Source organism: Salinicola socius, from assembly GCF_001937195.1.
GTDB classification, from domain to species: domain Bacteria; phylum Pseudomonadota; class Gammaproteobacteria; order Pseudomonadales; family Halomonadaceae; genus Salinicola; species Salinicola socius.
This window is the reverse complement of the sequence record NZ_MSDO01000029.1, coordinates 1-57,671: the sequence shown is the minus strand read 5'-3', so window position 1 is coordinate 57,671 and position 57,671 is coordinate 1. Positions and strand designations below refer to the sequence as shown.

The window sequence follows — 57,671 nt, the reverse complement described above, 5'->3', positions numbered from 1 at the left end:
GATGCCAAGCGGGCACGCTGGCTGTTCCCCGTCTACCTGGTGGCCATGGGCTTCTTCGTTCTGCCCCTGGCCGCGGCCGGGCTCTCGCTGTTCCCCGGAGAAGGGCTCTCTCCGGACAGTTACGTACTCGCCCTGCCGATCGTTGCCGACCAGCCGTGGCTGGCGATGATGACCTTCGTCGGCGGTCTCTCGGCCGCCACCGGCATGGTGATCATGGCCGTCGTTTCCAACGCCATCATGATCTCCAACGAGATCGTGCTGCCGGCCCTGTTCCGACTGCGCTGGTTCGAAAAGAAGCCCCGCGACTACGGCCGGCTGGTGCTGCGCGCCCGCCGGCTCACCATTCTCGTCATTCTGGCCCTGGCCTACCTGTTCTACCAGCTGGTGGCCGAATACAGCTCGCTGGCGGCGACCGGACTGCTGTCACTGTCGGCCGTGGCCCAGTTCGCGCCGGCACTGCTCGGCGGGCTCTACTGGAAGCGCGGCAATCGCCTCGGCGTGGTGACCGGGCTCAACGTCGGCTTCGCTATCTGGGCCTATACCCTGCTGATGCCAGCGCTGATCCAGGCCAATCTGCTGCCGGAGGCGTGGCTGGTCGGTGGTCCGCTGGGGGTCGAATGGCTCTCTCCGCTGCATCTGTTCGGCCTCAACGTCACCGACAGCTTCGCTCATGGCGCGATGCTGTCGCTGGGCTTCAACCTGTTCTTCTACATCTTCATCTCGCAGCTGACACCGCAACGGGTCGTGGAGCGCATCCAGGCCTCGCTTTTCGTCGACAGCATCGAAACCCGCCAGACCACGGTCAATCGCCCCTGGACCGGCGCCACCACCATGGGCGATCTCAAGGTGCTGTGCGAGCGCTTCCTGGGCAAGGCACAGGTCGAGCGCGCCTTCGAGGACTACGCCCGGCGTAACGCCAAACCGGTGGACAACAACACTCGGGCGTCGATCGACGTCATCCAGTTCACCGAGCGCCTGCTGGCCTCGGTGCTCGGGGCATCGTCGTCACGCATCGTGGTCAACTCCGCGCTCCAGGGCCGGGGCATCGGCATTTCCGACGTCATCTCGATCGTCGACGAAGCCTCACAGGTGCTGGAGTTCAACCGGGCGCTGCTGCAGGCGACCATCGAGAACATCAATCAGGGCATCGGAGTGGTCGACCAGAACCTCAACCTGGTGGTCTGGAATCAGCGTTATCTGGAGATCTTCCGCTTTCCCGACAACCTGATCCGCGTCGGCACGCCGATGGAAAAGGTGTTCCGCTACAATGCCCATAACGGCGAGTACGGCCCGGGCGATCCGGAGGAGCACGTCGAGCAGCTGATCGAAAACATTCGCAGCGGCCAGCCCCATCGCTACGAACGCTACCGTCCCGACGGCTCGGTGCTCGAGGTGCTGGGCAACCCGATGCCGGGAGGCGGTTTCGTCTACACCTACCAGGACATCACCCAGCAGAAGCGCACCGAGGAAGCGCTGATCCGTTCCGAGAGCAATATCCGTATCTATACCGACAACGTGCCCGCGCTGATCGCCTACTTCGACAAGGAGTGCCGCTATCTCTTCACCAACCGCGCCTATGAGGCCGCGATGGGAATCGACCGAAACGCGGTGATCGGGGAGCGAGCGGACAACGTGCTGCCGGCTCAGACGGCGCGCCAGCGCACGCCGTGGATGAAGCGCGCGCTGAGCGGCGAGCGCGTCACCTTCGAGATCTCGCTCGATGACGGCGACGGCGGTATCCGCTACATGCTGGTGACCTATACCCCCCACTTCGGCGAGGGCGGGCGCATTCTCGGTTTCTTCGCGCTCTACCAGGACATCACCGAACGGCGGCTGGCCGAGATCGCGCTGCGTGAAACCAACGAGAATCTCGAGGAGCGGGTGCGCGAACGTACCCAGGCGCTGTCCGAGGCCAACGCGGCACTGCGTCAGGAAAACCGGGTCCGCGCCGAGGCCGAGCAGGCCCTGCGTCAGGCCAAGCAGACCGCCGAGGATGCCAACGCCTCGAAGACACGCTTTCTGGCCGCCGCCAGCCATGACCTGCTGCAACCGCTGAATGCGGCGCGGCTATTCACCTCCGCCCTCGGCCAGCAGATCGATCATAGCGATCACAACCGCACCATCGGCCACATCGACAATTCGCTGCAGGCCGCGGAAGAGCTGCTGGGGACGCTGCTGGATATCTCCAAGCTCGATGCCGGCGCGCTGACGCCGCGTCGCAGCCAGTTCCCGCTGGCAGACATTCTGCTGCCCCTGCGAGCCGAGTTCGAGGTGATGGCAGATGACCGCGGCCTCGATCTGGACGTGGTCCAGACCAGCCTGTGGGTCGACAGCGATGCCCAGATGCTGCGCCGCATCGTGCAGAACTTCCTCTCCAACGCCCTGCGTTACACCCAGCAGGGTCGAGTCCTGCTGGGCTGTCGTCGTTACGCCGGTCGCGTGGTGATCGAGGTCTGGGATACCGGACCGGGCATCCCGGAATCCAAGCTGAGTGAGATCTTCCAGGAATTTCGGCGGCTCGATCAGGCCTCGCGCCACAAGGAGAGCGAGCGCGGCCTGGGCCTGGGTCTGTCGATCGCCGAACGCATGAGCCGGGTTCTCGATCATCCGATCCTGGTGCGCTCCCAGGTCGGCCTGGGTACCGTTTTCTCTGTCTCGGTCCCGATGATCGCCGATCGACGCGGCGCCGCCACTCCCGAGGACACCGCATCCACCAAACGTGTCAGCAACAAGCTGTCGGGCACGCGCATCCTGTGCATCGACAACGAGCGTCTGATCCTCGAGGGCATGAAGGCGATGCTGGAAGGCTGGGAGTGCGAGGTCTATACCGCCACCTCGATCGGCGGCGCCAAGTCGGCGATTCGCAACATGGGCGGCGATCCGGACGCGATTCTGGCGGATTACCATCTCGACAACGAGGTCACCGGCATGATGGCGCTGGAGGCGCTGGAAGAACTCTGCGAGCAGGCCGTCCCTGGCATCGTGATCACCGCGGACCGGACCGAGGAAGTGGCCGAGGAGATCAAGCGCGGCGGCTACCAGATACTGCTCAAACCGGTGCGTCCCGCCGCCCTTCGCGCGTTGATGACGCGCACGCTGCAGGCGAGCCGCGCAGAGAGGCTGTCGGGGGACGACGGCTAACAAAAAACCCCGGCAACCTGTCGATTGCCGGGGTTTTCAGATTTGGTCAGAGACCTACTCGTCGAGGAACGAACGCAGCGGCTCGGAGCGCGACGGATGACGCAGCTTGCGCAACGCCTTGGCTTCGATCTGACGGATACGCTCACGGGTGACATCGAACTGTTTGCCGACCTCTTCCAGCGTGTGGTCGGTGTTCATGTCGATACCGAAGCGCATGCGCAGCACCTTGGCTTCGCGTGCGGTCAGGCCGCCCAGCACATTGCGGGTCGCCTCGATCAGGCCCTCGCCGGTGGCGGAGTCGATCGGCAGCACCATGGTGCTGTCCTCGATGAAGTCACCCAGGTGCGAATCCTCGTCGTCGCCAATGGGCGTCTCCATGGAGATCGGCTCCTTGGCGATCTTGAGCACCTTGCGCACCTTGTCTTCCGGCATCTCGAGGCGTTCGCCCAGCTCTTCCGGCGTCGGCTCGCGGCCCATCTCCTGCAGCATCTGACGCGACACGCGGTTGAGCTTGTTGATCGTCTCGATCATGTGCACCGGGATACGAATGGTGCGAGCCTGGTCGGCGATGGAGCGCGTGATCGCCTGACGAATCCACCAGGTGGCATAGGTCGAGAACTTGTAGCCACGGCGATACTCGAACTTGTCCACCGCCTTCATCAGACCGATGTTGCCTTCCTGAATCAGATCCAGGAACTGCAGACCACGATTGGTGTACTTCTTGGCGATCGAGATGACCAGACGCAGGTTGGCCTCGACCATCTCCTTCTTGGCTCGACGCGCCTTGGCCTCGCCGATGGAAAGACGGCGATTGACCTCTTTCAGCTGACCGACGCTGAGCAGCACCATCTCCTGCTCGAAACCGATCTTGCGCTGGGCGCGCTGCACGTCGCCGCGGAACGGCTCGAGCCGATCGGAATACTTGCCGTTCTTGCCCAGGAATTCGTCGAACCAGCTGACGGACGCTTCGTTACCCAGGAACGAGCTGATGAAGGTCTTGCGCGGCACCTTACCCTGCTTGACGAACACCTGCATGATCGCCTTTTCCTGGCTGCGCACCTGATTGACGCTGATCCGGACCTGGCCGACCAGACGCTCGAAGTGCTTGGGCGACAGCTTGATCGGCGAGAAAAGCACGGCCAGACGCGCCTGCTCGGCATTGGCTTCTTTGGAGCCACGCCCATGCTTGGCGATCGCCGCCTTGGCGAGTTCGTTCTGCTCACGAATCTGCTCGAAACGGACTCGCGCCTCTTCGGGGTCGGGACCGCCCTCGCTGGCGCTGTCGTCGTCTTCACCGTCTTCGCCGTCTTCGTCATCGTCGTCGCTGATATCGGCTTCGACTTCTTCCGGCATCTCGACTTCGGCGACACCGGGAATCCCCTCGTCGGGATCGATGAAGCCGGAGAACAGGTCGGACAGGCGCCCAGGGGCCTCCTCGTCCTGAGTCTGGTCGTAGACGCCAAGAATGGAGTCGACCGCCCCGGGCAGATAGGCCAGGGAGGACATCACTTCCCGCAGCCCCTCCTCGATGCGCTTGGCAATCAGGATTTCGCCTTCGCGAGTCAGCAGCTCCACCGTTCCCATCTCGCGCATGTACATGCGCACCGGGTCGGTGGTGCGCCCGACATCACTCTCCACCGCTGCCAACGCCGCAACGGCTTCTTCAGCCGCGGATTCGTCGGTGGAGTCGTCGGACATCATCAGCGTGTCTTCGTCAGGTGCCTCCTCGACGACATTGATCCCCATGTCATTGATCATGGAGATAATATCTTCCACCTGATCGGGATCAGCGATATCTTCGGGGAGGTGATCGTTCACTTCGGCATAAGTCAGGAAGCCCTGCTCTTTGCCGCGTGCGATCAACTCCTTCAAACGTGACTGCTGTGCATTTCCAGCCATAGAAACCCTACTCGACGAAGAAGAATGAAGCACCTGGGGTGACGGCGCGACGCCCCAAAAGCCGGCTAGTATAGCGCGCCCCCGCTTTTTGCTGCCAGCTTCTATTACCTTGCCTGCCAGGTGTGCTAGTGTGCTTGGTTAACCTATTTGGTGGCGATCGCCGCCATTTCAACCTTTCGACCGCCCTGTCGATTGACCACTTCGTGCTTTCCCTGCGAGTAGCCTTGATCTTTTCCGGTCAATTTCGGTCTTTCTCGGTCAATTCCGCTCTTTCTCTTACCGTCTCGCGACCCATGGATAATGATGCCGCGACACTCACGTGACTTACGATCCTTCGGCCAGCTTGCCGATCAACTCTCGCAGACGCTGCTTCTCTTCGCTGCTGAGCGCGCCCGGCTGGCGACTCTTTTCCAGTAACTGACGGTACTCTTCCGCCGGCGTCAAACGGGCGCTCTGGCGTTCGAGATAGCGCACCCAGTTTTCCAGCTCGCTGGCCCGGACATCACGCGGGATCTCCAGTTCACGTCGCGCCAGCTGGTCGAGACGCTCGCCGTCGGCGCTACCGTGAAAGTGGGCCAGCAGCACCTGGGGGCTGCGATAACGGCCAGCGCGCAGCAAATGCACCACTTCACGGCACAACTTGCCGTCCGGCATCTCGACCGGGCACCATTCCAGTGTTTCCGGTAGACCGTCGACCAATCCCGGCTCGTGCAACAATAGATGCAATATGCGCGCCGGAATGCTCAGAGAAAGCGTAGCAGTTCCCACGCGAGATGCCGGAAGTCCGCGCTGCCTTGCATAATTATTGCCATTATCGACCGCCATGGCGGGGTCTGAAGCGGCATCGTCGTCGCCATCCGACGACATCATCAACGCTTCATAGCCAGCGGTGTCCGCGGTCATAGCCGGGCGTGGCGCGGGAACCGCGTGCTTCTCGAACCAGTCGGCAAACTGCGACGGCTCGATCCCGCTTCGCACCGACAGCTCCTTTAGCAAGAGCGACTTGAGTACGCCCTCCGGCAGATGCTTGAGCGCGTCCAGCACCGCTGTCACGAAGCGTTCACGACCTTCCACCTGCTTGAGATCGCGCCCTTCCGCCGCCTGCTCGAACAGAAATTCCGACAGCGGACTGGCACAGGTGATCCGGTTCTCGAACGCCTCCTGCCCCTCCTGACGTACCAGCGTGTCCGGGTCCTCGCCCTCGGGCAGGAACAGGAAGCGCACCTGACGTCCGTCGATCATCGACGGCAGGGCCGTCTGCAGCGAGCGACGCGCGGCCTGACGGCCGGCATTGTCGCCATCGAAGCAGAACACCACCTCATCCACGAGCCGAAACAGTCGCTGCAGGTGATCGTTCGTCAGCGCCGTACCGAGCGTGGCACAGGCATTACGAATACCGAACTGCGCCAGTGCGACCACATCCATGTAGCCCTCGACCACCAGTACCCGCGAGAGCTGCCGATTGGCCTGGCGCGCTTCGAACAGCCCGTAGAGTTCACGCCCCTTGTGAAAGACCGGCGTTTCCGGCGAGTTCAGGTACTTGGGCTTGGCGTCGCCCAGCACCCTACCGCCGAAGGCAATGGTGCGACCCTTCCAGTCGCGAATCGGAAACACCACGCGATCGCGAAACCGATCGTAGGTGCGGCCGGTCTCCTCGCGGTGGACCAGCAATCCATATTCGACCTGGACCGCTTCGCTGATGCCCTGCTCGAGCAGATAGCGCTTGAGCGACTCCCACTCGTCTTCGGCGTAACCGACACCGAAATCGCGAATGATCTCCTGGCTCAGACCGCGGCGCTCGAGATACTCCCGTGCCTGACGTCCGCCACCGAGGGCCAGACGTTCGCGAAAGAAACGCGACGCCAGCTCCAGCAGATTGACGCCTTCTTCGCGCTTCTGCTGACGCTGACGCGCTCCCGGGTCTTCGCCACCGTCTCGCTCGACCTGCATGCCCGCCCGCGAGGCCAGCTGCTCAACCGCTTCGGGAAAACGCAGATTGTCGAACTCCATCAGAAACCGCAGGGCGTTACCGTGGGCGCTGCAGCCGAAACAGTGATAGAACTGCTTGTCGTGACTGACCGTGAACGACGGAGAATTTTCCTGATGAAACGGGCAGAGGCCGCTATGATTGCGTCCGCTCTTCTTGAGCTGCACCCGTTCGGAGATCACATCGACGATGTCGGTACGCGCCAACAGGTCATCGATGAAACGCTGGGAAATCTGTCCGGCCATATCGTCAGACGCTCTCGGAGATCCGCTCGCAGTTCAGGCTGCGAACTGCCATGCCTGTCATGAAGCGTGATTCGGCTGAAGATAGGACAGGCAAGAAGACACTGCTTTCGCCCCGCAGCATGTACAGTGGCGGCGGAACAAAAACAAACGGCCACCTGAACGGCGGCCGTTTGATCGTCCCTCTGGGGTGACCGAAGTCACCCGCAGTACAGATCAATACAAGCGTTCGAAACGCTTACGCTCACGCTGCAACTTCTTGGCGTGACGCTTCACTGCAGCCGCAGCTTTACGCTTGCGAACTGAAGTGGGCTTCTCGTAAGTTTCGCGACGGCGGACTTCAGAAAGAACTCCGGCTTTTTCGCAGGAGCGTTTGAAGCGACGCAGCGCGACGTCGAACGGCTCGTTATCACGTACTTTAACAGCGGGCATGAAGCACTCACCTACCTTGGGAATTGAGTTCGGTTTGAACGCACGCCCCTTTGAACGCACGACCCGAGAAATTCGAGAAAGCGTCACGCGAGGGGTTGAACCCCGGCGCTTCGCCATTCCGGATCTTCCCGGCCCAGATCTGCCTCACGAGATCGCTCGACAGTCGAGGACGTGTTAAAGGCGCACGACCCAGTCCTACAGAGCAGAGCATTCTAGTCGCGCCCTCGAACCAATGCAAATGGCTTTTCGACAGCGTAAACTAGCGCGCCTCCCGCTTCAGCCTTTCCTTCAACGACTCCGACGGATTATTCGACCATGCGCGTGCTGGGTATCGAAACTTCCTGCGACGAAACCGGCGTCGCGATCTATGACACCGACGCCGGGCTGCTGGCCGACGCGCTCTACAGCCAGATCGCGCTACACGCCGAATTCGGCGGCGTGGTGCCGGAACTCGCTTCCCGCGACCACACCCGCAAGCTGTTGCCGCTGGTCGACCAGGTTCTCGGCGAAGCCGGACTGACCAAGCACGATCTGGATGGCATCGCCTACACCGCCGGCCCCGGGCTGGTCGGGGCGCTGATGGTTGGCGCCTGCACCGCGCACGGCATGGCGCGCGCTCTGCATATCCCCGTGCTCGGCGTGCATCACATGGAGGGCCATCTGCTGGCGCCGATGCTGGAAGAGAATCCGCCGCCGTTTCCGTTCGTCGCCCTGCTGGTGTCCGGAGGGCACACTCAGCTCGTGGACGTGCGTGGCCTGGGCGACTATCGACTGCTGGGGGAGTCAGTCGACGACGCCGCCGGTGAAGCGTTCGACAAGGTCGCCAAGATGCTCGAACTGCCCTATCCCGGCGGCCCACAGGTGGCCGCACTGGCCGAGCAGGGTCGCAGCGAGCGCTTTCGCTTTCCCCGCCCGATGACCGACCGCCCCGGGTTGGACTTCAGCTTCTCGGGCCTCAAGACGCACACCCTGACCGCGCTGCACAAACTGCGCGAACAGGATGCGCTCGACGCCCAGGCACGCGCCGATGTCGCCCGCGCCTTCGAGGATGCGGTGGTGGATACACTGGTGATCAAGTGTCGCCGCGCGCTCAAGGAGAGCGGCCGGCAGCGACTGGTCGTCGCCGGCGGGGTCAGTGCCAATCGGCGCCTGCGCGAGGCGCTGGATACGGCGCTCGTCAAGATGGGCGCCCAGGCATTCTACCCGCGTGGACGTTTCTGTACCGATAATGGTGCGATGATCGCCTATGCCGGCGCGCAACGCCTTGCCGCCGGCCAGCGCAGCCAGACCCTGCAACCTCGCCCGCGCTGGCCGCTGGCGGAGCTCACTCCTCCCGAGGCCTGAACGGCTCCCGTCGACCGAGCTCGCGGCGATCGCTCAACGCGTCCTCTTCATCGAACGGATCGGCCAGGGCCGGTTCATGAGCCTCGCGCCGCCGCTCCCGCCACAGGCGAATGTTCCAGGCGTGCCGCGCCAGTACCAGCAGAGAGAACACGCAGATCACGCCTGTCATCGGTGGCACCAGCCAGTAACTCAGCAGCGGTGCCATCAGCGCGGTGGCCAGCGAGGCCACCGCCGCCGTACGCACTCGCCAGGCCAGCAGGAACCAGCAGACCGCGCAGATCAGGGCCACCGGCGTCGCCAGCATCAGCAACACGCCGAATGCACTGGCGACGGCCTTGCCGCCGCGCCCCCGATGCCAGATCGGGCAACTGTGCCCGATCAGCACGCCGAATCCCACCAGCCCTTCTGCCCAGACCGATGGCGACACGCTGCCTGCCAACCACAGCACTGGCATCCCCTTGACCGCATCGATGATCAGCGTCAGCAGTGCCGGCCGCCAGCCGAAGGCCCGCAGTACGTTGGAGAACCCCGGGTTGCCGGACCCCGCCCAGCGCGGATCGCGCAGCCCCCAGGAGCGACAGACCCAGATCGCTCCCAGCAGCGAGCCGCTGAGATAGCCAGCCGCCACCAGCAGGCTGGTCGCAAGGATCGGTGGCAAGACGTTACTCCCCTTGTCCGCGCGGGCGGACCTCATCGAGAGCCCTGATTCTGCCACTCCCATCGCGTACAATCGATGCCACCTTGGCCGGTGCGTCGATCAGCAGTCACTGTGGATCGTCATCACCATTCAGAACAATCAGTCGTGATGGGGAGTTCGCGTGGATCAGGTATTGATCGAGGGCTTGAGCCTGGAGACAGTCATCGGCGTCTATGACTGGGAGCGCACGGTGCGCCAACGCCTGGAGCTGGATCTGGAGCTTCACACCGACATTCGCCCGGCAGCCCGGGGCGATGATCTGAGCCTGACGCTCGACTACGCCGCCATCTGCCAGCGTCTCGCCGACTACGCCAACGATAACGCGCATGGGCTGGTGGAAACCTTCGCCGAGCGCGTCGCTGCGCTGCTGATCGATGAATTCGGTATCCGTCGGCTGCGCCTGACCGTACGCAAGCCGGGCGCCGTGGCGGCCGCGCAGGCCGTAGGCGTTCGCATCGAGCGCAGCGCCGACTGATGCCGCTGGTCGTTCTCGGCCTGGGCAGCAATATCCGGCGCCACTATCATCTGACGCGGGCCCTGGACGCACTGGCGACGCTGGCTGGTCCGGCGCCGCTACAGCTCTCGCGGGTCTTCGAGAGTCAAGCGGTCGGTTTCGATGACGATCGTCCGTTCTACAACCTTGTCGCGGCGTTCGAGACCGAACGCGCTGCGGCGGCCATCGGTGATGACTGCAAGGCGATCGAGCGGGACAACGGCAGGCCCGCGGGGCCGACCAAGCTCATCGCCCGCACCCTGGATATCGACGTACTGCTGTGGGGGGATGCCGTCGGCCACTACGGCGATACGCGGCTGCCGCGCGAGGACATCCTGCGCTACGCTTTCGTACTGCACCCGCTGGCGGAACTGCTGCCGTCTCATCGACACCCCCTCGACGGGCGCACCTTCGCGGCGCTATGGGCAGCCTTCGACGCCGCCGATCAACCGCACCACGCCGTGGACTTTCCGTGGGGCGATCGCCTCGTTTCCCGTGCTGGCGCCCCTGAGGACAGGACCGGGACCATGAAGCCAGTGTAATCTCCATGATCTTTACCCATTGTCTGAACCATCACTGCTGCATTTGGAGACACACTCCCGGAGATCGACGCCACCCGTGAAAAAGCCGGATCTCATGTCCTCATCGTATAGCGGACGGCGTGACTGGCCACGACTGTCACGCCTCGGCATCAAACTGTTCGCCATCATCCTGATCACCAATGTGCTGATCAGCGGGCTGGTGTTCGTGTTCGTCTCGCGCAGTCTCGATCAGGGTTTCGTCAATTATCTCGAGCGCAGCCAATCGACACGCGCCGAAACCCTGGCCAACGCGCTGGGCGAACAGTGGACGCAACGCGGCAGTTGGCAGTGGCTGCGCGACAATCCCCGTGCGTGGCAAAGCCTGGTTCGCAGCCAGCTCTGGTCGAGCGAAAAGCGTCCGCCCAGCGGTATCGATCGCCAGCTTTCCGATGCCCGCGGCTACGTGCTGCTCGACGAGTTGAGCAATCCGGTCATCGGCGAACCGTTGCTCAAGCCGCCGCCTCAGGATCTCGACCTCGACATGCCCCCGCCGCCGGAGCCGCACTTCGTGCCGATCCGCAGTGGCGACAAGCTGGTCGGCCAGCTCGGTTATCTGCCCCCGGAGCGCTTGATGGCGCGGATGGATCAGATATTCCTCGAACGTCAGCAGCGCAATCTCACGATCATCGTCGTCTCGCTGTTCCTCGCCTCCCTGCTGCTCGCCGGCGGACTCGCCTGGTGGCTGGGCCATCGCGCCCGACTCATGACGCTGGCGACCCGGCGACTGACCCTGGGAGACTACAGCGTGCGCCTCTCCGAGCGCGGCCGTGACGAGCTGTCGCGCCTCTCCGCGGATTTCAATCAACTGGCCGAAACGCTGGAAGCCAGTCGCCGCGCGCGCCAGCGCTGGGTCGCGGATATCGCTCATGAGCTGCGCACACCGCTGGCCATCCTGCGCGGCGAGATCGAAGCCATGCAGGACGGGATACGACCGCTGTCTGTGGATAATCTGGGATCGTTGCAGCAGGAGGTCGACCAGCTCGGTCATCTGGTCGAGGATCTACGCCTGCTGGCCCAGAGTGACGCCGGGGCACTGGACATGCATCTGGTGCCGGTGGATCTCGAAGAGTCGCTGATCCAGCGTCTCGAAGACAGCCAGCTACGGCTGGAAAGTCACGGCCTGACGCTCGAGCTCGATGCCGAACCCCTCTGGGTGAGGGCCGACAATCAGCGCTTGCGTCAGTTATGGGACAATCTGCTGTCCAACACCATTGCCTATACCGACAGCCCCGGCGCCCTGCGGGTCACGCTGAAGCGCCGCGGCGATCAGGCGGAGGTCATCTGGGAAGATACTTCTCCCGGCGTGCCGGAGAACGAACTGCCGCGCCTGACCGAACGGCTGTACAGAGTGGAAGGATCACGCAATCGTCGCAGCGGCGGCAGTGGCCTGGGCCTGTCGATCGCCAATGCACTGATCGAGGCCCAGGGGGGAACGCTGGTGCCCTCGGCGTCATCACTGGGCGGTTTACGCTGGACGCTGAGGTTCCCGCTGGATCTGCCCGCGGTCCCTGCGATCGCCCCAGCCGCCGAGCTATCCGGCGGCCGGTCCCGCGCACGATCCCCGGATGCCTCCCAAGAACACGGCAGACATGCCAACTGACCTGGAGCCGGTTTGATGAACGACACCATTCTGATCGTCGAGGACGAACCCAAGATTGCACGGCTGGTCGCCGACTACCTGTCGAAAAGCGGCTATGCGTCCGATCATATCGACCACGGCAACGCGGTCATGGAGTGGCTTGAGGAAAATCAGCCGATGCTGGTCCTGCTCGATCTGATGCTGCCCGGCACCGATGGCCTCACACTGTGCCGCCAGATCCGCGAGCGATTTCCCGCGATACCGGTGATCATGCTGACCGCTCGCGTCGAGGAAGTGGATCGGCTGCTGGGACTCGAGCTGGGAGCCGACGACTACATCTGCAAACCGTTCAGTCCGCGTGAAGTCGTGGCCCGCGTCAAGGCGGTACTACGCCGAAGCTACGGCATCATCGGCACCGAGGAAGCCATTCCCGAAGGCGATCGCCTGACGCTGGACGAAGACGGCTGGCGCGCCATGGCGGGACGCGAGGATCTGAATCTCACCGCTGTCGAATTTCAGCTTCTCAAGGTGATGATGCACAGCCCGGGGCGGATCTTCTCCCGCGACCAGTTGATGGATCACATGTATCGCGACCATCGCATCGTTTCCGAGCGTACCGTCGACAGCCACGTCAAGAAGCTGAGACGCAAGATCGCCGATGTCTGGCCGGACCGGGACATCATTCGCTCGGTCTACGGCGTCGGCTACAAGTATCAGCCCGAAGAGTGACGTTCCCTCGGCGGCCGTCCCGGTAACGACGTTTCCCGGGGTGACACTATCCGTCGAAGGCGTGGTTCAGAAATATCTCGGCATCCGCCGCCGAAAAGAACATCAGCGTCACCGTAAGATCGGGGATCGCGGGTAGCGTATCGCGCATCACGGCGGCCACGATGTTCGCGGCGGCCTCGGCAGGGTAGCCGTAGATGCCGGTCGAGATCGCCGGAAACGCCAGCCGCGTGAACTGATGTTTCTCCGCCAGGCGCAGCGCATGACGGTAGCAATCGGCCAGCTGGGAGGAGCGATCCTCGGACTTCGCGAAGACAGGCCCCACGGTGTGGATGACATGGGCGACCGGCAGACGAAAGCCCGGCGTCATCGCGACTTCGCCCACCGGCAATCCATCCGGCCAGGCCGTACGTCGCAGCGCTCGGCAGGCCTCGAGGAGTTCGGGGCCCGCCGCTCGGTGGATCGCGCCATCGACACCACCTCCGCCTTGTAGACTCTTGTTGGCGGCATTGACGATGGCATCCCCCTCGAAACGGGTGATATCACCTTCGGCGACGATCAAACGATCGTCCTGCCAGTAAATCTTCATCGCACACCTCCGACGGGTCACGGACACGGGGTCGGCAACACGTAAAAGGCTGGCAACGAACGCGTCGTTGCCAGCCCGTGTTGCCGACCCGTCATTGTCAGACAATGTAGGACGCGATATCGACGATCGCGAATCAGGATGCCTGGCGAGTCTCCCCGGCAGGTTCGGGCATGGTCGCCATGGCGGACGCGGTACCGACTTCGCCACGCTTGAGCAAGGCGTAGCCGACACCGGTGATCACCGAGCCCGCAGCGATGGCCAGCAGATAGAGCAGCGCCAGGTTGACCGCGTTCGGAATCAGCAGCACGAACAGCCCGCCGTGCGGCGCCATCAGCTTGACCCCGAACCACATCGACAGCGCCCCGGTCACCGCACCGCCGATCATCGATATCGGAATCACCCGCAGCGGATCCTTGGCGGCAAAGGGAATTGCCCCTTCGCTGATGAAGCAGAGGCCCAGCACGAACGACGCCTTGCCCGCTTCGCGCTCGGCCTGCGCAAACCGGGTGCGCCTCAGGAACGTGGCCAGCCCCATGCCGATGGGCGGCACCATTCCCGCGGCCATGATCGCCGCCATCGGCATATAGGTCTCGGTCGACAGCAACCCGACGCCGAAGGTATAGGCTGCCTTGTTGACCGGCCCGCCAAGATCGAAGCACATCATCGCACCGAGCAGCACGCCCAGCAGCACGGCATTGGTCGATCCCATGTTGTTGAGGAACGCCGTCAGTGCCGACAGCAGTGCCGCCACCGGTGTGCCGACCACGTAGATCATGACCAGACCGGTCACCAGACTCGCCAGCAGCGGAATGATCAGAATCGGCTTCAGCGACTCCACGCTGGCCGGCAGCTTGACGTAGCGTGTCACCGCCTTGGCCGAGTAACCGGCCAGGAAGCCGGCCAGAATCCCGCCGATAAAGCCGGCGCCCAGGGTGGAAGCGAGCATACCGCCGATCATGCCGGGCGCGATTCCGGGGCGGTCGGCAATGGAGTAGGCGATATAGCCGGCAAGCACTGGCACCATCAGCGCAAAGGCGGTGCCGCCGCCGATCTGCATCAGCGCCGCCGCCAGCGTCCCCTCCTGCTCGTAGGCCTTGATCCCGAACACGAACGAGAGCGCGATACAGAGCCCGCCCGCCACCACCATCGGCAGCATGAACGAGACCCCGGTCAGCAGATGCTTGTAGAGCCCGCGCTCTTTCGCACTTTTCGGTGATCCGCCGCTGACACTTTTCTCGCCCCCTGCCGACTCCACGCTCGCTTCATCCAGTGCTTTCTGGATCGTCTGCTGCGGTTGCTTGAGCGCGCTGCCGGTAGACGTCCGATAGACCCGCTTGCCCGCAAAGCGCGCGTCATCGACCTCGATATCGCAGGCCAGCAGCACGACATCCGCCGCCTCGATATCCGCCTCGCCGATCGGATTCTGGGCGCCCACCGATCCCTGCGTCTCCACGTGAATCCGGTGGCCGAGCGCCCGCCCGGCCTGCGTCAGCGCCTCGGCGGCCATGAACGTGTGCGCCACGCCGGTCGGGCACGCCGTGACCGCGACGATACGTTTCGGTGCGGCTTTATCGGCGACCGCCATCGTCAGCGGAGCAGCGGGCGGCTCGCTGGCGATGTCGAACGCCGTCGCCTCACGGGCGGCGCGTTCGAGAAAGGCGTCGGGATCCGGCAGCGCCTGCTGGATCGGAGCCCGGTAGAGCCGTTTGCCCGCAAAACGCTCTGGCCGGGGCACTCGGGTCGCGGCCACGATGACCAGATCGGCCGCCGCGACGGCCTCCTCCGATACCGGCGTCACCGGCTCGAGTTCGCCATGCATCTCCACCTGGACCTGCCAACCGAGACGCTGCGCGGCCTGCTCCAGTCGTCTCGCGGCGAGAAACGTCGTCGCCATGCCGCTGGGGCAGGCGGTAATCAGAATGACGTTGTGGCGCTCTCCGTTCATCCGCTCCCCGTTCAAGGACTTGCCGTTCATGCCCCCCTCCTCGCGCGCGCTTCGCCGCAGCGGCTGACGCTCGTCTGTTGCAGTAATGTCTGAAAGTCGCTGGCGTGCGGGTCACCGACGCCCACGTGGCGCACCGCCTCCGCCGCCAGCGCCGTCGCCTGGCGCAGCGTCTCCTGCGGTGATAGATCCGCGATCACCCCATGCAGCATGGCGGCCAGCAGCGTATCCCCGGCCCCTACCGTACTTCGGACGTCGATGCTGGGCGGAATCGCCTGCCACTCGCCGCGCCGGCTGATCCACAGCACGCCTTCGGCGCCAAGCGACAGAATCGACTCCTCGATGCCGGCCGCGTGCAGACGCCGGGCGGCATCGACCTGCGTCGCTCGATCCGTCAGCGGGCCGCCGGCCCAATCGGCCAGCTCCTGTTCGTTGGGCTTGGCCGCATGGGGCAATACCGCCAGCGCCGCCGCCAAGGCCGGCCCGCTAGTGTCGACCCAGACCGGTATACCGCTGGTCTTGAGCGCCTGGATCAGCGCTGCCAACGCCTCCGGCGTCACGCCCGGCGGCAGGCTGCCGGTGACCACGACGGCAGCCGGGGCGCTGGCATCGCACCGCGCGGTCAGATCGGCGGTCAAATCGGCCAGTGCCTCGGCGGAGACCTCGAGCCCCGGGCCATTGACGTCCGTCACCCGGCCATCATCCTCGGCCAGCTTGGCGTTGATCCGGGTCTCGCCCGGCAGACGCAGGCTGGCGTCCTCGATCCCGTTACGCTGGCAGGCCTGGACGAAGGCCGTGTCGTTGTCCGCGCCCAGGAAACCGGACAACGTGACGCGGTGGCCCAGCGACACCAGTACCCGGGCCACGTTGAGCCCCTTGCCGGCCGCCGCCAGGTGCGACGATTGGGCACGATTGACCGCGCCCGGTTCGAGCTGGGGCAACTGGATCGACAGATCGAGCGCCGGATTGAGCGTCACCACCAGGACATCGGCCATCAGAGCGCCTCCAGCGCATCACGCACGGCCTGGCTGGTGGCTTGTGCCAGCGCCGTCTCGGCGTGCAGCCGCGCGGTTTCCTGGGTGAACCCGCGAAGGCGGGCCTTGACCATCGGCACCTGGCGCACCGAGACCGAGAGTTCGTCGACGCCGAGCCCGACCAGCACCGGCACCGCGGCGGCGTCCGAACCCAGCTCTCCGCAGACGCCGACCCACTTGCCCTCGGCATGGGCCGCGTCGACGGTCATCTGAATCAACCGCAGTACCGCCGGGTGCAGGCCATCCGCCTGCGACGACAGCTCGGGATGACCACGGTCGATCGCCAGGGTGTACTGGGTCAGGTCGTTGGTGCCGATGGAGAAGAAATCGACCTCGGCAGCCAGGCTCGGCGCCAGCAACGCGGCGGAGGGAATTTCGATCATCACGCCAACCTGAACGTCAGGGGCGCCGATCTCCTGCTGCAGCCGATCGACGATCGCCCTGGCCTGGCGGTACTCGTCGACATCCTTGACCATTGGGAACATGATCCGCAGCGGTCGGTCGCCGGCGGCGGTCAACAGCGCGCGCAGCTGGGTTTCGAGTACCTCGGGGCGGGTCAACGCCAAGCGAATGCCGCGCAGGCCGAGGAAGGGGTTGTCTTCCGCCGCCACCGGCCAGTAAGGCAGCGGCTTGTCACCACCGACGTCCAGCGTGCGCGCCACCAGCGGGCGGCCGTCGAGAGCATCGAAGGCGCGCCGATACTCGCCGATCTGCGTCTCCAGATCCGGCGCCTCGGGATGCGCCATGAACAGGAACTCGGTACGCAGCAGCCCGACACCCTCGGCGCCCTGCTCGACCGCGTCCGCGGCATGCGCGGTGTTGCCGAGATTGGCGGCGACTTCGATACGACGGCCGTCCGCCGTGCGCCCCTCTTCGAAGCGCAAACCGTGCGCGTCGCGGCGCAACCGTTCCAGTTCCTTGAGCCGCAGTTCGGCACGATCACGTCGCTCGGCACTGGGCCTCACGATCACCCGCCCGAGATCGCCATCGAGGATCAGCTCATCGTCGTTGGCAAGTGTCAGCGCCCTCGCTCCCGCACCCACTACCGCCGGGATTCCCAACGCCCTGGCCAGAATCGCGCTATGCGAAGTGGCCCCGCCCCGAGCCGTCAGTAGCCCGCGCACCTGCGCCGTATCGAGGCGCGCCACGTCGGAGGGGCCGATGTCGTCGGTGACCAGAATGTACGGGCGCTGTGGCGGCGTCGGCAGGGTCACGCCGCACAGCACACCGAGCACGCGGCGCCCCACGTCACGCAGATCGGCAGCACGCTCGGCCAGCAGCCGATCCGCCAGTACTTCCTGGGCGCGGGCGGCGGTATCGATCGCCTGCCACCACGCGGCTTCGGCGCTCAGGCCATCTCGCATGCCCTCGAAGGCGGCTTCGTGCAGTTCGGGATCGTCGAGCATCTCGGCATGCATTGAGAGAATCTCGGCCACATCGCCGCCCTTGGCGGTGCCGATCAGCGCACGTAGCTGATCACGCGCCTCAATCAGACTGGCGCGAAGCCGCTCGCGTTGGCGTTCGGCGTCGCCCTGTCTGTCCGGCGTCAGGTCTCGGGCCCGCTCGGGATAGTCGAAACGGGGGGCGCGCATGACGAAGACCGGGGCGATCGCCAGGCCCGGCGAGGCGGCGGTGGCGGGCAGAGCGGTATCGTCGGCGATGGGCGCCTGTGGCGTCTCACCCGCGGGCTCGGCCGTCGCGCCTGCCGCACCGCGCCGCGGGCCATGGCTTGCACTGCCGCTATCCGAGAGTGGCCGGACGGATTCACCGAGTCCGGCGGTGACGGCGGCCACCATCGACTTCAGCGCCATCTCGGCGCCATCGCCCTCGGCGGAAAAGATCAGTGTCTGCCCACGCCGAGCACCGAGCCCGATGACCTTGGTCAAGCTGGCGGCGGAGACAGTCTCTGCCGCGCCCTCCATCAGGCGCACGCGGACTGGCAGGGACTGCTCGCGGGCCGCCTGCACCAGCAATTTGGCAGGACGTGCGTGCAGGCCGTGGGCGTTGAGAAGCGTCACGCGGGCCGTCTCTGCACGACTCGACTCACCGGACAGACGTGCCAGCACGTGATCGGCATCGGCGTCGACCAGGGCTTCGCCTTCGCCAGCATCCAGCAGATCTGCCAGCCGTCCCAGCAGTTCCCGGTGCGCTTCGCCCTGCGCGGCGACGCAGAAGACCCCGTTGACGGCGCCACGGGGGCCGGTGAACGCTCGCTCCGGCGTGGCCAGTGCCAGCGCTGGCTGGCTGACGCCGACGGAGGCACTGACCAGCCACAGTCCCTGACCGAGGGAGACCGGCTCCTGCTCGGTGATGACGGCAACGAAACGCGCATCGACGCATTCGGCCTGGCGCAGCCGCGCAGCTGCCGCCAACGCCAGCTCGAACCGGTCCCGCGCCGGGAATCCCAGGCATAGCGTGCCGGCATCCAGCCGCGCCTTGACCTGCGGCCTGGCGAGCAGCGCGACCATCGCTTCGGCCGTATCGGCCTTGGCCAGCCGTTCGGCCACGCCCTCGTCGTCGAGCACGTGGGTCAAGCGGCGCAGCACGTCGAGATGCTCGTCGCTGGCGGCAGCGATCGCTACCAGCAGGAAGACCCGGTTGCCGTCGTGCCAGGTCACACCGTCGGGAAACTGCAGCAACCGCACGCCGGTTCGATGAATCTGGTCGCGACTCTCCGGCGTGCCGTGAGGGATGGCGATGCCACTACCGAGGAAGGTCGAGCCCTGCGCCTCGCGGGCATGCAACGCGTCGCGATAGCTCGCCTCCACCAGGCCGGCGTCATGCAGCGAGGCGGCAGCCTGATCCAGCGCGTTCTGCCAGCTGTCGGCCTGGCAATTGAGCGCCGCGTCCTGCGGCTGGAGGGTCAGCATAACGATCTCTCCGAAGGGTCATTCGATGCACGCAGCATGGTCCGTCAACGCCTTCCAACGCAATCGACGCTGCGTAAGAGCGGCATTTTGCCGGTTGCTGAATCGTGTCACCTGGATGAGTGACATGCTCGCCGTTCGCGATCGATTTGACAAGCTAGACCTTCGGCGCAAGCGATGCCGGGGCGCTGCGCGTCACGATCGGGCTGGGCCAGAAAAGCCCGACGAGGTATCGTTCCAGGCTGGCCGGATGCCTCCCTATCGATCATCGACGTTGCAGGAGCCTTGCATGAAGCTTGCCGATATCGCCCGTCTGGCCGGCGTTTCCCGAACCACCGCCAGCTATGTGCTCAATGGCCAGGCCAGGACGCGGCGCATCAGCCAGGCCACGGTGGAACGCGTCCTGGCCGTCGCCAGCGCCCACGATTATCGAATCGATGCCCAGGCGGCCGCGCTGCGCGGGGGGGACAGCCGAACCCTGGGCCTGATCGTGCCGGATCTCGAGAACGGCAGCTACGCGCGTCTGGCCAAGCGGCTCGAGCACGGCGCTCGCCGGCAGGGCTACCAATTGCTGATCGCCGGTTCCGACGACGACCCCGGCAGTGAACGCGAGGTCGCAAAGTCGCTGCGCGCTCAGCGCTGCGACGTGTTACTGGTTGCCAGCAGCCTGAGCCCCGAGGATCCGTTCTATGCCGAACTGATGGCACAGGGGCTGCCGGTCATCGCCATCGACCGCCCGCTGGATCCTGAGCGGTTCGTCAATATCGTCACCAACGGCCGCGCCGCCGGCGAGATGTTGACCCGCTCGCTACTGGCCGAGGGTATCTCGGACGTGGTGTGGCTGGACGCGGTGCCGGATCTGTCGATCAGCGCGGAGCGACGACGCGGCTTCCTGGATGCCTTGGTCGACGAGTCCCAATGTCATCCTCGGTGTCTCAGCGGCGAACGCTATGACCGCGATAGCGGGGCACGACTGATGCGCAGCCTGCTGAACGACGGCGGCTTGCCGGATGCCATCGTGACCGCGTCCTACACGCTGATGGACGGGCTGCTCGACGTACTGCTCGAGCACGGCGCCCCTCCCGATACGCTACGACTGGCCACTTTCGGCGATGATCGGCTGCTCGATTTTCTGCCCTGCAAGGTCAACTCGCTACCGCAGGATCATGACCGGGTCGCCGAGCAGGCATTGGCGAGAGCCATGCAGGCGGCCCGCGGTGAGTACACCCCGGGGGTGGACGTGATCGACAGAACGCTCAAGCGGCGGTGTTGAGAGCCTGCCTGGCGGCGTGACATCGTGCGTCGCCCCTCGAACGCGCGCTTCATGGTCGCCGTATAGCGGCTGAAGTATGCTTAGCCCATCGACGCTTTCAGGAATGACGACTTGTCAGACGATCTCCCCGACATTCTGGCCGGCCCCCTACTCCGCCGCGCCGCGCCCCGTCGGCTGGTGTTGTGGTTGGCCGCCTCACGCGCCCTCGAACTCCAACTGACGCTGAGCTCTGACGAAGGCGACCGAACCCATGATCTGTCAGCGGCGACGACCCGGTTGGCGGTCGGTACCCACGCGCACCTTCATCTGATCGATCTGCAGCTGGACGATCCCCTGCCTCTGGATGTCGTGATTGGCTACGACCTCGCCTATCGTGTGGCTGCGGAAGGGGAATGTTCCGAATGGGAAGGCGCCGGCTGGCGCTCGATGCGCGACTGGGGCGAGTCGCTGTGCTACGACGGTGAGCCGCTGCCGACCCTGGTGTTGCGCTCGCGCTACGACAATCTGCTGCATGGCTCCTGTCGCAAGCCTCACCATCCCAGTCAGGATGGCCTGGTGCGCGCCGATCGCTGGCTGAGCGAGCGCCACCGAGACAGCGCCGCCCGGCCCGCAGCGCTGCTGATGACCGGCGATCAGATCTACGCCGATGATGTGGCCGGCCCGATGCTGGCCGCCATCCATTCGCTGATCGCCCGCCTGGGGCTCCACGACGAGTGCCTGGAAGGCACGGACATCGCCAGCGGCAGCGAGTTGTATGCCCGCGACGAGACCTACTACCACCGAGATGATCTGCTGCCGGCCATTCGATCCACCGAGGCCCTGCGCGAGAAGTTCTTCGGCGGCGTGCGCAAGCCGATCTTCACCACGGCCAGCGCGGAAAATCACCTGATCACTTTCGCCGAACTGCTGGCGATGTACCTGCTGGTATGGTCTCCGACGCCATGGCGGCTGATCGAGGTGGAGATGCCTCAACTGGCTGCCGAGGAGCTGGACCGTTATCGCGGCGAGCAGCAGCATATCGACGCTTTCGTGGCGGGGCTCCCTGGAGTGGCACGCCTGCTCGCCCATCTGCCCACCCTGATGATCTTCGACGATCACGACGTCACCGACGACTGGAATCTGTCCGCCGCCTGGGAGGCTGCGGTCTACGAGCATCCCTTCTCGCGCCGGATCGTGGGTAACGCGCTCATCGCCTACCTGCTGTGTCAGGGATGGGGCAACGATCCGGACGGTCTGGCCGAACCGCTGGAGGCCTGCCGTGCCTGGATCGACTCGGCCAGCGCCAGTGGCCGGCTCGACTGCGAGAGGCAGAATCAGCTCGTGACGCAGCTGCTCCGGTTCACCGGCTGGGGCTACACGATCGATTCGACGCCCCGACTGGTGGTACTGGATACGCGTACCCGGCGCTGGCGCAGCGAACGCCGCCTGCATCACCCCTCGGGGCTGATGGATTGGGAAGCGCTGAGCGAATTCCAGCAGGAACTGCTCGAAGAACCTTCGGTGATCATCGTCTCCCCGGCACCGATCTTCGGGGTCAAGCTGATCGAAGGCATTCAGCGCGCGTTCACCTGGTTCGGCAAGCCGTTGCTGGTCGACGCGGAAAACTGGATGGCGCACCCCGGCGCCGCGCACACCATGCTCAATATCCTTCGGCACAGCCGCACGCCCCAGCGCTACGTGATTCTCTCCGGCGACGTGCATTACTCCTTCGTCTACGCGATCACCATTCGCCAGCGTCGCAACAGTCCCCGCATGTGGCAGATCACCAGCAGCGGCCTCAAGAACACCTTCCCCGATACCCTGCTCGACTGGTTCGATCGCCTCAATCGCTGGCTCTACGCGCCCTGGTCACCGCTGAACTGGCTCACCAAACGGCGGCGCATGGCGGTGGATCCCTACTATCCCGAGCGCGCCTCGAAAGGTGAACGGTTGTGGAATCGGGCCGGCGTCGGCCAGATTCTGCTCGACGATCAGGGCGCACCGTGCGAAGTGACCCAACTGGGCTCGGACGATTGCGACACCCGTTTCCACGAGGCCCACCGATGAGCATACTGCGCGAAGCCAGACTATCGGACCTGCCGGCCATCGAGGCTCTGGTCAAAGCTGCCTACGGCCATTACGTCGATCGCATCGGCAAGATCCCGGGGCCGATACGTGACATCGATGACCACCGCTATGCGCACCATATCGAGGCTGGTCACGTCAGCCTGCTATTCGATGACGTGACCAGCAAAAAGAGCGTCGATGCGGACAATGGCGATGAGCCGGTGGGTCTTCTGGTATTGATTCCCCAGCCCGATACGCTGCTGCTGGATAACGTCGCCGTCGCTCCCACGGCTCAGGGACGTGGATTCGGCAAGGTACTGATGCAGGTCGCGGAGGCGCGGGCCCGCCAACTCGAATTCGATAGCATCACGCTCTATACCCAGGAGCTGATGCACGACAATCTGGCGATCTACCGACGCTACGGTTACCTCGAAACGCGTCGCGTCAGGGAACGGGGTCTCGACCGCGTCTATTTGCGCAAGCCACTCATCGAATGACACCGGCAGAAAGGCAGCAGAAAAACCGCCGCGTCCTTTACGGCACGCGGCGGTCGGTATTCCGGTCGTCATGATCTACCGATCAGGCGGTGCGGGCGATTCCCGAGGGTTCGACATCGCCGAACGTACCGGTGGTCCCTTCGACGTCGCGCAGTTCGACCACGATCCCCCGGGCCGCTGCATTCTCTACGAAGCGGTCGATATCCTCGCGAATATCCGGATCGATATAGTTGGCACCGATGGCATCGATGATCAGCTCCCCGTTATCCGGCACGGCATCGAGGCACTGCCGCATCTCCTCGCGATTGAGAAACGAAACGTCCTGCTGGAACTTGAGCAACATGTGCTCACCACGCCGGGTGCAGGCGATTGCCGAGCGGTAACCCGATTGCAGCAGGAAGTAGAGACTGCAGACCAGCCCCACCAGCACGCCCATCAGCAGATCGGTGGCGAGAATCGTGATCACCGTCACGGTGAACGGGATGAACCGACGCATGCCTTCGCGGTATTGATCGAGAAACAGCGCCGGCCTGGCCAGCTTGTAGCCGGTGTGCAGCAGGATCGCTGCCAGCGTCGCCAAGGGAATCAGCTCCAGCCACATCGCCAGGAACGCCACGCTCACCAGCAGCAGGCTGCCGTGGATCAGGCTCGACAGCCGGGTGCGGCCACCGGCATTGGCATTGGCGGAGCTGCGCACGATCACCGCCGTGACCGGCAGCGCGCCGACCAGACCGCAGACCACGTTACCGATGCCCTGTGCCTTCAGTTCACGGTGAGGCGGCGAGTGACGCTTGAGCGGGTCGAGCTTGTCGATCGCCTCGAGACTCAGCAGGGTTTCGAGACTGGCGATGATGGCGATGGTGATGGCGACGGTGTAGACCGCCGGATTGGCAAGCGCCTCAAGGTCGGGATGAGTCATCTGCCCGATCAGTTCCGTCGGACCGGATAGTCCGCCCAGGTCGATATGGTGTCCCGCCCCCAGCGCCCAGCCAGGCATCGCACCGCCGACCAGACGATCGATGACGATACTGCCGATGACCACCAGCAGCGGGCCCGGAATCAGCGCCAGCGCGCGGTGGCGTTTGATGATCGGCTGCTCCCACAGCACCAGCAGGCCAAGACTGAACAGCGCGATCAAGGTCGCCAGCGGCGAGATGTCGCTGAACAGCGCCACCGGGTCGGTAATCGCCGGCATGTCGTCCAGCGGGTGACCCAACGCCATCGGGAACTGTCCCAGCACCAGAATCAGGCCGATACCCGCCAGCATGCCCTTGATCACCGAGGTCGGTACGAAGGCACCGATTCGCCCCAGCTTGAACACCCCCATCAGCAGTTGCAGCACCCCGGCCAGTATCACCGCGATCAGGAACGCGCCGAAGCCGCCGAGCTGCTCGATCGCGTCCAGCACGATCACGGTCAATCCCGCGGCCGGACCACTGACGCTGAGCGCGGAGCCGCTGAACATCGTCACGACCAGGCCCCCCACCATACCCGCGACGAGACCTGCGATAGGCGGTGCCCCGGACGCCAGCGCAATTCCCAGACAGAGGGGAATCGCGACCAGGAAGACGACGATCCCCGCCGGGATGTCACGGGAGAGATGTCTAAAGGACAAGGTGCCGGGTTTATCGTGAGGTGTCGACGTCGTCGACGTTGCGGGTATCGTTTGTGTCGATGTCGTCTGCGCGGATGTCGTCTGTCTTGATATCGTCATTGTCGTGTCCTCGAATCCATGAGCCACAGCGTGGAAGGAGTGGGCTAGCCGGCCGCGGCGCGCAGCCAGCTCTGTTGCGCAGGCTCAGCCTCCGCCCCATCGGGATCACGACGACAGACCTCTTCCAGAAGCCCGCTCGCCAGATCGTAGACCCACCCATGCAGGCTCGGCGCCCGACGTTCACGCCAGCTATCCGTGACCAGACGCATGCCGGAAAGCCGTTCGACCTGCGCGCTCACGTTGAGCTCGACCACGTGGTCGACCTGCTCGCTCAGCGCCGCGAATGTCTCGAGCTCTGGGCGACGCTCGGCGACCAATCGCTTGACCTGTCCGAGGTGCCTGTCGACGTAGGGCAATGCCTGCAGGGCGTCCCCGCCGCTGACTGCCGCCTGAATGCCGCCGCAGCCGCGATGGCCACAGACGATGATGTGATCCACCTTGAGCGCGTTGATCGCGTACTCGAGCACGCTCGACACGTTGGCGTCGTCTTCATGCACCAGATTGGCGATGTTGCGATGGATGAAGAGTTCACCGGGTTTGGCGTTGCAGATCTGCTCTGCCGGTACGCGACTGTCGCAGCAGCCAATCCATAACGCGGCAGGCGATTGCCCCTGGTGAAGCCGCTGGAAGATTTCCGGATCGGAAGCCTTCATGTCATCGGCCCAGGCCCGGTTCTCGAGTAACAGTCGGTCGAAGAATTGCATGGTGGCACTCCCGTGCGGTGGTGATCGTCGAGTCCCTCGGTCCATCGCAAACCGCTCGATGTTCGAGGGCGATCCAGTGACAAGGATTGTCGGCCTGAGCGCAGCGTCATCTCATCGACTGACGAAAGACTCATGGAACGAACGACGCATGAGACGAAAGGCGCAGGCTGCACTTTTAGTCGTAAGGCGCGGGGGTAGGATCGAGCAAGCAAAAACCGCTTTGCAGGCTGCAAATTTTGTAAGGCTACGTGATTGAATGTTGATTCAGAAAAACGTGATGATGGACACCAGATGACACCAGGTAGTGGCCGAACGGCGAGCGCCGACTGTCAGCAAACGTAAAATGGGGCTTTCAGGGCAGGGACGGTCGTGTAGATGAACCCTGCATGACAGCGGGCTTCATGGGCGGCGACGGGATAGCGGACACATCAAAAATTCAACAACAACTAATGTAACAGAACGCTCGACAACCTGACGCGAAGATGAACCGGTTTACATCCATCATCTCTCTTGCCGAGCATGAACGTTACCGATCGATAACGTTCATTGCCGGTTCACCTTGGCTCGAAAATTCCAGTACCTCGATCGGGTCGTCGACGCCGATCTCACCGCTGTTTTCCGCGACGAGATTCTGCCCGAAATAGACCTTGCCCTTGTCGCCTCGACGATAGCCCGCCAGGGTCTTGAGCGGCTCCTTGTCGGCTCTCTTTTCCCCCTTGGCGGGATCCACCGTCACCATGGCGCATCGGGCACAGGGGGCATCGATCCGGAACGTGACCTCGCCGATCCGGATACGCTTCCAGCGATCCTCCGCGTAGGGCTCGGTGCCGGCCGCGACGAGGTTGGGGCGGAACTGCGCCATCACGTGAGTTCCATCATTACGTCCATTGAGATCCTCCAGAGAGGCCTCGGAAATCAGCAGCAGCGGATAGCCATCGGCAAAACTGACTCGCACGCCGAGCGATTCCCGGTAACGCGGCGAGCGCTCACCCAGCCACAGCAGCCGCGCGGGCTCCCCGGCGGCCTCACTGAACCACTTGTCGAGGGAATCATTAGTGGTCTTGGCCGCAAAGGCATCGGTCCACACTTCGGTATCGAAGGGTTGCACCGAGAACTCCTGGCGCGCCACGTCCACTGGCGGCAGCGTGTTGTGGGTCAGGGTCAGACGCTCCCCGTCGAACTGCGCCCTCACCAACTGAAGTCCGGGATGGGTGCGCGCCGTGAGGAAAGTGCCGTCGGGCTTGACCACCATGAACCGGCGGTCGCCGACAAGGCCTTCTTCCTCGACACGAGCGCGCTGTAGCGATGAGCCAGCGGTGGATTTGATCGGATAACGATGAATGGCGGCAAGCGTTGGCAAGGGGGGCTCCTGTCAAAAAATGATCGCTGGAATCGGGTGGGATCAGCGTTTGGCGGATCTCAGGCGACGCTGGTATTCCCGCTTGGCCCGCTGATAGACGTCATCGGCACGCACCTGATCCAGCTTCTCACGATAGTGCTCGGCAATGCGCGCTTTCTCGGCGTCGGCGTTGCTCGGCTGACGCAGGCGGCCCTCGGCATCCTTCTTGCGCCCGCCGGGATAACGCGCGTAGCGACGCGCACGGGTATAGCCCATCTGAAGGTATTTCCGCGCCATGTCCATGCCCACGAAATCATTTTGTCCACGATAATCGCGATAGCGCGCGTACAGGTCGGCGACGGCCTGCCTGGCATCGGCCTCGTTGCGGATCGCCCATAGCGGAAGCAGTTCACCCTTGTAGGGATGGACATGGAACACACCACGCTCCCCGTGACCGATCCGGTAGCATTCGGGATGCTGGCGATAATCGATGGATGCATCGGGAAAGCTCACGATCACCTCGTTCACATTTGCCGCAGGATGGCTCGACAACAGCGGCGCAGTCGGCCCGTTCGAGAGAATTCATTCGGCAGAGCCGGTTCAGTAACGCTCGTGCAATCGAATCCGCCGGGTAAAACCCTCTGAGTGAAGCCCGCCCGTCACGCCGAGACAAAAAAACGGCCGTCTCGGATGAGACGGCCATCATGTTGCCACGTCTGCCATTCCGCGTCAGGCAGTCGCGATCGGTTCCGGCTTGTTGGCCTTGGGTTCACGCCGACGTCGCTGCAACGCGACGACCAACCCGAACAACAGCAGCGCCGGAATCCACATCAACTCCTTCGGCATCTGAGACGTCGGAACGCGCACCGTCACGATCTGCTGATCGAAATCGAAGCCCAGCTTTTCCGCCTGGCTGCCGAAATCGGTCATGTCGACCAGCACCTTGCCGTCTTCTTCCATCAGATGCAGCCCCAGGCTCTGCAGGCGCTCGGCGCCGGTATCACCTTCGGTCGCCGGCACCTGAATCACGAAACTGGTCGGCGCGCCGTAGGCATCGAAACCATCGATGCGCGTCATCAGATGATCGTTGGGCCCGATGTCGCCCAGCGCCTGCTCGAACTGCGCCGGCGGCACCTCTTGGTAGGGCGCATCGATCATGTCCATCCAGAAGCCGGGGCGGAACAGCGAGAAGGCGATCAGCAGCAGCAGCAGGCTCTCGTACCAGCGACTCTTGACCAGCATGAATCCTTGCGTTGCCGCCGCGAAAATCAGCATAGCCGCCGTGGCCACGATGAAGATGATGACGCCGTGCAGCCAATCGACATTGATCAGCAACAGATCGGTATTGAAGATGAACAGGAACGGCAGCGCCGCCGTTCTCAGGCTGTAGTAGAACGCCTGGAACCCGGTCCGGATCGGATCCGCGCCGGAGATCGCCGCCGCGGCGAACGAGGCGAGTCCTACCGGCGGCGTCACGTCTGCCATGATGCCGAAGTAGAACACGAACATGTGAACGGCGATCAGCGGTACGATCAGGCCATTCTGCTCGCCCAACTGAACGATGACCGGCGCCAGCAGCGCGGAAACCACGATGTAGTTGGCGGTGGTCGGCAGACCCATGCCCAGGATCAGGCTCAGAACCCCGGTGAGCAGCAGCATCAGCAGCAGGTTGCCCATCGATAGTGTCTCGACCAGGTCCGCCAGCACCAGGCCAACCCCGGTCTGGGCAACGGCGCCGACGATGATGCCGGCGGTCGCCGTGGCAATACCGATGCCGATCATGTTGCGGGCGCCATCGATCAGACCGTCCCAGAGGTCCATGCCGCCGCGCTTGATGTCGTTGACCAGATCGCTTTTGCCCCGGAATAACGCGTCGACCGGGCGCTGGGTCAGGATGATGAAGATCATGAAGGCGGTGGCCCAGAAAGCCGAAAGCCCCGGCGACAGACGCTCCACCATCAGACACCACACCAGCACCACGACCGGCAGGATATAGTGCAGCCCCACCATCACGGTGGGTTTGGTGCGCGGCAGCGTGGTGATTTCAGAATTGGGGTCATCGATTTCCAGCGGGGGATAGTTCGAACCCAGCTTGATCAGCCCCACATAGACGGCGGCAAGCAAAAGCGCGATGACCCAAGGCGCGCTCTCGCCCAGCGCGGGCTTGAGCCAGCCGAGGCCGTAATAGACGATGACGGACATCAGCATCAATCCGACCAGACCGGTCAGAAACCCAATAATCTTGTTGAGCCACGGACGCTGCGGGTTGCCGCTGGGCAGCCCCTGCATGCCCGCCTTCATCGCTTCGAGATGAACGATGTAGAGCAGCGCGATATAGGAGATCACCGCCGGCAGAAAGGCATGCTTGATCACCTCGAGATAGGAGATGCCCACATACTCGACCATCAGAAACGCCGCGGCCCCCATGACGGGCGGCATGATCTGACCGTTGACGGAGGAGGAAACCTCGACCGCGCCGGCCTTGGTGGCACTGAAACCGACACGCTTCATCATCGGAATGGTGAAGGTACCGGTGGTCACGGTATTGGCAATCGAAGAGCCGGAAATCAGGCCGGTGAGGCCGGAGGCGACAACCGCCGCCTTGGCCGGACCGCCGCGATAGTGGCCCAGCAGCGAGAACGCCACCTTGATGAAGTAGTTGCCGGCACCCGCCTTGTCGAGCAGCGCGCCGAACAGCACGAACAGGAACACGAAACTGGTGGAGACCCCCAGCGCGATCCCGAACACGCCTTGCGTGGTCAGCCACTGGTGGTTGACCAGACCCGAAAAGCTCACGCCGCGGTGGGCCAGAATGCCCGGCATGTAAGGCCCGGCCAGCGAGTAGACCAGAAAGATCAGCGCGATGATCATCAGCGGCGGGCCGAGCGCGCGGCGCGTCGCTTCGAGCAGCAGCACGATCCCTACCACGCCGACGACCACATCCTGCAGGATCGGCGCGCCGGGGCGTTGTGACAGCTGCGCGTAGAAGAAATAGAGATAGGAGGCACAGAACGCCGCCACGATAGCCAGAATCCAGTCGGGAATCGGCATGCGTTCGCGGGGCGAGCGCTTGAACGCCGGGTAGGCCATGAAGGCGAGAAAGACGGCGAAGGCCAGATGAATGGAACGCGCCTCGGTGGCACTGAAGACACCGAACCCGACGATAAAGGGTAGCGGCGACGCGATCCACAGCTGAAACAGCGACCATAACGCCGCCACACCCAGCAGGATGCGGTTGGGCGTTCCGGTCAGCTTGCGACCACCGGTGTCGGTCGCGGCCAGTTCATCCAGCTTGGCCTGATCGGGGCCGGAAGGCTTGTTGTCGGTCATGAGCAGATCCTGACTTGAGAAAACACTGAATCATTGCCTGCGCTAGCGAATCACTACGTTGCGCCTCATCTTGCACGGCGAGTGAGTCAGCGCTCCCTTGGCAGCCGGTAGGCGATAAGGACATCCACAGGACATCATTCCGCGCTTGATTCGATGCGACGATCGGCGTCGCGGGGTATCGATCCAACGGCGCGGCGGTTGTCACCAACCACCGCGCCAGGTGTCAACGCAATTCCGTCGGAATGGCGCTGTGGGCAATTACAGCCAGCCCTGCTCTTTGTAGTAACGCTTGGCGCCTTCATGCAGCGGTGCGGAAAGACCCTGACTGATCATGTCCTGCGGCGTCAGATTGGCGAAAGCGGGGTGCAGACGCTTGAAGCGATCGAAGTTGTCGAACACGGCCTTGACGGTCTGGTAGACGACTTCATCATCGACATCGGCAGAGGTCACGAAGGTCGCACGAACCCCGAAGGTCTCGACATCGTCCGGATTGCCCTCGTACATGCCGCCGGGAATGGTGGACATGCTGTAGTAGGGGAACTCGTCGACCAGACCCTTGACGACGTCATCGTTCAACGGCACCAGATTGGAGGCGACGGTCGTGGTCGCTTCCTGGATGGCACCGTTGGGATGACCAACGACGTAAGCCATGGCATCGATGTTGTTGTCGGCCAGTGCAGACGCCATCTCGGCGGCACCCAGCTCGGACGAGAGCGAGAACACGCTGGTGTCCCAGCCTTCCGCATCCATCAGCACTTCCATGGTGGCGCGCTGACCGGAGCCCGGATTACCGATGTTGACGCGCTTGCCCTTCAAGTCCTGGATGGAGTCAATGTTGGCATCTTTGCGCGCCAGAATGGTGAGCGGCTCACCGTGCAGCGAAAAGACCGAACGCAGGTTTTCCATCGGCTGGTCGAACTGCGCCTTGCCGTTGTAGGCATTGAACTGGACATCGGACTGCGCGACACCCATGTTCAGTTCGCCGGACTTGATGCCGTTGATATTGGCAACGGAGCCGCCGGTCGAGGGAGCGTTACAGCGGATACCGCTCTCTTCGGCGCTGCGATTGACCATCCGGCAGACGGACTGGCCGACGACGTAGTAGACGCCCGTCTGACCACCGGTACCGATGGTGATGTACTGCTGGTCCTGGGCCATGGCCGGCGTGGAGACCGATACGGCGCCCATCAGGGCAGTGGAGAGAACGGCTGCGGTTAATGCATGGCGTTTCATGCGCATACCTCGAATTGTTTCCCGTTTATTGTGTTGATCGGTTTCCCGACCGCGAAGACGACAGGCTTACCGGCGTGCGTCAGGGTGTTTCGAATCGCACCGTGCCCGCGGACTTATTCTATCCCAACATACCTTATCCCTGACGGCGGGCCATCATATAGCGAGTTTCTGGCCGGCAAAACCGTCAGACAGGCCGGAATTCAGCGTAGACCGCCGGACCTGACCTATCGGTCAGCGCCAAACCACCACCGCAACGCCAATCTCGATGCGCAAGGAACGCCATCCTCTCCGTGCCTCCTTCATCATCGGCATATCTCATGCGGGAAACGAATGCGTTTCACGGTGATTCCAGCCAGGGCGTGAGCTCGACATGATCGCCAACCTCGATCCCGCGTGCGGCGAAGTAACCGGCGTTGGTTTCCAGAGCGGCCCAAAAACGGGCACCCGCGGGATAGACGGGGCATCGGCTCGACTGCTCGGCGTGACAGGGCGACATCGTCTTGAGCGAGCGGATGACGCCGCCACTGTCCACGAATGCGATGTCCAACGGGATGCGCGTTCGGTACATCCAGTAGGCACTGGTTGCCGGCTGCTCTCGGGGATAAAGAAACAGCATCCCCGCCTCGGCGGGCAATGCCTGTCGCTCCATCAACCCTTTCGCCCGCTCCGCGGCGGTCCGCGCAACCTCGACCTGCAATGTATGCGCCCGCTGGCCGTCGTCGACGGTCAGCGCCTGGCGCGATACGCCATCACCCCAGCTGGGCAGGGCGACCAACATCAGCAGCGCCAAGGCGCCCTGTTTCAGGCCTTGTTTCAGCCCTTGTTTCAGCCCTTGTTTCAGCCCTTGTTTCAGCCCTTGTTTCAGCCCCTTCGCCATCCTGATGCACCTCGCCTTGACGTTCACGCGGACCTTCAAGCCTGCTCTTCTTCTTCGGACTCACGCTGACGCTGGTTGTTCTGAGCCGTCGCCGCCTGACGCGTCACGGATTCACCGTGTCCGAGACGATGATCGATGTAGGACAGCAAGAACAGCTGGGCGACGAGAAAGCAGGTGCAGAAAATGATTCCCTTGATCATGTCTTGAACTCTCGAATGGTGACGGTTTTGGCAGCGGCAAAAAACTGACCGTATTTGTCGCATGTTAGGCGTTGTCTGAAAAGTCGACGAGCGAAGGCAAGGCCGGGGCGCGTAGCTAAGGCAACCATCGGCGACAGGGCGGAGTTCACGGGGTGTCAACGAGCATCTTGACCGGGCTGGCGCACCAGCCGATTTACAACGCCGGATGGGCAAGCGCAGTACTTTTCGGACATGGCCTAGCGCATCAATCGATCAAGGAAATGGCGGTTGGCCTTGCGATCGCTCGCAGCCCCCGGCGTGGCTGCGAGCGATGGCGGCGAGGTAGCCGCCACGACCACTCGATGGCCACCCCTTCGACAGGTTCGGTCCGAATTTCTCGATCCGCATGGCTCGATCCGAGATGCTCGGATTGCAGGACCCGGATTGAAGGACCCGCGCAAAATAACCTTGCTCTCGCCGGAGTCACTGAGACAATGGACCATCGCTGTCATCGACGACCGTCTTCAGCGATGCCCTTCAACGACATTTTCAGCGACGAGTATTGCGCGTGCCTCTCAAGGATCTGCTGATCGGCCTCGGCATCATCGCCATCTGGGCCTTCAATATCATCGTGATCAAGGTCGGGATCGAGGATCTGCCGCCCCTGCTGGTGACGGTGCTTCGCTTCATGCTGGTCGCCGTACTGGTCGTGCCCTTTACCCGGATTTCTCGCCAGCAGCTTCCCTGGATTCTGGTTCTGGCGGTGACTTTCGGTGGCTTGCACTTCCCGCTGCTGTTTCTGGGGCTGCATCAGTCGGAAGCCGGTACCGGCGCCCTGCTGGTCCAGATGGGGACGCCGTTCGCCACCCTGCTGGCGGCGATCTTTCTCAAGGAGAAACTGAGCCCGCGTCGGATCGTCGGATTGATCCTCGCCTTCGGTGGTGTCGTCGTGCTGGCCGGCGGCCCCTCGCTGCCACCGCCGGCATCCACCGCCCTGCTGCTCGCCAGTGCGTTCTTCTGGGCCGTCTCGACCATGATCATCAAGCTTGCCCCGCCGATCGCGCCGCTGACCATGACCGGCTGGATATCGCTGTTCGCGATTCCTCTGGTCGCTCTGGGCAGCTGGATATTCGAGGACGACCAATGGCTGGCACTACATCAGGCTGGCTGGGCCGGGTGGGGCGCCGTGGTATATACCGCCGTGATGTCGTCGATTGCGGCTTACGGGCTGTGGTACTGGCTGCTGCAGAAGCACCCCGTCAGCCGGGTGGTGCCATTGACCCTGCTGATGCCGGTTTTCGCCGTCATTCTTGGCGTCTGGCTGCTCGACGACCCGCTGGGGATCAACAAGGTCGCTGGCGGCGCCATGGTCATCGCCGGGCTCGCCGTCATCAACATTCGTTTTCGCCGTTCACGCAAGCCGAGGCCCGTCTCATGAATCACCATGCCCTGCCTGCCATCCTGCCCATGACGCCCGACGATCACGCGGATTTTGCCGCGATGATGAGACGCACGCCCGGCGTGGTCCTCAGAACCGCCGATGGCGCCGAGGCGACCCGACGCTATCTGGAGCGCAACCCGGGCTTGAGCTTCGTGGCACGCCCGCCAGACGGACAGGGGATCGTGGCTTGCGCGATGGCGGGTCATGATGGCCGTCGCGGCTATCTGCAACATGTCATGGTCGACCCGGACTATCGCCACCTCGGACTGGCGCGGACGATGGTCGATCGCTGCCTGACGGCGCTGCTCGAGGCCGGCATCGAGAAGGTGCATCTCGATACCCTGGCGGACAACATCGAAGCACATCGTTTCTGGCGGCATCTGGGCTGGGCCGATCGCCGCGACGAGATCGTCAAGTTCTCACGCGTGCTGGTGGAAGATACCAACGCTTGAGCCGGAACGGCCGGCCAGTGAACGGCGACAGGGTGCCCGACTGTCCAGTAGGCGCGATCTCTAGCCGAAGCTAACGCGAATGGCGAGTCGAGCGAATATTGGTCAAGAGCGGACTGCCGGTAGCCGGATCCAGCATCAAGGTGCACTCCACACCGTAGAGGTCGCGCACCAGCTCCGCCGTTACCACCTCGCTCGGCTTCCCGGCAGCGACGATCTTGCCGTCACGCATCGCGACCAAGTAGTCGGCAAAGCGGCATGCGCTGACCAGGTCGTGAACCACCATGGCCAGTGTCTTGCCTGATGCGGCCAGATCCCGGATCAGCTCGAACACTTCCAGTTGATGGCCGAGATCCAGCGCGGAAGTCGGCTCGTCGAGCAGCAGCAGTGGCGTCTGCTGGGCGATCGCCATGGCGATCCAGGCGCGCTGGCGTTGACCGCCCGACATGGCGTCCAACGGGCGGTCGGCGAGTTCATGCAGATCCGCGGCTGTCAGTGCCTCATCGACCACGCGTCGATCCTCTCTCGACCACTGCTTGAACAGGCTTTGATGCGGCTGTCGCCCGAAGCGGATCAGCTCGGCAGCGGTCAACCCTTCTGGCGCATGGGTTTCCTGGGGCAGCAGCGCCAGCCGCTGCGCCATGTCACGGGCCGGTAGACGCTGAATGTCCCGTCCATCGAGCAACACCGTGCCCCGGTGCGGCACATGCAAACGTGCCAGACTCGCCAGCAACGTCGATTTTCCGCAGCCGTTGGGCCCGACGATCGCCGTCACCTGGCCCGCGGGAAGCTCGAGATCGAGCCCCTCGATCACCGTGCGTCGCGCGCTGTTCCGTCCGTAGCTCAACGAGAGCTGGCGTGCGATCAGTGGCGACACAGTCGCTGATGCCGCGTTCGAAGGCGTAACGGAGTTGGTGGCGGCAAACGAGCTCATGACTGAAACCTCGGTGCGGGACGTAATAATATCCAGAGTAGAAACGGCGACCCGACGATGGCGGTCACGATACCGACCGGCACCTCGATCGGAGCCAGCAGCAGCCGTCCGACCAGATCGGAAGCGACCATGATGATCGCCCCGGACAGCGCCGAGGCGATCAACGAAATCCCGCGGTGCGAAGAGAGCTGGCGAGCGATTTCCGGGCCGATCAGCCCGACCAACCCCACCGGACCGGCGACCGCGACCGCCAGTGCCGCCAGCGCTACCGACACCACCAGTGCCAGGTAGCGGCAGCCGCGCACGCGATATCCCAGGCCTTGGGCGACGGCGTCGGAAAAGCGCAGTACCCGCATCGCCCGGGAGAGATAACACGCCGCCAGCAGGCCAATCGCCAGGCCGCACCAAAGCCAGGTCAGTGCGGTGCCATCGCGGGCATTGAGGCTGCCGACAGTCCAGGGATAGGCGGCGTTGGCCGTGTCGATGGCAACTCTTGCCATCAGCAGCTGCGTCAGTGCCCCGAAAACGGCGCCGACGCCGATTCCCGTCACGATGAAGCGATAGCCGCGCGTCCCGACATCATTGGCTAGGGCGAAGGTGATGGCGGTTGCCGTCGCGGCCCCCGCCAACGCCATCGGGGGCGGCGCCAGGCTCGTGCCCAGCCCTACCACCGAAGCGACGGCAAACGCTGTCGCGCCGTTGTCGATGCCAACGATCCCGGGCGTGGCCAGACGATTACGAGCAAGCGTCTGCATCAGGCAACCGGAGAGCGAAAATGCCGCACCCGTCGCAACGCCTGCCGCCAATCGCACCAGGCGCAATTCCTGAACAACGAACACGCTCATGGGCTCGCCATGCCCGAACAGGCCTGCCAGGGCCTGACGCGGGCTAAGCGCCACGCTTCCCAGACAGAGCGACAGCAAACAGACCGCCAGTAGCACAGCCAGCAATCCGAGACAGGCGAAGCATGCACGACGCTCGATCAGCATCGAATGGTCGCGCCCGCCAAGCGTCCAGCTCAGGCGCCAAGAGCCAGGAGGAGGCGTTACGGCAGTATCATCACGATTCATCGGGCAGGCGGGTGGTGTCAGCGAGTGAGTCTTCATCGGCATTACAACGCGGGCAGGCGATGTGCACGAACCACCGCGATCAGCACCGGCGCACCGACTAGCGCGGTAATCACGCCTAGCGGCATTTCCGAGGGCGCGACCAACAGCCGCGCCAGGATATCGGCGCAGAGAATCATGATCGGCCCCAGCGGTAGCGCCAACCACAGGGAGCGGCGAATATCGGGGCCCGCCAGCGCGCGAGCGACGAACGGCACCACCAGCCCCACGAAAGCGATCGGACCGGCAACCGCCGTGGCCGCACCGACCAGTATCGCCACCGCCACGACACACAGCAGCCGAATCCAGCGCGGGTGATGCCCCAGACCGACGGCGACCCGCTCACCGAGGGCCAGCGCCGCCAGTGGACGAGCGATCATGATGACCAGAGCACCGGCAAACAGCAGACTCGGCAGGATGGCGCGAAGATCATCGAGTCTACGCCCGGCCAGACCGCCGATGACCCAGAAGCGGATCTCGTCGGCACTGCGCTGATCGACCAGCAGCAAAAGCGAAGTCAACGCACCCAGCAGCCCCGACAGAATCGCTCCGGCCAGTACCAGCCTGACCGGATCGTTACCGACGCCATTGACGCGCGCCATCAGCAGCACGAACAGGCATCCGGCCAGAGCGCCGAGCTGCGCCACGGAAACACGTAGCGTGGCCGCGCTGGCGCCGAGAACCAGTGCAATCGCCACCGCCAGGGCGCTACCCGCGCTGACGCCGAGAAGCCCCGGCTCGGCCAGTGGATTGCGGGCCACCGCCTGGATCAACGAGCCCGCTACGCCCAGTGCCATGCCCACCGCCATACCGACCAGCATGCGAGGCAAGCGTAACGATTCGACGACGAAACGCGCCTCGTCGCTACCGCCGCCGAATAGCACCGACCCGGCATCGAGTGGGCCAACGTCACCAGCTCCCAGAAGCAGGCTCGTCACGCTGACCAGCAAGAGGCTGGCCAGCAGGATGAGCATCAACTTGGAGAGCGACGATCGTTTACCGAGAGACGAGCGTCCATGGGAAATCGGTTCAGTCACGGTGTGTCGTCATGAAGTCTAGCGGCATGGAATCGAATTCCGGGTTCTGGCATCAGTGATCACTGCGGCAACATGCCCTCGATGTCGTCGAGAATGCGCTGCGCGGCGATGGGCCCCGAGGCACTGGTCCACAACTGGCCGTCCACAGGCACCACGTGGCCCTGCCGAACGACGCTCAGGCGTTCGAAGGCTGGCGACTGGCGTGCAGATTCCAGCGCCGCTTCGCCGTCATCGTTCAACGTCGCCAGGAACAGCCAGTCGCTATCGAGACTCGACAGGCTCTCGAGACTCAGCGAGTCGCTGTGCGGCCGTCCGGCCTTGACCACACCGCCGTCTTTCACGTCGAACCCGGAGGCCGCCAATAGCCCCGTCGCGAACAGCTTGTTCGACATCACCAACGGGCCATTCGCCATCCATCGCGCCACGGTGGCGGTAGTGTCGCCATTGGGTTGACGTTGTGCAAGCGATTGAGAACGATTTTCAACCGCCTGAATCGCGTCATCGACCGCTTCCTCGCGGCCCAGTGCCTTCCCGAAGAGGCGCGCCTCGTCTTTCCAGGACTCCGGCTCGAAACCTTCGGTTCTGGGTACCACCGTTGGCGCTATCTGGGACAGCAGCGTGTACTGCTCCTCGGGTAGACGTGACGAGGCCAGAATCAGATCCGGCTTCTGTGCCACGACCGCTTCGATGTTGGTCTCGCGCGCCGTTCCGACGATCGCGACACCGGCTGCAGCGTCGCTCAAGTAGTCTGCCACGCCGTCGCCCCCTCGCGTTGCCACTGCACCGAGTGGCGTCACGCCCGCCGTCAGGGCGGTATCCAGCGCCCCTTCATAAAGCGTTACCACGCGCTCGGGCTGGCCATCGATTTCGATATCGCCGTACGCCGTATCCAGAGTACGCGCCTGGGCTTGCGGGATCAGGGCAGCCTGCGCCAATGCGGCCAGGACGATTGCAGCGCAAAACAGCACGCCGCCACGAGAGTGAGAACGAATCTGCATCAATGATTTCCTGTCTAGCGAGTTCATGGAATAGAAAGCCGGCATCGGCCTGTTGCGATGCCGGACATGTCTTACGCTGCCCTAGAGGATGATCCTCTGTGGGTAGTTTTCAGGCGGCGTCATATTTCGAGATCGATAGCGAGCCAGTAGCGACGACCGTCTTCGACCAGGCTGTAGGTGTCGTAATCGATCCGCTTGTCGAAGACGTTGTAGACGCCGAACAGCAATTTGGCTTGCGGGGCGATTCGCCAGGACCCACCGGTGTCGACCAATGTATAGGAGGGAATGGCATCGGTGGAGCCGGAACGCCCCGACGCCACATACTCTTCCTGGTCGCCGCGGAACGTCAGTCGACCCCAGCCGCTGAATCGACCGGCAGGATCCCAGTCCAAGGTGGTGCTCAGCAGGTGCCTGGGCAGCTGCGTGAGCTGCTCCCCTTCCGCCTCGCCGGACTCCTGTTCGGAATCGGTATAGGTGTAGCTCGCCTTGGCCGACAGCGTCTCGCTCAGCGGACTTCCCAGGGTCAGCTCGACGCCTTGCGTATAAGCCTCGTCGATATTGACCCGGGTCGTGGGACTGCGGCCATAGCTGTTGTCGGGCTCCGACGCACAGGGGGCGCCCACGGCCGTACAGGGAACCCGGCTGATCTTGTCCTCGAAGTCGTTGCGGAACAGCGTGATCCCGCCATTGAGTCCGCTGGGCCGACCGTAGAGCAGGCCGATCTCCTTGGTGATCGAGGTCTCGGGCTCGAGATCCGGGTTACCGTAGGTATTGCCGCCACGACTGACGGCCCCCCAGTCCGGCGAGAGATCGCGTACGCCGGGCGCCTTGTAGCCCGTCGAGACGCCACCCTTCACTGTCCACAGCGGCGCTGGATTCCAGACGCCGTAGAGACGCGGACTGAAGTGATTGCCGAACTCTTCGTTGTCGTCCATGCGCACGCCGGCGGTAACCGAGAAGGTATCGGTGAGGTAGTACTCGTCCTCGATGAACAGCGCCCACTGGTACATGTCCAGTTCGGAGAGCTCGGAGATTTTATTAGTCGTGGTATCTTCCAACTCCTCCTTGGAGTAGCTGGCGCCCACGCTCAGCGTATGCGCGCGAAAAGGCATCGCCAGCTGCGACTTGGCCTCGGTATTCTTGACCGTGATGTCTCGCCCCTCGTTTTCGGTCTCTTCCTGCTGCACATACGTGGTCGAGGTGCCGATGCCCCAGCGCCCTTCATGACGCAGCGAGTAGCGCTCTGTCTCATTATCGGATTCACTAGGGACACCGCCCTCTTCGACGGTCTTCCCGACGTTCATCTCGCGCTGCTGCCTGGTGCGACCGGCTTCCATCATGAAGTCATGGTTCTGGGTCGGCGTGAGCGTCACGCGCGCCGTGCCGTTGACCAGTTCCTTGTCCTCGTAGCCGTCGACGATGTCGTCCTCCTGCCGCGTGCTGTAGCGGCCGAAGACCTGCAGGCCCAGCAAATCATCGACCAGCGGTCCGGTGGTATAGAATTCGGTCTGCTGAGCATCGCCGGAGTCCCGATCTTCCTGGATCGTCGCTCCCAGCCGCAGATTGGCATGCCATTCGTCCTGGACTTTACGCGTGATGACGTTGATCACCCCACCGATGGCATCCGATCCATAGAGCGTCGACATCGGCCCACGGATCACCTCGATCCGCTCGATGGCATAGAGCGGCGGCAGCCAATCCTGCTCGAATCCGGCGCTACCGTTGGGGCGCGATTCACGTGTACTGACCGGCATGCCATCGACCAGGATCAAGGTATATTCGGCAGGCATACCGCGGATGCTGATGTCGGCGCCGTTGTCCCCCGACCCGCCGCCCGTCACGATGACGCCGGGCACGTCAACCAGCGCATCGGTCACATCGCGGTACTGACGGCGCTCGAGCTGTTCGCGTGAGATCACGCTGATCGAAGCGGGTGCACTGGTCACCTGCTGCGCGTAGCCCGCGGCCGTGACGACCATAGGGTCCAGCTCGCTCTGGGCATGGCTATGGTTCGCAAACCCGACGGCCCCCGCAGCCGCCAGTGTGAGCGCTGAAAAACGTAATGGCGTTGAAAACGTCATTGCTGGTTCCCTTGATAAGACGAGTCCGAATGAGCAAGCGGCTCGCACGGCCGAAAATCTTAATACGAATATTTATCATTTAGATTCTTCCATATTGTCCACATAAAATCTTGCGACAGGCCGTTGCGTTTTTCGCAACCTTCGGAAAGATCGCCCCGCGACGCTAAAAACCGTTAAGGTTTCTGATAACCATTGCCATCTGACTGGAAACTCGTTCAGTGCCAACACCAGGCTCTCCAGGAAAATCCATGTACGATCTCGAGGAACTCAAGACTTTCATCGATGTGATGGATTCCGGCAGCCTGACTGCCAGCGCCCGACGTCTTGGCGTCGCCAAATCGACCTTGAGTCGGCGAATCGCTCATCTCGAGACTCAACTGAGTCAGCCATTACTCAGGCGACAGGCCAATCGCCTCCTGCCAACCGAGGCAGGCAGTCTCTTTCTGGGTTATGCGCGGGAGATGTTGCGTATTGCAGAACAGAGCCAATTGGCGCTGGACGATCTGAAGGCGGAGATCAGCGGCGGACTCGTCATCAAGGTTCACTCGGCTTTGGCACGTAGTTTCATGGCAAGGCAGGCGGAACTCTTTCTGAAGCGACATCCCAAGGCCAGCCTGGAGATTCGGACGCTCCGGTCGGCTCCTACGCTGCCGGACGGCAGCGCTATCCATCTTTGGGTCGGTACGGTGGCCGAATGCGGCTTGCGTCAGGAAACGCTCGGCTGGATTACACGCGGCGTCTATGCCAATCCCGATTATCTCCTTCATCGAGGAACGCCCAGCCACCCGCATGAGCTGAAGAATCATGCCTGGGTCGATCTGCTCGGTGATACCGAAAGCGGAATGACGCTGGACCATCCGCATCACGGCCGTTATCACCTGCCGTCGGCCGACAGCCGGTTGCGCGTCGATCAGTTGGCACTGCATGCCGATGCCATTGCGCGCGGCCAAGGCGTGGGGCTGATGCCTCACTGGATGGCCGAGCGTCGTTTGCAGCATCATCCCGATACTCTGGTGCAGTGTCTGGGCGAATGGCAGGCTTCTCCCTTGCCGGTCACGTTGCTTTATCCCTACGGCCATCAGCCGCGCAAGATCGCCACGCTGATCGATCAGTTGCGCCAATCGATACCGGCAGACTGGCAGCGCGATACCGTAGGTATGCCAGCTGTTGATTCGCCGGATTCCGCTACCGCTCACTGAAGAGTGTCCCACCACCCACTGCCTCTGGAGACATCCATGATGGCGTCAAACCCTGTGGACATGGACGATGCGATGCGATAGGTCATCGAGCGCTATCATCAGCGCATTGAAGAGGAAAAGCGGGGCCAAGGCGGCCGTCATCGTCACATGGCGATCGGCCCGGCATCCGGACGCCTGATCAACCTGCTGGTGCGTAGTCTTGAATCGCCACCGATTCTCGAGCTGGGTACATCGCTGGGGTACCCGAAGATCTGGCTGGCCGATGCCGCCCGTGCCACCGGGGGCCAGGTGACCACCACCATTTTCACATAGGGTCGGGCGCCCCTATTCCGCCATTTCCAGTTAGACTGCAGTGAATGCGTGATAGCTAGAGACGTCACACTTCTGATGCCAATCTCAATAGCGTGCTAGCATTTATTGCTTGTCGTATAACGTCACTGCCAACAGGAACGATATGGGTCTTCAGGAAATCGCCGTTGGCGGAATCTTTCTCAGTCCACTGCTGATCTATGCCTTCTGCGGCTTCATCGCTACCATCGTTCTGCGCTCGCTGCTGCACTGGGTAATTGGCCAGCGCGCCCTGTGGTATGAAGCCTGGTTCGATGTGTCGCTGTTCGTGCTGATCACTGCCGGCATCACCTTTCTGTTTTCCGTCCTGCCCGAGAGTACTTGATGCGCAATTCGCTACGTATCCTCCTGACCCTCGTCGTCGTCGCGATCGCCGTGGCCGCCGGTATCTGGCTCTGGAATTACTACCTCTTCACGCCCTGGACCCGGGATGCGCGCGTGCGCGCGGAGGTCGTCACCATCGCCCCGGACGTCTCCGGCTGGGTACGCACGCTGAACGTCAACGACACCGACTTCGTTGCCAAAGGCGATACCCTGTTCGAGATCGACGAGGCTCGTTACCAGGCAGCGCTGGACCAGGCCCAGGCCACGGTGGAAAACCGCGAGGCCACCTTGAAACTGCGTCAGACGGAAGCCCAGCGTCGCAATCAGTTGAGCAGCCGCTCGATCAGCGCCGAGGATCGTCAGATCGCGCAGATCAACAGTCGGGTCGCCGCCGCCAATCTGAAGCAGGCCCAGGCCGATCTGGCGAGCGCCAGGCTCGACCTGGAACGTACCCGAGTCGTGGCACCGATCAGTGGTCATGTACTCAATCTGCAGCTCGCCGCCGGCAACTACGTGACTCGCGGCACCTCGGTCATGGCACTGGTGCAGTCGAACTCCTACTACGTCATGGGTTATTTCGAAGAGACCAAGATACCGTCGATCCGGGTCGGCGATTCGGCCGAGGTCATCCTGATGAACGGTGACACGCACCTGCGTGGTCACGTCGCCGGCATCGGCAGAGGCATTGCGGACACCAATACCAGTCTCAACAATCAGCTGTTGCCGCAGGTCCAGCCCACCTTCAACTGGGTACGTCTGGCGCAGCGAATCCCGGTTCGCATCACTCTGGACGACATTCCGGACGAGACGCTGCTCAGTGCCGGCATGACCGCGACCGTTCGCGTCGACGCGGCGGGCGGCAGCCGGTCCGACGAGCGTGTCGACGCGCCGGTGAGTACGACGACGTCCCGGGGCGTGGCCGCCGACCGACGTCCCACCGAGCAGGCGCAGCAACCTGACCCAAGGCCGGACGACACCGCCGCCGATTCGCCGTGAGTACCATGCCACCACTCGTCAAGACCTATCTGACGCCCGATGTGACGGCGGTCAAGTTTGCGATCAAGACCACGCTGGCGATGATGATCGCGCTCTATCTGGCCCTCTGGTTCAACCTCGACCGGCCTTACTGGGCGTTGATTTCGGCGGCGTTCCTGCAGATCCGGCCGATGAGCGGCATGGTGATCGAAAAAGGCATCTGCCAGATCAGCGGCACCCTCATCGGCGCGCTCGCGGGCATCCTCATCATGGCGCTGTTTGCGCAGGCGAGAGTGCCTGCACTGATCACGCTGACGCTATGGATCATGCTGTGCACCTACGTCGGCTCGCTGTGGCGCAACAACTATACCTACGGCTGCCTGATGGCTGCCGTCACCGCCATGCTGATCGTGGTGATCTCGAATGGCAGCACGCCCGGCGGGATCTTCGACATCGCCGTGGCACGCCTGTCGGAACTGGGGCTGGGTGCCATCTGTGCCACCCTGGTCAGCTCGCTGTTATGGCCTTCTCGAGTGGGCAAGCATCTCTCGGCGCAGGCCGACACCGCGATCAACGAAGCGTTCGAGAACGCCGCCCTGCGCCTGGAGGCAAGCGACGACATCCCTGCGATGCAAAAGGCGTTGCGAGGCAGCCTCGGCCCGCTGACGGTGCTGGAAACGGACAGCCAGGCGGCGCGCTTCGAAGGGCCGGAGGGGCCGGGGCGCATCCGCGCGACTCACGTCCTGACCCGACGCACGCTGCGTTTTCTGGCCAATCTGCAGGCGCTGCATCAGATGCTTCACGATCACGCCGACAGGCTGGATCCCCGCAGCATCGAGATTGCGCGCCAGGTCGCGCAAGGCTTCCGTGAAGCGGAACACGTCAAGGGCGTGCCCAAGGCGCGTCAGGAGCTGCAGGACCTTCGCCATCTGGTGCATGAAAGCGATGAGCAAGGCATGGCGCCGCTGGACCGACGCGCACGCCTGGGACTGCGGGAATCGATCGGCCATGCCATGGTGATGCTGGACGCCCGCGAAGCGATCGCCTCGCCCGGTACGCACAAGCTGCGATCGGCCTCTCTGGCCTGGCATCGCGATCACCTTGCCGCCGGCATCAACGCATTGCGTTCCGGTCTCGTTTTCGGTTCGCTCGCCATGTTCTGGATTCTCACCGCCTGGAGCAGCGCGATGGTCGCGATGCTGCTCGGCACGCTGTTCTCGTCGTTCTTTGCCAGCCGCGACAATCCGGTCGCGATCACCATGATGTTCTACAAGGGCATGCTCGCGGCCATTCCCAGCGCGTTTCTGTTCGGTCACGTACTGCTGTCGCAGGCCAACGGCTTTCCGATGCTCGCCATGCTGTTCGGCACGCCGCTGTTCCTGGGGCTGCTGGGCGCGACCAACCCGGCGACGATGGGTTATTGCCTGGCTTTCACCATCTTCAATATCCTGCTGACCATGCCCGGCAACAACATGGACTTCTCCTTCGACAGCTTCGCCAACCGGGCGGTTGCGGTGATCATTGGGCTGACCTGCGTGGTGATGGGTTTCCGGCTGCTGCCCGGTCTGGGCACGCGGCTGCGTCGCCGTCGTCTGATCAATGCGATCTCGCGGGACATTCATCACCTGCGGCGGCGATCGATACGCGATGCCGAGACCCGCTTCAGCGGACACATGGCCGATCGTATCCTGCAACTGGCGCAGCACGACGACATGCTTCCCGAGGATCAGCGCCATCTGTTCATTCTGGGACTGACCGGGCTGGACCTGGGCACCGCGACGCTGCGCCTGCGCGATCGTCTCGACGATGCGCCACACCCGCTGATTCGGCGAGCCCACCGCCAGCTGCTGCGAGCGCTGGCCAGCGGCTTCGAGGAGAGCGCCAACGGCCGCCAGCCGCAGGGAGTTCGCGAGGCGGGCAAGCGACTGGACGCGGCCATCGCCACCCATGGCAACGTTGCCGCCGATCGTCGCGTGCTGCTGGAAGGACTGGTCGAGCGACTCGAACTGGCGCTGGAGCGCCTCGGCCACATCATGGCCGAGCGGCCACGTATCAAGCCCGACCGCGAGCCCGATACCGTCACTTCCTGAGCCGTCATTCTCCCGATCGAGGGCAGACGGTTGCTGCCCGGGCCGTCGAGCTGGTCAGCGACCGATTCGGGGCCAGGTGTCGGCGAGCCGGTAACCGCCCGGCCAGGGATCATGAGGATCAAGCGTATGCTGATGAGTTCCGGTGATGAAAGCACGCCCGCGAATCGACGGCATCACCGCCTCCTTCCCGCCGACGCGGGTCGTGCCATCGAGCCTGCAGTAGAAGCGTGAATCGATGATCGACTCGCCGATGAAGGTTTCGCCCTGTTCCAACCTGCCCTGAGCGTGCAGTAGCGCCATGCGTGCCGAACAGCCGGTGCCGGTGGGAGAACGATCGAGCTTGCCCGGCTGTATCGCTACCGTGTTGCGCCCCAACCAGGCATCGCCTTCGCGGCTGAGCGGCGCGGCGATCTGGCAAAAGGAGACGTGCCGCCAATCAGGATTGGTGGGATGGCAAAAGCCGAACTGCGCATTGACCGCATCGGTGATGCGAATGCCGGCTTCGACCAGATCCCGCGCTTCGTCCGGTACCAGTCTGAAGCCCAGATCCTCGGCATCGACGATCACGAAACTGTCGCCGCCGAATGCCGTATCGACACGGAGCGTGCCGAGCCCTTCCACTTCGAGCTGCAGATCGCGCCGGTCGACGAACGCCGGCAGGTTGCGCACCGTGACGTCCACCACCCGGCCGTTCTCGCAGCGCGCCACGGCCTCGATGACACCGCCGGGGGCCTCCAGCACCAGATGCGTCTCCGGTTCCTGCATCGGCAGAATGCCGGTCTCGAGCAGGACAGTCGCGACGCACAGACTGTTGGAACCGGACATCGGCGGCGTGTCTTCCGGCTCCATGATGATCCAGCCCATCTGCGCGCGCGGGTCCTTGGCCGGCACCAGCAGATTGACATGCCGGAATACGCCGCCTCGGGGCTCGTTGAGCATGAAGTGGCGCAGGGTCTGGTCGCGAGCGATCCAGCGAGACTGCTCCCACAGCGTCTCTCCGGGCGGTGGCGCGACGCCACCCACGATGACGTCCCCCACCTCGCCTTCGGCATGACAGCTGACGCTATGGATCACGCGATTCGTCTGCATGGGAGCTCTCCCGTCGGCTACTCGCCGACGCCCAAATAGGCCTTCACGATCGACTCGTCCTGCCGCAGCTTGGCCGCCTCGCCCTGCATGCGAATCTCGCCGTTCTCGATCACGTAGGCATAGTGCGCCAGACGCAGCGCCAGACGTGCATTCTGCTCGACCAGCAGAATGGTGGTGCCGGCTTCGTTGAGACGCTTGATGATGCGCATGATGTCGGTCACCAGCTTCGGCGCCAGGCCCATCGACGGTTCGTCCAGCAGCATCACGCTGGGACCGTGCATCAACGCGCGCCCCATGGCCAGCATCTGCTGCTGTCCGCCGGAAAGCAGCGAGCCATCCTGGTGACGGCGTTCATGCAGAATCGGGAACAGGCCGTAGACTTCATCGAGCCGCTGTCGTCGGAGCGCGTTGTCCTTGACCGTGAAGGCACCAAGCTCAAGGTTCTCCTTGACCGTCAGCCCGCGCAGAATGCGCCGCCCCTCCGGAACATGAACCACACCGCGGCGAGCGATCTCGTGGGCCGCCAGCGTGGCGATCGATTCCCCTTCGAGCAGGACATCTCCCCGCTGCGCCCGCACCAGCCCGGAAATGGTCTTGAGCGTGGTCGATTTCCCGGCGCCATTGCTGCCCAGCAGGGTCACGATCTCTCCCTCATGGACATCCAGTGACACGCCTCGCAGCGCCTGGATCTGACCATAGAAGGCTTCGACATCGCGAATGCTCAGACGCACCTTGCCCGGACGCGTGGTGCTCGCAGCGGCCTCGGATTGAGTGATGGTTTCGGTCACAGTGCCAGCTCCTCGTCGTCCTGGCCGAGATAGGCCTCGATCACTCTGGGATCGTTCTGCACCGCCTGGGGGTCGCCCTCGGTGATCAAACTGCCGTGATCGAGCACGCTGATCCGCTCGGAGACATTCATCACCAGGCTCATGTCGTGCTCGATCAGCAGTACGGCAACGCCGCGCTCGTCCCGGATGCGCCGGATCAGTTCGATCAGCGCCTGTTTCTCGCCACTGTTGAGGCCTGCCGCCGGCTCGTCGAGCAATAGCAGCTTAGGCTCGGTGGCCAGGGCGCGGGCGATTTCGACGCGGCGCTGGTGGCCGTAGGCGAGGTTGGTCGCCAGCCGATCCTGATGCCCCAGCAACCCGACGAAATCGAGACATTCAAGGCTGGTCTCGAGAATCTGGCGCTCCTCGGCGCGCTGACTCGGTAGCCGGAGAATGGCGGCGATGGCACCCGATCGCGTCCGGCAGTGCTGCCCGGCCATGACGTTCTCGAGCACCGACATTTCCCGGAAAAGGCGGACGTTCTGGAAGGTCCGCGCGATGCCCATTCGGGTCACCGCGTGTGGCTTGCGCTTGAGGATGGCGTCGCCATCCAGAGTGATAACCCCCTGCTGGGGACGGTAGAATCCGGTAATCACATTGAACATCGACGTCTTGCCGGCACCATTGGGGCCGATCAGGCTGTGAATCCGCCCCGCGTCGACGCCGAAATTGACATCGTGCAGTACGGTGTTGCCGGCGAAGCTCAGCGACACCTGTTTCAGTTGCAGCAGCATCGCATCCCCCTAGGAACGTTTCTCGGGCCAGATACCGCTTGGCCGGAACAGCATGATCAGCAGCAGCAGCACGGCGAAGATCAGCAGTCGCAAGGTGCCGAAGTCGCGCAGCAACTCGGGGCCCAGCACCACAATGAACGCGCCCAGAATGACGCCGGGTATCTTGCCCATGCCGCCAAGCACCACTGCCAGCAGAATCAGCACCGACTGCTGGAAGCTGAAGCTTTCCGGCGAGATGGCGCCCAGGTTCACCGAGAAGAAGATCCCGCCGATCGCCCCGAAGATGGCGCCGATCACGTACGCCGCCAGCTTGGTCGCGACCCGGTTGATCCCCATCGCCTCGGCGGCATCTTCATCGTGCCGGACGTAGAGCCAGGCCCTGCCGAGACGCGAATCGAACAGCCGCTGGCTGGCAAGGTAGGCCAGCACCGCCAACACCACGAAGACGTAGTAGAAGTCTATCGAGCTATCGATGTGCCAGCCGAACAGCGACGGTTCCGGAATGTGCGAGAGGCCGCTGGCGCCACCGGTGATCTCCAGGTTGCGCGCAGTGAAGCGCACGATCTCGCCGAAGCCCAGGGTCACGATGGCCAGATAGTCGCTGCGCAGACGTAACGTCGGCCCGCCGATGATCACGCCGGCCAGCGCTGCGGCCATCAGGGCGAAGGGAATCGCTGCCCAGAAATTGACGCCGAACTGCTGCGTCAGGATGCCGACGGTGTAGGCGCCGACAGCGAAGAAGGCGGCGTAGCCGAGATCGAGCAGACCGGCGTAGCCCACCACGATGTTGAGACCCAGGCACAGCACCACGTAGAGCAGCGCGTTGGTCAGGATTACCGTGGTGTACTGGCTCGAGATCCATGGCGTGACGATCAGAATCGCGAGAATCGTGAGGTGAAGTGCGCGCCGCCGCCCTGGCGACTCGAAAGCCACATAGAGGCGCTGGAGCAGATTTCGCGGCCTGGGTTCATGAAGATCGGGTTCATGAAGATCGGGTTCGCGGGCGTCCGGGTTCGTGGGTGGCGAATGTTTGTCCATGTTCACATCCTCTCCACTTCGGATTTGCCGAGCAGGCCGGTGGGTTTGAACACCAGCACCAGGATCAGGATCGAGAAAGTGAAGACGTCTTTCCACTCGCTGCCGATGAACGGAATATGCGTCCCGAAGGACTCCAGCAAGCCCAGTATCAGGCCGCCCAGCATCGCCCCGGTGATGCTGCCGATGCCACCGATCACCGCGGCGGTGAATGCCTTGAGCCCGATCAGAAAGCCCATGAAGTACCAGATGCTGCCGTAGTAGGCTCCCGCCATGGTGCCAGCGGCTGCCGCCAACCCGGATCCAATGAAGAAGGTCACTGCGATCACGGCGGAGACGTTGATCCCCATCATCCGGCACATGTCCTTGTCGATGGAGACGGCGCGCATGGCTCGCCCATAAAGCGTCCTGGAGACGAACAGCTCGAGCGCGATCATCAACAAGGCGGCGATCGTGACGAGGACGATCTGGTTATAGGAAAGAAAGAGATTGCCGAGGTTGAAGCCACCGAACCCAAGGTCGGTGCTGAAAGCGGTGTACTGACCACCGGTGAGCGCCAGCGCTGCGTTCTGCAACACCAGCGACACGGCGAGCGCGGTGATCAGAATCGATAGCCGGGGGGCGCCCAGCATCGGGTGATAGGCCACGCGCTCGATCACGACCCCCAGGCAGCCAACGGCCAGCATCGCCAGCAGCATGGCGACGAAGATACCGAGCCAGCCGGCACCGAGAAACCCGGAAACCAGTGAAAGGCCGCCGAAGCCTGCGAAGGCCCCCGTCATGTAGAAATCGCCATGGGCGAAGTTGAGCAGTTTGATGACCCCGAACACCATGGTGTAACCGAGCGCCACCAGGGCATAGAAAGAGCCCAGCACCAGCCCATCGACGAGCTGCTGCAAGAAAGAGTCGTACCAGGTCATGGGCGTATGTCTCTGGACAGCGAAAAGCGGAAAAGGGAAGACGAACGCGCCGCAACTTCGCTTGCCGCAGCGCGTACCGCCATCACCGGTTCGAGTCTGAGTTCGAGATCAGACGCGAACCGGGGAACTAGCCGTCACTTCTCGTAACGGGTCCACTTGCCACCCTGGCCCTCGAGTACCACGAAATTGCTGCGCGCCAGCGTATGTTGTGGCGTGAAGGAGATCGGACCAGCCAGCCACTCCTGCCCATCGGCGCTGTTCAGCGCCTTGATGATGGCATCGCCATCGGTGGAACCGGCCTTGTCGATGGCCCAGGCCATCAGCTGCAAGCCATCGTAGGCGAGCGGCGCGTACGGCCCCGGCGCGTTGTCGAACTTGGCTTGGTAGTCGCTGGTGAACTGTTTGGCAGCCGGCAGAAAGTCGGCCGTCGGATTGGAGAATGCGAACACGCCTTCCGCCGCCTGACCGGCGATATTGAACAGTTCCGGCGAGTTGGAGCCATCACCCACGGCGATGGTGCCCTGGAAGCCGCGCTGGCGCAGCTGGCGAATCAGCAGCCCGCCATCGGCGTAGTAGGCCGTCCAGAAGACTGCTTCGGCACCAGAGCCGCGGATCTTGTTGACCAGGGCGGAGAAATCCTGCTCCCCCTTGTTGACGTATTCGAAGGCCGAAACGGTATGGCCAGCGCCGGTCCAGGCGTCGCGAGTCAGGTTGGCCAGATCCTGAGAGTAGGCATCGCCCTGATTGACGATGGCCAGCTTCTCGATGCCCTTGCCCTCGAAGAAGTCGAGCGCAGTCTTGGCCTGATCGTCACCGGTGGAGTTGATCATCACCGCGTTGCCCGGGTTGGCCGGAATCAACTGGGTGGAGTTGGCCGCCACGATGACGAACGGAATATTGGCGTCGCCGTAGGTCTTGAGCGTTGGCTGGGTGGCACCGGAGCAATAGCCTCCCACGACACCGACGACTTCCTGCGAGGCCAGCCGGCTAGCGGCGTTGACCGATTGCTGTGGGTCGCAGGCCGTGTCTCCGGTGACCAGCTCGATCTGACGTCCATTCAACAACCCGCCGTCGGCATTGATCTCGTCGGCAGCCAGCATCATGGCGTTGTACATATCCTTGCCGTAGGTCGCTTCGGACCCGGTCGTCGGCACCTGGACACCGAGAGTGATAGGCCCGTCCTGCGCCAGGGCCAGCGAACCCACGGCCAGATTGACGACGGCCGCGGAGGCGATCAGTTTGAGAAATTTACCCATACGACGATTACTCCCTTCAGCGATTATTGTTTATTCGTACTGCAAAGGGGTCGGGCTAGGCGCCCTTCCGTTGTCGAGTCGCATCGACGGCGACGTCGCTTCATCCTGCCATGGAAAGTTACATTCTGACACTATGCTTTTCGTAGACACTAGGCGTTTTGTATAAAATATACAAGACGTCGCGCCAAGGCTTTGCGTCCACGTTTACGCCAAGTCAATGACCGGCGTCGATACCGGTGATGCCAGACAAGGCCGGCTGATGGGTTCGAAAACAGGAATCCAAAAAAAGCCCCCGGCAGCAATGCCGGGGGCCTGGTCAATCGAGCGTAGCGCCGGAATCAGTAAGTGATGCCGAAGTGGCTCTGGAAGCTGGTATGCCAGCCGTCATCGACCGGCGAACCAAAATAGTTCAGCCCGTTCTTGTTGGTCACGACATCGAACCAGGCGTAATAACGGCCGGCTGTCAGCTTGAAGCCGATATCATTCAGCATCGGATCCTTCATGTCGCCGTAGCCGCCGTTGACCGCGGAAAATTCGTCGGAGGGATCGATATAGCTGAAATCGTTGAAGAAGTAGATGTTTTCCACCGGTCCCCAATCGACGTCCATGCTGTAGGCCAGACTCACCGAGTACATCTGGCCTTCCGCCGGGATCAGGTAGTTGAACCCGAAGGCACCGATCTGGACAGCAGTGTCGGAAACACCTTCATTGTCGGCGAAATCGGGATTCTTCGCGTTGAATTCGTAAGTTGTGGCCTGCAGCTGTGTCAGCCAGTTGCCATAGCTGCCGTCCAGCCCCATTGCCACGGCCCAGCTATCGCCGCTCTGATGAGTATTGTTGTTGTAGAGCTGGCCTCCCTTGGCGGAAAGATTGACCTGCGTGGTGTAGTCGCTTCCCTGGTTGAAGGTGTAGGCCACACGCCCGGCAAGCTGGTTCTCCTCGGTATTGCCCTGGGTGCCGCTACCAATGGCGTTGGCCCCGTAATGCTCGTTACCGTCGCCCAGTTGATCGCTCTTGAAGAAAGCCAGGCTGGTATCCCAGGCACCCTGACTGTGGTCCCACTTGATGCCGGCGTTCTGGTTGTCGTTGAAGCCTGCCAGATACGGCAACGTGCCATACCAGCCGAGATAGCCGTAATCCATGTTGCCGAACGGCGTCTGGACCAGGCCGAGCTTGACGTTGTCCTCACTGCCGAACTGGTAACCTGCCCAGGCATGGTGCAGGAACTGATAGCCGTCGTAGAAGCGATACTGAAACGAGTAGGAGAGCGGTCCCTCGCCACCCTCCATGCCGAGAATGAATTTTCCGAAATTCACATCCCCGGTCGTGTCTTTACTGGTCTCGCTCCAGTCGTTGAAGGTGTAGCCCAGTTCGACGGCGCCGCTGAACTGCGGGGTGCCAACCTCGTCCAGCAGCGAGCGGTTGTCTTCGGCTATTTCACGCGTCCGGGTATTTTCCTCCTGCTGACTGGCCCGCTGTTCGCTCAATTGCTGCTGCAACTGCTGAACCTGTTGCTGCAACGCATCGAGCCGACGCTGAATCGCTTCGTTATCTTGAGAAGTTTGCGCGAGCGCCGGCTGGACGCACGCCATCATGCCCACGGCGAAGCCGAAGGACCGAAAGGTTCCTAGAGTCAAGTTGTCGTTCCCTTGTACGAATGTCGAAAGTCCGAATGTCGAAAGTCCGAATGTCGGAATCTTCAGAGAAGCCATTAATGGCTATTGTGGGATGGCGTCGCATTCACCGTAACAAATCTGTTACCTAGCTTAAACCTTTGTCGAACAAGGAGCTTTTGGCAGGAAAGCCGCAGAACCACACTGAATGGCGTTTCGAACTGAATTCATCGCCAGCTTGAATTACCATGACTACCCTTACTTCATGCGACAGCTTGTCGCAGTAGGTAATTGATCGCATCGGAGTCTGTGATCGACAGTGTCAAATATTTCATTCAAGGGAGAGTGCAGTGGCTACTACCACTTCTTCCGGCGGTGCTGGCAGTGTTTTCGCCAAACTCGTCGGGATCATCGTCGCGCTTGTCGGCCTGGCCTTAGGCTCAGGCGGCGCGTATCTGGCGATATTAGGCGGTTCCTGGTATTACCTGGTCGCTGGCGTGCTGATGCTGGTTGCCGGCATCCAGCTGTTTCGCGGGCGAGTTTCGGGGGCCGGTATCTACGCTGTCGTGTTCGTGGGTACGTTTTTATGGGCCGCGTGGGAGTCGGGGCTGAATTACTGGCGCTGGATTCCTCGACTGGACGTGGTATTGATTCTGGCCATCCTGGTCGCATTGATCACTCCCGCGCTCAAGAACGGCCCTTCACGGAAGACCGGGTTGTCGCTTGCGGGCGTCCTGTTTCTAGGGCTGGTCGTTGCCGGAGCGCTCGCCTTTCTTCCCAATCGCGGATACCAGCACCTCGAGGATGTGCCGGCGATCGCCGATGAGTCCCTGTCGACCGATGTAGGGGATGCACAGCCAGCCGATGCCCCCGCCGATGAAGACTGGGCCGCCTATGGTCGTGACTCGGCCGCCACGCGGTTCTCGCCGGCAGATCAGATCACGCCGGATAACGTCGGCGATCTCGAGGTAGCCTGGCAGTATCGCACTGGCGATGTCCTCGATCATCGTTGGGGGGCCGAGACCACACCGCTGAAAATTGGCGACGACGTTTTCCTGTGCACGTCGCGCAACATCCTGATCTCCCTGAATGCCGCAACGGGCGAAGAGAACTGGCGTTACGATCCCCAGGTTTCCGAGGACGCCATCCCTTACACCGCAGCATGCCGCGGCGTGACGTATTACGAAGTCCCGGACGCTCGGTCGTCGACCGGCGATGATCCCTCTGCGGATCCAACTGCTCCCATGGCCGCCGATGATGAACAGAGCGACAGCGACGACCAGGCCCCGGTCAGCGAAACGCAGCCGAGCGAGCCTGCGGTCGCAAGCAACGACGATCAATCCTGCCAGGCACGCATCATTTCCGGCACTCTGGATGGTCGCCTGATCGAAGTCGATGCAGCGACCGGTGAGCCGTGTACAGACTTTGGTGACAACGGCCAGGTGGATATCAAGCGCAATATGGGCGAGACCCCGGATGGCTATGTCTCCATCAACTCCGCCCCCGTCGTCGTGCGCAACGTTCTCGTCACCGGCCATCAGGTCCTGGACGGTCAGCGTCGCTATCCGCCGTCCGGTGTGATCAAAGGCTATGATGTCGTGACCGGCGAGCTGTTGTGGGCCTGGGATGCCGGCCGTCCCGACCAGAGCGAACCGCTGACGGGCAACGAGACTTACGTTCGTGGCTCTCCCAACATGTGGACGACCGCCGCCGGCGACAGCAAGCTGGGACTGGTTTATCTACCGATGGCCAACAGCGCTGCCGACTACTGGAGCAGTTCGCGGACACCGGAAGAGAACGAGTGGGCCAGTTCGATGATCGCACTCGATGTCGAAACCGGCCTGCCCAAATGGCATTTCCAGACGGCTCACAAAGACGTCTGGGACTATGACCCCGGTTCACAGCCAACGCTGATCGACTTCCCCACCGGCGATGGCAAGGTGCCGGCGCTGGTGATGCCGACCAAGCAAGGCGAGATCTACGTTTTCAACCGTGAAACCGGCGAGCTGCTGGGCGGCGGTGCCGAGGAGCGCCCGGTTCCCCAAGGTGGTGCCGAGCCGGATCAACGTAGCGAGACTCAACCGTTCTCGCTCTACGCAACGCTGCGTCAGCCGGATATCGACGAGAAGGACATGTGGGGCATGACTCCGTTCGATCAGCTGTTCTGCCGGATCCAGTATCGCCAGGCGAGCTGGAAGGGCATGTACACACCGCCGACTGCCGAACAGCCTTGGATCCAGTACACCGGTTATAACGGCGGCTCAGATTGGGGTAGCGTGGCAATCGATCCGCACCGCGGAGTGATGATCGCCAACTACAACGACATGCCCAATTACAACGAGCTGGTGCCGCGTGATGTGGCCAACAAGCTGGGATGGGTGCCGCGCGAGGAGCAGAAGGAAGACAGCGGTGGCGCCGAGGGTGCCGGTGATCCTCAGGCCAATACGCCTTATGCGATCAACGTCAACGCCGGCTGGCGTGTGCCCTATACCGGCATGCTGTGCAAGCAGCCGCCGTACGGCCACATCCGTGCTATCGACCTGGCCAGTGGCGATACCCTTTGGGACCGCCCGCTGGGTACGGCTCGCGCCAACGGCCCGTGGGGCATCCGTTCAGGGCTACCCATCGACATCGGCACACCCAACAATGGGGGGTCCGTCGTGACTGCCGGGGGTCTGATCTTTATCGCGGCAGCGACAGACGATCTGATTCGTGCCATCGATATCGAGAGCGGCGAGACGGTGTGGCAGGCTCCGCTTCCGGCGGGCGGCCAGGCCAATCCGATGGTGTACGAAGCAGACGGCCGTCAGTACGTCGTCATCGTCGCCACCGGGCATCACTTCATGGAAACGCCCTCCGGTGACTATGTGATCGCCTATGCACTGCCCAAGCGTGATGACACCTGATCGCCAGGTTTGACCAGTGATATGCCGCTGCCGGGGAATGCCGGCAGCGGCAATGGCTCAGTAAATCGTGATGCAACGGTATGGCAATAGACAGCGGGCGGCAGTGTCTCGACACGGCCGCCCATTTTTATCGTTGGATGGAAATCATCCGGGCCACGGCCTCGAAGTAGCCACAAATGCCACCCGGCCTCCAATCAAAAAAGCCCGGACATCGTATTCATGATGTCCGGGCTTGATTCGCTTATAACTCACCTGAGTCGCATGTTCAGGTAAATCATGGCTGCCAACGCAGGGTTTTTTCATTACATCCTACGCCGACACCATGACGATATTAATTCTGCGCGTCTTCTGACTGCTCCTGCATTTCGTCGCCAGCATCATCCATCGCATCGCCTGCATTGTCCACGGCGTTATCGACCGATTCTCCAGCTTCTTCGGCTGGACCTTCGTCGTTGTCACAAGCCACGACGCCAAATGCCATCAGGCCCAACAGCATGGCCATTGCCATCTTCTTCAATAGGTCGGTGCGCATCTCGCATTCTCCTGAGCAATTGCTTCCATGTATTTGCCCTAACACCATAGCTTCAGATTGCGGAATCAGCCAACTTCTCAGCTTCCCTTCCCCAATTTCTCCTAACTTTTCAACTCTGAACACGTGGCTGTCGGCGCTTGGCGTCAGTAACGACAACATTGGTACACGTGATGATCAACGCCGGAGAACACCTCGGCAACCAAGGATCACACGGCTCGCCAGGGCGAACTTCGGTCGATATAGTGCCTAGCCTTGGACCTGTTCCGATGGCGTTTCGAACCCTTATCCCGAGCCTCAAAACTGGGCCCAAATGCCGGACATAAAAAACCCCAGCCTGTTGGCCGGGGTTTTGGATGAGTGCCTGACGATGACTGCGTTGGTTTTTGTCGCACCATAAAAATACCCCAGCTTCTTTCGAAGCTGGGGTACGGTATAGGTGCCTGACGATGACCAGGGCGGCTCTCCGCTACTCTCCATGGGGAGACCCCTAAAAACAAAGCCCCGACCAAATGGCCGGGGCTTCGTTAAATAAGTGCCTGACGATGACCTACTCTCACATGGGGAGACCCCACACTACCATCGGCGCTAAGCGGTTTCACTACTGAGTTCGGCATGGATCAGGTGGTTCCCGCTCGCTATGGTCGTCAGGCAAAACTGACGCAGAAATCATGAGCCTTCACTGCCTACCCGGCCCTCATTCCCACTGATTCGGATCATGCTGCTGAGCGACGTCTCTTGGCTGCCCGCTCTTGAGGGCAGCGCGTATCCGGCAATGTCGGTGATGATCACCGAACGGAGACGGGATCTTTCTTTCCGTCTCTCGTAAACCCCTTGGGGTTATATGGTCAAGCCTCACGGGGCATTAGTACACGTTAGCTCAACGCCTTGCAGCGCTTCCACACCGTGCCTATCAACCAGCTAGTCTTGCGGGACCCTTTAGGAGACTCTAGGTCTCGGGGAGATCTCATCTTGAAGAAGGCTTCCCGCTTAGATGCTTTCAGCGGTTATCCCGTCCGCACATAGCTACCCGGA

The 57,671-nt window shown here is 62.8% G+C and carries 46 protein-coding genes and 2 rRNA genes (1 of these 48 running past the window's edge); 17 read left to right on the top strand and 31 right to left on the bottom strand.

The annotated features are described in order from the left end of the window. Positions 1–3,141, top strand: partial view of a hybrid sensor histidine kinase/response regulator gene (locus BTW07_RS17630; RefSeq protein ID WP_075571474.1) — the 3' portion only. 825 nt of this gene lie to the left of the window's left edge; only the last 3,141 of its 3,966 coding nucleotides appear in the window; the start codon falls outside the window, past its left edge; its stop codon occupies positions 3,139–3,141. A gap of 54 nt (positions 3,142–3,195) precedes the next feature. On the opposite strand, the gene rpoD is transcribed toward BTW07_RS17630, so the two are convergent. From rpoD to rpsU, 3 genes are all read right to left on the bottom strand, one after another. Further along, complete coding sequence (rpoD, locus tag BTW07_RS17625) at positions 3,196–5,040, bottom strand: RNA polymerase sigma factor RpoD (RefSeq protein WP_075571473.1); 1,845 nt, start codon at positions 5,038–5,040, stop codon at positions 3,196–3,198. A 324-nt stretch (positions 5,041–5,364) separates the two neighbouring features. Then, a complete protein-coding gene (gene dnaG, locus BTW07_RS17620; RefSeq protein ID WP_075571472.1) occupies positions 5,365–7,272 on the bottom strand; it encodes a DNA primase in 1,908 nt (635 codons plus the stop codon). 213 nt (positions 7,273–7,485) lie between these two features. Next, positions 7,486–7,701 (bottom strand): 30S ribosomal protein S21, encoded by a 216-nt coding sequence (gene rpsU / locus BTW07_RS17615; protein ID WP_071231491.1) that lies wholly within the window; start codon positions 7,699–7,701, stop codon positions 7,486–7,488. A 315-nt stretch (positions 7,702–8,016) separates the two neighbouring features. Here rpsU and tsaD point away from each other — a divergent pair, with 315 nt between their 5' ends. Then, complete coding sequence (tsaD, locus tag BTW07_RS17610) at positions 8,017–9,045, top strand: tRNA (adenosine(37)-N6)-threonylcarbamoyltransferase complex transferase subunit TsaD (protein WP_075571471.1); 1,029 nt, start codon at positions 8,017–8,019, stop codon at positions 9,043–9,045. On the opposite strand, the gene BTW07_RS17605 is transcribed toward tsaD, so the two are convergent. Beyond that, a complete protein-coding gene (locus tag BTW07_RS17605) occupies positions 9,026–9,703 on the bottom strand; it encodes a glycerol-3-phosphate acyltransferase (protein WP_244158439.1) in 678 nt (225 codons plus the stop codon). The genes tsaD and BTW07_RS17605 overlap by 20 nt on opposite strands. A 160-nt stretch (positions 9,704–9,863) precedes the next feature. On the opposite strand from BTW07_RS17605, the gene folB reads away from it, so the two are divergent. The 4 genes from folB to BTW07_RS17585 all read left to right on the top strand — a co-directional run bounded on the left by folB (position 9,864) and on the right by BTW07_RS17585 (position 13,124). Then, positions 9,864–10,217 carry a dihydroneopterin aldolase gene (folB, locus tag BTW07_RS17600; RefSeq protein WP_075571470.1) on the top strand — a complete coding sequence of 118 codons (354 nt, stop codon included), beginning with the start codon at positions 9,864–9,866 and terminating at the stop codon, positions 10,215–10,217. After that, positions 10,217–10,777: a 2-amino-4-hydroxy-6-hydroxymethyldihydropteridine diphosphokinase gene (gene folK / locus BTW07_RS17595; RefSeq protein ID WP_075571469.1), complete on the top strand. Its 561-nt coding sequence runs from the start codon at positions 10,217–10,219 to the stop codon at positions 10,775–10,777. The genes folB and folK overlap by 1 nt, the downstream gene beginning before the upstream one ends. A gap of 94 nt (positions 10,778–10,871) precedes the next feature. Beyond that, complete coding sequence (locus BTW07_RS17590; RefSeq protein WP_075571468.1) at positions 10,872–12,416, top strand: ATP-binding protein; 1,545 nt, start codon at positions 10,872–10,874, stop codon at positions 12,414–12,416. 15 nt (positions 12,417–12,431) lie between these two features. Beyond that, on the top strand, positions 12,432–13,124 hold the full coding sequence (locus BTW07_RS17585) for a response regulator (protein ID WP_075571467.1): 693 nt from the start codon (positions 12,432–12,434) through the stop codon (positions 13,122–13,124). Between the two features lie 46 nt (positions 13,125–13,170). On the opposite strand, the gene BTW07_RS17580 is transcribed toward BTW07_RS17585, so the two are convergent. The 4 genes from BTW07_RS17580 to ptsP form a co-directional block, all read right to left on the bottom strand. Continuing rightward, entirely contained in the window at positions 13,171–13,710 is a 540-nt protein-coding gene (locus BTW07_RS17580; RefSeq protein WP_075571466.1) for an O-acetyl-ADP-ribose deacetylase, read from the bottom strand. Positions 13,711–13,843: 133 nt separating this feature from the next. After that, on the bottom strand, positions 13,844–15,685 hold the full coding sequence (locus tag BTW07_RS17575) for a PTS fructose-like transporter subunit IIB (protein ID WP_244158437.1): 1,842 nt from the start codon (positions 15,683–15,685) through the stop codon (positions 13,844–13,846). Next, a complete protein-coding gene (gene pfkB, locus BTW07_RS17570; RefSeq protein ID WP_075571465.1) occupies positions 15,682–16,647 on the bottom strand; it encodes a 1-phosphofructokinase in 966 nt (321 codons plus the stop codon). Before pfkB ends, BTW07_RS17575 begins: the two co-directional genes overlap by 4 nt. Further along, the gene (gene ptsP, locus BTW07_RS17565; RefSeq protein WP_075571464.1) at positions 16,647–19,556 is read right to left on the bottom strand and encodes a phosphoenolpyruvate--protein phosphotransferase; all 2,910 of its coding nucleotides are present in this window, start codon (positions 19,554–19,556) and stop codon (positions 16,647–16,649) included. The genes pfkB and ptsP overlap by 1 nt, the downstream gene beginning before the upstream one ends. Before the next feature lie 286 nt (positions 19,557–19,842). Between ptsP and cra the strand changes: the two genes are divergently transcribed. From cra to BTW07_RS17550, 3 genes are all read left to right on the top strand, one after another. Next, entirely contained in the window at positions 19,843–20,826 is a 984-nt protein-coding gene (gene cra / locus BTW07_RS17560; RefSeq protein ID WP_075571463.1) for a catabolite repressor/activator, read from the top strand. Between the two features lie 111 nt (positions 20,827–20,937). Continuing rightward, positions 20,938–22,872 carry an alkaline phosphatase D family protein gene (locus tag BTW07_RS17555; RefSeq protein ID WP_244158436.1) on the top strand — a complete coding sequence of 645 codons (1,935 nt, stop codon included), beginning with the start codon at positions 20,938–20,940 and terminating at the stop codon, positions 22,870–22,872. Then, on the top strand, positions 22,869–23,369 hold the full coding sequence (locus BTW07_RS17550; protein WP_075571461.1) for a GNAT family N-acetyltransferase: 501 nt from the start codon (positions 22,869–22,871) through the stop codon (positions 23,367–23,369). Before BTW07_RS17555 ends, BTW07_RS17550 begins: the two co-directional genes overlap by 4 nt. An 82-nt stretch (positions 23,370–23,451) precedes the next feature. Here the strand turns inward: BTW07_RS17550 and BTW07_RS17545 are convergent, their stop codons facing one another. The 8 genes from BTW07_RS17545 to BTW07_RS19890 form a co-directional block, all read right to left on the bottom strand. Further along, on the bottom strand, positions 23,452–24,984 hold the full coding sequence (locus tag BTW07_RS17545) for a SulP family inorganic anion transporter (protein ID WP_075571460.1): 1,533 nt from the start codon (positions 24,982–24,984) through the stop codon (positions 23,452–23,454). A gap of 143 nt (positions 24,985–25,127) precedes the next feature. Next, the gene (locus BTW07_RS17540) at positions 25,128–25,787 is read right to left on the bottom strand and encodes a carbonic anhydrase (protein ID WP_075571459.1); all 660 of its coding nucleotides are present in this window, start codon (positions 25,785–25,787) and stop codon (positions 25,128–25,130) included. A 526-nt stretch (positions 25,788–26,313) separates the two neighbouring features. Beyond that, positions 26,314–27,147, bottom strand: coding sequence for an MOSC domain-containing protein (locus BTW07_RS17535; RefSeq protein WP_075571458.1), 834 nt, complete (start codon positions 27,145–27,147; stop codon positions 26,314–26,316). A 42-nt stretch (positions 27,148–27,189) separates the two neighbouring features. Next, entirely contained in the window at positions 27,190–27,639 is a 450-nt protein-coding gene (locus tag BTW07_RS17530; RefSeq protein WP_208605433.1) for a DUF4385 family protein, read from the bottom strand. A 216-nt stretch (positions 27,640–27,855) separates the two neighbouring features. Next, positions 27,856–30,456 carry a TRAP transporter permease gene (locus tag BTW07_RS17525; RefSeq protein WP_075571457.1) on the bottom strand — a complete coding sequence of 867 codons (2,601 nt, stop codon included), beginning with the start codon at positions 30,454–30,456 and terminating at the stop codon, positions 27,856–27,858. A gap of 258 nt (positions 30,457–30,714) precedes the next feature. Next, positions 30,715–31,689, bottom strand: a complete 975-nt coding sequence (locus tag BTW07_RS17520; RefSeq protein WP_075571488.1) for a TAXI family TRAP transporter solute-binding subunit — start codon at positions 31,687–31,689, stop codon at positions 30,715–30,717. A gap of 337 nt (positions 31,690–32,026) precedes the next feature. Beyond that, the gene (locus tag BTW07_RS17515; protein ID WP_083942023.1) at positions 32,027–32,566 is read right to left on the bottom strand and encodes a DUF192 domain-containing protein; all 540 of its coding nucleotides are present in this window, start codon (positions 32,564–32,566) and stop codon (positions 32,027–32,029) included. A 35-nt stretch (positions 32,567–32,601) separates the two neighbouring features. After that, the gene (locus tag BTW07_RS19890) at positions 32,602–32,766 is read right to left on the bottom strand and encodes a hypothetical protein (protein ID WP_158025894.1); all 165 of its coding nucleotides are present in this window, start codon (positions 32,764–32,766) and stop codon (positions 32,602–32,604) included. 547 nt (positions 32,767–33,313) lie between these two features. Between BTW07_RS19890 and BTW07_RS17510 the strand changes: the two genes are divergently transcribed. Beyond that, positions 33,314–34,183: a DMT family transporter gene (locus BTW07_RS17510; RefSeq protein WP_075571456.1), complete on the top strand. Its 870-nt coding sequence runs from the start codon at positions 33,314–33,316 to the stop codon at positions 34,181–34,183. Continuing rightward, positions 34,180–34,638, top strand: coding sequence for a GNAT family N-acetyltransferase (locus BTW07_RS17505; protein WP_083942021.1), 459 nt, complete (start codon positions 34,180–34,182; stop codon positions 34,636–34,638). Before BTW07_RS17510 ends, BTW07_RS17505 begins: the two co-directional genes overlap by 4 nt. 70 nt (positions 34,639–34,708) lie before the next feature. Here the strand turns inward: BTW07_RS17505 and BTW07_RS17500 are convergent, their stop codons facing one another. The 5 genes from BTW07_RS17500 to BTW07_RS17480 form a co-directional block, all read right to left on the bottom strand. Continuing rightward, positions 34,709–35,569 carry an ABC transporter ATP-binding protein gene (locus BTW07_RS17500; protein ID WP_083942019.1) on the bottom strand — a complete coding sequence of 287 codons (861 nt, stop codon included), beginning with the start codon at positions 35,567–35,569 and terminating at the stop codon, positions 34,709–34,711. Further along, a complete protein-coding gene (locus BTW07_RS17495; RefSeq protein WP_075571484.1) occupies positions 35,566–36,675 on the bottom strand; it encodes a FecCD family ABC transporter permease in 1,110 nt (369 codons plus the stop codon). Before BTW07_RS17495 ends, BTW07_RS17500 begins: the two co-directional genes overlap by 4 nt. Positions 36,676–36,680: 5 nt before the next feature. Next, positions 36,681–37,649: a FecCD family ABC transporter permease gene (locus tag BTW07_RS17490; protein WP_075571455.1), complete on the bottom strand. Its 969-nt coding sequence runs from the start codon at positions 37,647–37,649 to the stop codon at positions 36,681–36,683. A gap of 122 nt (positions 37,650–37,771) precedes the next feature. Then, positions 37,772–38,710 carry an ABC transporter substrate-binding protein gene (locus BTW07_RS17485; RefSeq protein ID WP_075571454.1) on the bottom strand — a complete coding sequence of 313 codons (939 nt, stop codon included), beginning with the start codon at positions 38,708–38,710 and terminating at the stop codon, positions 37,772–37,774. A gap of 119 nt (positions 38,711–38,829) precedes the next feature. Then, a complete protein-coding gene (locus BTW07_RS17480) occupies positions 38,830–40,791 on the bottom strand; it encodes a TonB-dependent receptor domain-containing protein (protein WP_075571453.1) in 1,962 nt (653 codons plus the stop codon). A gap of 248 nt (positions 40,792–41,039) precedes the next feature. Here BTW07_RS17480 and BTW07_RS17475 point away from each other — a divergent pair, with 248 nt between their 5' ends. The 5 genes from BTW07_RS17475 (at position 41,040) to BTW07_RS17460 (ending at position 45,727) form a co-directional block, all read left to right on the top strand. Further along, positions 41,040–41,990 (top strand): LysR family transcriptional regulator, encoded by a 951-nt coding sequence (locus BTW07_RS17475; protein ID WP_075571452.1) that lies wholly within the window; start codon positions 41,040–41,042, stop codon positions 41,988–41,990. A 147-nt stretch (positions 41,991–42,137) separates the two neighbouring features. Further along, positions 42,138–42,302: an O-methyltransferase gene (locus BTW07_RS19885; protein ID WP_158025893.1), complete on the top strand. Its 165-nt coding sequence runs from the start codon at positions 42,138–42,140 to the stop codon at positions 42,300–42,302. A 142-nt stretch (positions 42,303–42,444) separates the two neighbouring features. Continuing rightward, positions 42,445–42,663, top strand: a complete 219-nt coding sequence (locus BTW07_RS17470) for a DUF1656 domain-containing protein (RefSeq protein WP_075571451.1) — start codon at positions 42,445–42,447, stop codon at positions 42,661–42,663. Beyond that, entirely contained in the window at positions 42,663–43,658 is a 996-nt protein-coding gene (locus BTW07_RS17465; protein WP_083942017.1) for an efflux RND transporter periplasmic adaptor subunit, read from the top strand. Before BTW07_RS17470 ends, BTW07_RS17465 begins: the two co-directional genes overlap by 1 nt. 5 nt (positions 43,659–43,663) lie before the next feature. After that, on the top strand, positions 43,664–45,727 hold the full coding sequence (locus BTW07_RS17460) for an FUSC family protein (RefSeq protein ID WP_075571450.1): 2,064 nt from the start codon (positions 43,664–43,666) through the stop codon (positions 45,725–45,727). Positions 45,728–45,781: 54 nt separating this feature from the next. On the opposite strand, the gene BTW07_RS17455 is transcribed toward BTW07_RS17460, so the two are convergent. The 7 genes from BTW07_RS17455 to BTW07_RS17425 form a co-directional block, all read right to left on the bottom strand. Beyond that, entirely contained in the window at positions 45,782–46,816 is a 1,035-nt protein-coding gene (locus BTW07_RS17455; RefSeq protein ID WP_075571449.1) for a trans-3-hydroxy-L-proline dehydratase, read from the bottom strand. Between the two features lie 17 nt (positions 46,817–46,833). Next, a complete protein-coding gene (locus tag BTW07_RS17450) occupies positions 46,834–47,604 on the bottom strand; it encodes an ABC transporter ATP-binding protein (RefSeq protein ID WP_211314266.1) in 771 nt (256 codons plus the stop codon). Further along, positions 47,601–48,377 carry an ABC transporter ATP-binding protein gene (locus BTW07_RS17445; protein WP_075571448.1) on the bottom strand — a complete coding sequence of 259 codons (777 nt, stop codon included), beginning with the start codon at positions 48,375–48,377 and terminating at the stop codon, positions 47,601–47,603. Before BTW07_RS17445 ends, BTW07_RS17450 begins: the two co-directional genes overlap by 4 nt. A gap of 9 nt (positions 48,378–48,386) precedes the next feature. Continuing rightward, complete coding sequence (locus tag BTW07_RS17440) at positions 48,387–49,415, bottom strand: branched-chain amino acid ABC transporter permease (protein ID WP_083942015.1); 1,029 nt, start codon at positions 49,413–49,415, stop codon at positions 48,387–48,389. Between the two features lie 2 nt (positions 49,416–49,417). Then, positions 49,418–50,332, bottom strand: coding sequence for a branched-chain amino acid ABC transporter permease (locus tag BTW07_RS17435; protein WP_075571447.1), 915 nt, complete (start codon positions 50,330–50,332; stop codon positions 49,418–49,420). A 134-nt stretch (positions 50,333–50,466) separates the two neighbouring features. Further along, complete coding sequence (locus tag BTW07_RS17430; RefSeq protein WP_075571446.1) at positions 50,467–51,588, bottom strand: branched-chain amino acid ABC transporter substrate-binding protein; 1,122 nt, start codon at positions 51,586–51,588, stop codon at positions 50,467–50,469. A 338-nt stretch (positions 51,589–51,926) separates the two neighbouring features. After that, positions 51,927–53,225: a hypothetical protein gene (locus BTW07_RS17425; RefSeq protein WP_110661335.1), complete on the bottom strand. Its 1,299-nt coding sequence runs from the start codon at positions 53,223–53,225 to the stop codon at positions 51,927–51,929. 326 nt (positions 53,226–53,551) lie between these two features. Here BTW07_RS17425 and BTW07_RS17420 point away from each other — a divergent pair, with 326 nt between their 5' ends. Next, positions 53,552–56,107 (top strand): membrane-bound PQQ-dependent dehydrogenase, glucose/quinate/shikimate family, encoded by a 2,556-nt coding sequence (locus tag BTW07_RS17420; protein WP_083942013.1) that lies wholly within the window; start codon positions 53,552–53,554, stop codon positions 56,105–56,107. A 331-nt stretch (positions 56,108–56,438) separates the two neighbouring features. Here BTW07_RS17420 and BTW07_RS17415 read toward each other — a convergent pair whose 3' ends face one another. The 3 genes from BTW07_RS17415 to BTW07_RS20065 all read right to left on the bottom strand — a co-directional run. Then, positions 56,439–56,639: a hypothetical protein gene (locus BTW07_RS17415; protein ID WP_075571444.1), complete on the bottom strand. Its 201-nt coding sequence runs from the start codon at positions 56,637–56,639 to the stop codon at positions 56,439–56,441. Positions 56,640–57,173: 534 nt separating this feature from the next. Next, positions 57,174–57,288 (bottom strand): 5S ribosomal RNA (rrf, locus tag BTW07_RS17410). Positions 57,289–57,480: 192 nt separating this feature from the next. Next, positions 57,481–57,671: ribosomal RNA gene (locus BTW07_RS20065) — 23S ribosomal RNA — on the bottom strand; the annotation flags it as partial.

What these genes read in the sequence shown, in the direction of transcription:
- rpsU (WP_071231491.1), bottom strand. Translation starts at nt 7,701, where the DNA reads ATGCCCGCTGTTAAAGTACGTGATAACGAGCCGTTCGACGTCGCGCTG.
- BTW07_RS17540 (WP_075571459.1), bottom strand. Translation starts at nt 25,787, where the DNA reads ATGCAATTCTTCGACCGACTGTTACTCGAGAACCGGGCCTGGGCCGAT.
- BTW07_RS17435 (WP_075571447.1), bottom strand. Translation starts at nt 50,332, where the DNA reads ATGACCTGGTACGACTCTTTCTTGCAGCAGCTCGTCGATGGGCTGGTG.
- BTW07_RS17580 (WP_075571466.1), bottom strand. Translation starts at nt 13,710, where the DNA reads ATGAAGATTTACTGGCAGGACGATCGTTTGATCGTCGCCGAAGGTGAT.
- BTW07_RS17525 (WP_075571457.1), bottom strand. Translation starts at nt 30,456, where the DNA reads ATGACCGACAACAAGCCTTCCGGCCCCGATCAGGCCAAGCTGGATGAA.
- BTW07_RS17515 (WP_083942023.1), bottom strand. Translation starts at nt 32,566, where the DNA reads ATGGCGAAGGGGCTGAAACAAGGGCTGAAACAAGGGCTGAAACAAGGG.
- BTW07_RS17465 (WP_083942017.1), top strand. Translation starts at nt 42,663, where the DNA reads ATGCGCAATTCGCTACGTATCCTCCTGACCCTCGTCGTCGTCGCGATC.
- BTW07_RS17550 (WP_075571461.1), top strand. Translation starts at nt 22,869, where the DNA reads ATGAGCATACTGCGCGAAGCCAGACTATCGGACCTGCCGGCCATCGAG.
- BTW07_RS19890 (WP_158025894.1), bottom strand. Translation starts at nt 32,766, where the DNA reads ATGATCAAGGGAATCATTTTCTGCACCTGCTTTCTCGTCGCCCAGCTG.
- BTW07_RS17485 (WP_075571454.1), bottom strand. Translation starts at nt 38,710, where the DNA reads ATGCAGATTCGTTCTCACTCTCGTGGCGGCGTGCTGTTTTGCGCTGCA.
- BTW07_RS17500 (WP_083942019.1), bottom strand. Translation starts at nt 35,569, where the DNA reads ATGAGCTCGTTTGCCGCCACCAACTCCGTTACGCCTTCGAACGCGGCA.
- cra (WP_075571463.1), top strand. Translation starts at nt 19,843, where the DNA reads ATGAAGCTTGCCGATATCGCCCGTCTGGCCGGCGTTTCCCGAACCACC.
- BTW07_RS17480 (WP_075571453.1), bottom strand. Translation starts at nt 40,791, where the DNA reads ATGACGTTTTCAACGCCATTACGTTTTTCAGCGCTCACACTGGCGGCT.
- BTW07_RS17470 (WP_075571451.1), top strand. Translation starts at nt 42,445, where the DNA reads ATGGGTCTTCAGGAAATCGCCGTTGGCGGAATCTTTCTCAGTCCACTG.
- BTW07_RS17590 (WP_075571468.1), top strand. Translation starts at nt 10,872, where the DNA reads ATGTCCTCATCGTATAGCGGACGGCGTGACTGGCCACGACTGTCACGC.
- BTW07_RS17460 (WP_075571450.1), top strand. Translation starts at nt 43,664, where the DNA reads ATGCCACCACTCGTCAAGACCTATCTGACGCCCGATGTGACGGCGGTC.
- ptsP (WP_075571464.1), bottom strand. Translation starts at nt 19,556, where the DNA reads ATGCTGACCCTCCAGCCGCAGGACGCGGCGCTCAATTGCCAGGCCGAC.
- BTW07_RS17585 (WP_075571467.1), top strand. Translation starts at nt 12,432, where the DNA reads ATGAACGACACCATTCTGATCGTCGAGGACGAACCCAAGATTGCACGG.
- tsaD (WP_075571471.1), top strand. Translation starts at nt 8,017, where the DNA reads ATGCGCGTGCTGGGTATCGAAACTTCCTGCGACGAAACCGGCGTCGCG.
- dnaG (WP_075571472.1), bottom strand. Translation starts at nt 7,272, where the DNA reads ATGGCCGGACAGATTTCCCAGCGTTTCATCGATGACCTGTTGGCGCGT.
- BTW07_RS17430 (WP_075571446.1), bottom strand. Translation starts at nt 51,588, where the DNA reads ATGGGTAAATTTCTCAAACTGATCGCCTCCGCGGCCGTCGTCAATCTG.
- BTW07_RS17575 (WP_244158437.1), bottom strand. Translation starts at nt 15,685, where the DNA reads ATGAACGGCAAGTCCTTGAACGGGGAGCGGATGAACGGAGAGCGCCAC.
- BTW07_RS17495 (WP_075571484.1), bottom strand. Translation starts at nt 36,675, where the DNA reads ATGAAGACTCACTCGCTGACACCACCCGCCTGCCCGATGAATCGTGAT.
- rpoD (WP_075571473.1), bottom strand. Translation starts at nt 5,040, where the DNA reads ATGGCTGGAAATGCACAGCAGTCACGTTTGAAGGAGTTGATCGCACGC.
- BTW07_RS17440 (WP_083942015.1), bottom strand. Translation starts at nt 49,415, where the DNA reads ATGGACAAACATTCGCCACCCACGAACCCGGACGCCCGCGAACCCGAT.
- BTW07_RS17445 (WP_075571448.1), bottom strand. Translation starts at nt 48,377, where the DNA reads ATGCTGCTGCAACTGAAACAGGTGTCGCTGAGCTTCGCCGGCAACACC.
- BTW07_RS17505 (WP_083942021.1), top strand. Translation starts at nt 34,180, where the DNA reads ATGAATCACCATGCCCTGCCTGCCATCCTGCCCATGACGCCCGACGAT.
- BTW07_RS17520 (WP_075571488.1), bottom strand. Translation starts at nt 31,689, where the DNA reads ATGAAACGCCATGCATTAACCGCAGCCGTTCTCTCCACTGCCCTGATG.
- BTW07_RS19885 (WP_158025893.1), top strand. Translation starts at nt 42,138, where the DNA reads ATGGCGATCGGCCCGGCATCCGGACGCCTGATCAACCTGCTGGTGCGT.
- BTW07_RS17415 (WP_075571444.1), bottom strand. Translation starts at nt 56,639, where the DNA reads ATGCGCACCGACCTATTGAAGAAGATGGCAATGGCCATGCTGTTGGGC.
- BTW07_RS17490 (WP_075571455.1), bottom strand. Translation starts at nt 37,649, where the DNA reads ATGCTCATCCTGCTGGCCAGCCTCTTGCTGGTCAGCGTGACGAGCCTG.
- pfkB (WP_075571465.1), bottom strand. Translation starts at nt 16,647, where the DNA reads ATGGCCGATGTCCTGGTGGTGACGCTCAATCCGGCGCTCGATCTGTCG.
- BTW07_RS17475 (WP_075571452.1), top strand. Translation starts at nt 41,040, where the DNA reads ATGTACGATCTCGAGGAACTCAAGACTTTCATCGATGTGATGGATTCC.
- folK (WP_075571469.1), top strand. Translation starts at nt 10,217, where the DNA reads ATGCCGCTGGTCGTTCTCGGCCTGGGCAGCAATATCCGGCGCCACTAT.
- BTW07_RS17455 (WP_075571449.1), bottom strand. Translation starts at nt 46,816, where the DNA reads ATGCAGACGAATCGCGTGATCCATAGCGTCAGCTGTCATGCCGAAGGC.